Source organism: Erythrobacter colymbi, from assembly GCF_002155685.1.
GTDB lineage: Bacteria > Pseudomonadota > Alphaproteobacteria > Sphingomonadales > Sphingomonadaceae > Erythrobacter > Erythrobacter colymbi.
Genome location: NZ_MUYK01000018.1, coordinates 1 through 44,481, shown reverse-complemented (window position 1 = coordinate 44,481; position 44,481 = coordinate 1). Strand labels below are relative to the sequence as shown.

At 62.5% G+C, this 44,481-nt stretch carries 41 protein-coding genes, 1 pseudogene and 2 riboswitches; of the genes and pseudogenes, 7 read left to right on the top strand and 35 right to left on the bottom strand.

Annotated features, from left to right (window positions below):
* Positions 1 to 53 precede the first annotated feature (53 nt).
* Entirely contained in the window at positions 54 to 1,265 is a 1,212-nt protein-coding gene (locus BZF57_RS18320) for an IS256 family transposase (protein WP_011950834.1), read from the bottom strand.
* Between the two features lie 118 nt (positions 1,266 to 1,383).
* The gene (locus BZF57_RS21750) at positions 1,384 to 1,509 is read right to left on the bottom strand and encodes a hypothetical protein (RefSeq protein WP_276206650.1); all 126 of its coding nucleotides are present in this window, start codon (positions 1,507 to 1,509) and stop codon (positions 1,384 to 1,386) included.
* A gap of 205 nt (positions 1,510 to 1,714) precedes the next feature.
* Here BZF57_RS21750 and BZF57_RS18310 point away from each other — a divergent pair, with 205 nt between their 5' ends.
* Entirely contained in the window at positions 1,715 to 2,026 is a 312-nt protein-coding gene (locus BZF57_RS18310; protein WP_039330681.1) for a helix-turn-helix transcriptional regulator, read from the top strand.
* Complete coding sequence (locus BZF57_RS18305) at positions 2,023 to 3,285, top strand: type II toxin-antitoxin system HipA family toxin (RefSeq protein ID WP_039330680.1); 1,263 nt, start codon at positions 2,023 to 2,025, stop codon at positions 3,283 to 3,285. Before BZF57_RS18310 ends, BZF57_RS18305 begins: the two co-directional genes overlap by 4 nt.
* A 129-nt stretch (positions 3,286 to 3,414) precedes the next feature.
* On the opposite strand, the gene BZF57_RS18300 is transcribed toward BZF57_RS18305, so the two are convergent.
* From BZF57_RS18300 to BZF57_RS18285, 4 genes are all read right to left on the bottom strand, one after another.
* Positions 3,415 to 5,235: a UvrD-helicase domain-containing protein gene (locus BZF57_RS18300; RefSeq protein WP_039330679.1), complete on the bottom strand. Its 1,821-nt coding sequence runs from the start codon at positions 5,233 to 5,235 to the stop codon at positions 3,415 to 3,417.
* A gap of 11 nt (positions 5,236 to 5,246) precedes the next feature.
* A complete protein-coding gene (locus BZF57_RS18295; RefSeq protein ID WP_039330678.1) occupies positions 5,247 to 7,097 on the bottom strand; it encodes an ATP-dependent nuclease in 1,851 nt (616 codons plus the stop codon).
* A gap of 161 nt (positions 7,098 to 7,258) precedes the next feature.
* The gene (locus BZF57_RS21805) at positions 7,259 to 8,035 is read right to left on the bottom strand and encodes a DUF7146 domain-containing protein (protein ID WP_420810226.1); all 777 of its coding nucleotides are present in this window, start codon (positions 8,033 to 8,035) and stop codon (positions 7,259 to 7,261) included.
* A 171-nt stretch (positions 8,036 to 8,206) separates the two neighbouring features.
* Complete coding sequence (locus tag BZF57_RS18285) at positions 8,207 to 8,473, bottom strand: WGR domain-containing protein (RefSeq protein ID WP_082013209.1); 267 nt, start codon at positions 8,471 to 8,473, stop codon at positions 8,207 to 8,209.
* Positions 8,474 to 9,129: 656 nt separating this feature from the next.
* Between BZF57_RS18285 and BZF57_RS18280 the strand changes: the two genes are divergently transcribed.
* From BZF57_RS18280 to BZF57_RS18270, 3 genes are all read left to right on the top strand, one after another.
* Positions 9,130 to 10,212, top strand: a complete 1,083-nt coding sequence (locus BZF57_RS18280; RefSeq protein WP_039330893.1) for a replication initiation protein — start codon at positions 9,130 to 9,132, stop codon at positions 10,210 to 10,212.
* Between the two features lie 169 nt (positions 10,213 to 10,381).
* Positions 10,382 to 11,584, top strand: a complete 1,203-nt coding sequence (locus tag BZF57_RS18275) for an AAA family ATPase (protein WP_039330676.1) — start codon at positions 10,382 to 10,384, stop codon at positions 11,582 to 11,584.
* A gap of 48 nt (positions 11,585 to 11,632) precedes the next feature.
* Positions 11,633 to 12,652, top strand: coding sequence for a ParB/RepB/Spo0J family partition protein (locus BZF57_RS18270; protein WP_039330674.1), 1,020 nt, complete (start codon positions 11,633 to 11,635; stop codon positions 12,650 to 12,652).
* Here BZF57_RS18270 and BZF57_RS18265 read toward each other — a convergent pair.
* Positions 12,612 to 13,559, bottom strand: coding sequence for a MarR family transcriptional regulator (locus BZF57_RS18265; protein ID WP_086740672.1), 948 nt, complete (start codon positions 13,557 to 13,559; stop codon positions 12,612 to 12,614). The genes BZF57_RS18270 and BZF57_RS18265 overlap by 41 nt on opposite strands.
* Before the next feature lie 193 nt (positions 13,560 to 13,752).
* On the opposite strand from BZF57_RS18265, the gene BZF57_RS18260 reads away from it, so the two are divergent.
* A complete protein-coding gene (locus BZF57_RS18260) occupies positions 13,753 to 14,763 on the top strand; it encodes a site-specific integrase (RefSeq protein ID WP_230960947.1) in 1,011 nt (336 codons plus the stop codon).
* 359 nt (positions 14,764 to 15,122) lie between these two features.
* Here BZF57_RS18260 and cobU read toward each other — a convergent pair whose 3' ends face one another.
* Genes cobU through BZF57_RS18180 form a run of 16 tightly spaced genes read right to left on the bottom strand, consistent with a single transcriptional unit; the run spans position 15,123 to position 28,149 of the window.
* On the bottom strand, positions 15,123 to 15,629 hold the full coding sequence (gene cobU, locus BZF57_RS18255; protein WP_039330671.1) for a bifunctional adenosylcobinamide kinase/adenosylcobinamide-phosphate guanylyltransferase: 507 nt from the start codon (positions 15,627 to 15,629) through the stop codon (positions 15,123 to 15,125).
* Complete coding sequence (locus BZF57_RS18250) at positions 15,622 to 17,085, bottom strand: cobyric acid synthase (RefSeq protein ID WP_086740670.1); 1,464 nt, start codon at positions 17,083 to 17,085, stop codon at positions 15,622 to 15,624. The genes cobU and BZF57_RS18250 overlap by 8 nt, the downstream gene beginning before the upstream one ends.
* Positions 17,073 to 18,026, bottom strand: a complete 954-nt coding sequence (gene cbiB / locus BZF57_RS18245) for an adenosylcobinamide-phosphate synthase CbiB (RefSeq protein ID WP_086740668.1) — start codon at positions 18,024 to 18,026, stop codon at positions 17,073 to 17,075. The genes BZF57_RS18250 and cbiB overlap by 13 nt, the downstream gene beginning before the upstream one ends.
* Positions 18,019 to 19,008, bottom strand: a complete 990-nt coding sequence (locus tag BZF57_RS18240; protein WP_039330665.1) for a threonine-phosphate decarboxylase — start codon at positions 19,006 to 19,008, stop codon at positions 18,019 to 18,021. The genes cbiB and BZF57_RS18240 overlap by 8 nt, the downstream gene beginning before the upstream one ends.
* Positions 19,005 to 19,721 carry an adenosylcobinamide-GDP ribazoletransferase gene (gene cobS, locus BZF57_RS18235; protein ID WP_039330663.1) on the bottom strand — a complete coding sequence of 239 codons (717 nt, stop codon included), beginning with the start codon at positions 19,719 to 19,721 and terminating at the stop codon, positions 19,005 to 19,007. Before cobS ends, BZF57_RS18240 begins: the two co-directional genes overlap by 4 nt.
* A gap of 13 nt (positions 19,722 to 19,734) precedes the next feature.
* Entirely contained in the window at positions 19,735 to 20,304 is a 570-nt protein-coding gene (locus BZF57_RS18230) for a histidine phosphatase family protein (protein WP_039330661.1), read from the bottom strand.
* The gene (gene cobT, locus BZF57_RS18225; RefSeq protein ID WP_039330659.1) at positions 20,301 to 21,317 is read right to left on the bottom strand and encodes a nicotinate-nucleotide--dimethylbenzimidazole phosphoribosyltransferase; all 1,017 of its coding nucleotides are present in this window, start codon (positions 21,315 to 21,317) and stop codon (positions 20,301 to 20,303) included. The genes BZF57_RS18230 and cobT overlap by 4 nt, the downstream gene beginning before the upstream one ends.
* The gene (locus tag BZF57_RS18220) at positions 21,314 to 21,721 is read right to left on the bottom strand and encodes a DUF1636 domain-containing protein (RefSeq protein ID WP_039330657.1); all 408 of its coding nucleotides are present in this window, start codon (positions 21,719 to 21,721) and stop codon (positions 21,314 to 21,316) included. Before BZF57_RS18220 ends, cobT begins: the two co-directional genes overlap by 4 nt.
* A gap of 25 nt (positions 21,722 to 21,746) precedes the next feature.
* Positions 21,747 to 22,394 (bottom strand): 5,6-dimethylbenzimidazole synthase, encoded by a 648-nt coding sequence (gene bluB / locus BZF57_RS18215; RefSeq protein ID WP_081095568.1) that lies wholly within the window; start codon positions 22,392 to 22,394, stop codon positions 21,747 to 21,749.
* On the bottom strand, positions 22,391 to 23,017 hold the full coding sequence (gene cobO, locus BZF57_RS18210; RefSeq protein WP_039330652.1) for a cob(I)yrinic acid a,c-diamide adenosyltransferase: 627 nt from the start codon (positions 23,015 to 23,017) through the stop codon (positions 22,391 to 22,393). The genes bluB and cobO overlap by 4 nt, the downstream gene beginning before the upstream one ends.
* Positions 23,007 to 23,771 (bottom strand): precorrin-6A synthase (deacetylating), encoded by a 765-nt coding sequence (cobF, locus tag BZF57_RS18205; protein WP_039330650.1) that lies wholly within the window; start codon positions 23,769 to 23,771, stop codon positions 23,007 to 23,009. Before cobF ends, cobO begins: the two co-directional genes overlap by 11 nt.
* Positions 23,768 to 24,490, bottom strand: a complete 723-nt coding sequence (cobA, locus tag BZF57_RS18200; RefSeq protein ID WP_086740666.1) for a uroporphyrinogen-III C-methyltransferase — start codon at positions 24,488 to 24,490, stop codon at positions 23,768 to 23,770. The genes cobF and cobA overlap by 4 nt, the downstream gene beginning before the upstream one ends.
* On the bottom strand, positions 24,487 to 25,800 hold the full coding sequence (locus tag BZF57_RS18195) for a cobyrinic acid a,c-diamide synthase CobB (protein WP_073977687.1): 1,314 nt from the start codon (positions 25,798 to 25,800) through the stop codon (positions 24,487 to 24,489). Before BZF57_RS18195 ends, cobA begins: the two co-directional genes overlap by 4 nt.
* A complete protein-coding gene (cobM, locus tag BZF57_RS18190; protein WP_073977686.1) occupies positions 25,797 to 26,582 on the bottom strand; it encodes a precorrin-4 C(11)-methyltransferase in 786 nt (261 codons plus the stop codon). Before cobM ends, BZF57_RS18195 begins: the two co-directional genes overlap by 4 nt.
* On the bottom strand, positions 26,579 to 26,944 hold the full coding sequence (locus BZF57_RS18185) for a cobalamin biosynthesis protein (protein ID WP_073977685.1): 366 nt from the start codon (positions 26,942 to 26,944) through the stop codon (positions 26,579 to 26,581). The genes cobM and BZF57_RS18185 overlap by 4 nt, the downstream gene beginning before the upstream one ends.
* Positions 26,941 to 28,149 (bottom strand): bifunctional cobalt-precorrin-7 (C(5))-methyltransferase/cobalt-precorrin-6B (C(15))-methyltransferase, encoded by a 1,209-nt coding sequence (locus BZF57_RS18180; protein ID WP_073977684.1) that lies wholly within the window; start codon positions 28,147 to 28,149, stop codon positions 26,941 to 26,943. The genes BZF57_RS18185 and BZF57_RS18180 overlap by 4 nt, the downstream gene beginning before the upstream one ends.
* Between BZF57_RS18180 and BZF57_RS18175 the strand changes: the two genes are divergently transcribed.
* Positions 28,148 to 28,909, top strand: coding sequence for a cobalt-precorrin-6A reductase (locus tag BZF57_RS18175; protein WP_073977683.1), 762 nt, complete (start codon positions 28,148 to 28,150; stop codon positions 28,907 to 28,909). The two genes, BZF57_RS18180 and BZF57_RS18175, sit on opposite strands and share 2 nt — an antisense overlap.
* Here BZF57_RS18175 and cobJ read toward each other — a convergent pair.
* From cobJ to BZF57_RS18115, 12 genes and pseudogenes are all read right to left on the bottom strand, one after another.
* Positions 28,873 to 29,649: a precorrin-3B C(17)-methyltransferase gene (gene cobJ, locus BZF57_RS18170; RefSeq protein WP_073977682.1), complete on the bottom strand. Its 777-nt coding sequence runs from the start codon at positions 29,647 to 29,649 to the stop codon at positions 28,873 to 28,875. The two genes, BZF57_RS18175 and cobJ, sit on opposite strands and share 37 nt — an antisense overlap.
* Entirely contained in the window at positions 29,646 to 30,383 is a 738-nt protein-coding gene (cobI, locus tag BZF57_RS18165) for a precorrin-2 C(20)-methyltransferase (RefSeq protein WP_039330633.1), read from the bottom strand. Before cobI ends, cobJ begins: the two co-directional genes overlap by 4 nt.
* Positions 30,380 to 31,009, bottom strand: coding sequence for a precorrin-8X methylmutase (locus BZF57_RS18160; protein ID WP_039330631.1), 630 nt, complete (start codon positions 31,007 to 31,009; stop codon positions 30,380 to 30,382). The genes cobI and BZF57_RS18160 overlap by 4 nt, the downstream gene beginning before the upstream one ends.
* Positions 31,009 to 32,136 (bottom strand): cobalamin biosynthesis protein CobG, encoded by a 1,128-nt coding sequence (locus BZF57_RS18155; protein WP_039330629.1) that lies wholly within the window; start codon positions 32,134 to 32,136, stop codon positions 31,009 to 31,011. The genes BZF57_RS18160 and BZF57_RS18155 overlap by 1 nt, the downstream gene beginning before the upstream one ends.
* Entirely contained in the window at positions 32,133 to 35,411 is a 3,279-nt protein-coding gene (gene cobN / locus BZF57_RS18150; RefSeq protein ID WP_039330627.1) for a cobaltochelatase subunit CobN, read from the bottom strand. Before cobN ends, BZF57_RS18155 begins: the two co-directional genes overlap by 4 nt.
* 8 nt (positions 35,412 to 35,419) lie before the next feature.
* Positions 35,420 to 36,457 carry a cobalamin biosynthesis protein CobW gene (cobW, locus tag BZF57_RS18145; RefSeq protein ID WP_039330625.1) on the bottom strand — a complete coding sequence of 346 codons (1,038 nt, stop codon included), beginning with the start codon at positions 36,455 to 36,457 and terminating at the stop codon, positions 35,420 to 35,422.
* 181 nt (positions 36,458 to 36,638) lie between these two features.
* A riboswitch (cobalamin riboswitch) is annotated at positions 36,639 to 36,869 on the bottom strand.
* An 89-nt stretch (positions 36,870 to 36,958) separates the two neighbouring features.
* Positions 36,959 to 37,939, bottom strand: coding sequence for a DUF6925 family protein (locus BZF57_RS18140; RefSeq protein WP_052241778.1), 981 nt, complete (start codon positions 37,937 to 37,939; stop codon positions 36,959 to 36,961).
* Positions 37,936 to 38,718 (bottom strand): ABC transporter ATP-binding protein, encoded by a 783-nt coding sequence (locus BZF57_RS18135; RefSeq protein ID WP_052241777.1) that lies wholly within the window; start codon positions 38,716 to 38,718, stop codon positions 37,936 to 37,938. The genes BZF57_RS18140 and BZF57_RS18135 overlap by 4 nt, the downstream gene beginning before the upstream one ends.
* Entirely contained in the window at positions 38,715 to 39,701 is a 987-nt protein-coding gene (locus tag BZF57_RS18130; RefSeq protein ID WP_039330624.1) for a FecCD family ABC transporter permease, read from the bottom strand. Before BZF57_RS18130 ends, BZF57_RS18135 begins: the two co-directional genes overlap by 4 nt.
* Entirely contained in the window at positions 39,698 to 40,489 is a 792-nt protein-coding gene (locus BZF57_RS18125) for an ABC transporter substrate-binding protein (RefSeq protein ID WP_160328032.1), read from the bottom strand. The genes BZF57_RS18130 and BZF57_RS18125 overlap by 4 nt, the downstream gene beginning before the upstream one ends.
* A gap of 113 nt (positions 40,490 to 40,602) precedes the next feature.
* The gene (locus BZF57_RS18120) at positions 40,603 to 42,546 is read right to left on the bottom strand and encodes a TonB-dependent receptor plug domain-containing protein (protein ID WP_086740664.1); all 1,944 of its coding nucleotides are present in this window, start codon (positions 42,544 to 42,546) and stop codon (positions 40,603 to 40,605) included.
* Between the two features lie 215 nt (positions 42,547 to 42,761).
* Positions 42,762 to 43,004: riboswitch (cobalamin riboswitch) on the bottom strand.
* Positions 43,005 to 43,268: 264 nt separating this feature from the next.
* Positions 43,269 to 44,481: pseudogene (locus BZF57_RS18115) on the bottom strand (IS3 family transposase); the annotation flags it as partial.

Below are 44,481 nucleotides of genomic sequence, written 5' to 3'. Positions count from 1 at the left end.
GGTCGCGTCCGTCAATGTGGTGTAGAATTGGGTGTGGCCAGCGGGCTGCATTTTCAGGCGGCCTTGGGTGTAATCTGTAGCGGCTGTGCCTCCTCGATCATTGGTGTAGCAAGGGCGGCCATGCCCTCGATCTGCATGTAGCGGTGCTGGAGCTGGTATTCGTCATTCTGCTCCAGCAGGACGGCGCCGACGAGGCGGATGATGCTATCCTCGTTCGGGAAGATGCCGACGACATCGGCGCGGCGCTTCACTTCCTTGTTCAGGCGTTCCAGTGGATTGGTGGAATGTAATTTGACGCGGTGCTGCTCGGGGAAGGTCATGTAGGCCAGCACGTCGTGCTCGGCATCGTCCATGCAGGCGCCGAGCTTTGGCCAGCGGGTACGCAACTGGTCGGCGACCTGGCGCCAGACCTGTGTCGCGGCGGCATGGTCGGGCTGGAGGAAGACCTGGCGGATGGCAGCGGCGACGACGGTGTTCTGGCCCTTGGGCACGTAGGCCAGGGCATTGCGCATGAAGTGGACGCGGCACCGCTGCCAGGTGGCGCTGAGCACGCGAGTGATCGCTGCCTTGAGGCCCTCGTGGGCATCGGAGATGACCAGCTTCACGCCGGTCAGTCCGCGGCGTGCGAGGTCCTTGAGGAAGCTCGACCAGAATGGCTCGGCTTCGGAGGGTCCAATGTGAAGGCCAACGATTTCGCGCTTGCCCTCGGTGTTGACGGCAACGGCTATTATCGCGGCGACACTGACGATCCGCCCGCCCTCGCGCACCTTGAGGTAGGTAGCATCGAGCCAGAGGTAGGGCCAGTCGCCGGTGAGCGGCCGCTTAAGGAAGGCATGGACACGTTCGTCGATATCCTTGCACAGCTTGGACACCGAGGATTTGGAGATGCCGGTCATGCCCATGGCCTGCACCAGCTCGTCGACACGCCGGGTGCTGACGCCGGCGATCCACGCCTCCTGGATCACCGCGACCAGCGCCTTCTCGACGGTCTTCCTGGGTTCCAGGAAGCCAGGGAAGTAGGCGCCGGTCCGTAGCTTGGGAATCCTCAGGTTGAGCGTGCCGAGCCGGGTATCGAGGCTGCGGTCGCGGTAGCCGTTCCGCCAGGTCGTCCGGTCGCCGGAGCGCTCGTGTCGGCTAGCGCCGACCAGGCCATCGACGTCGGCCTCCATGATGATCTGTAATACGCTCTCGGCGATCGTGCGCAGGAAATCTCCATCTCCAGTCTTCGCCATCAGCTCGGCAAGCGGTAGTCTGTCGTCGGTCATCGGGATCAACTCCTCGGTGGGCGTGTGAAGTGTGGTAACTCCACCTTACCGATGAGCCCGGTGGCCACCGAGATCGAAATCGCATGGGGTGGGGCATGCCCCACCCCATGCGATCATCTCAATCTACACCAGAAATTACACCACGAGCGCGGACGCTAACAAGCGATCCACCGGCGATCTCGAGCGCGACTTCGTCGATGACCTGATCAAGGCGGGAGTCGAACGGGGTGAAAAGATCGGTCATGCGCTGCTCCTGATGCTGATGCGCACCACAGCCTCCCCCTCCCCTTCCGGTTCGGCAGCGCGGAGCTTGGAATTGCGCCAGAGGCGTTGAGCAGCGCCACTCTTGGAATGCCTGTTTTGGCCCGCAGCATTGCACTAGGGAGAGTTCATCGGCCAAATAAGGCCTATAAGTTGACGTTTTTGCGGATAAAGGCCATATATGGCCTATGTATCTCACCCTCCCGGATCAGCTGACGGGCCTCGGCAAGCGGATCAAGGTACGCCGCCTGGCCCTCGACCTTACCCAGCAAGCGGCAGCTGCCAAAGCTGGCGTGTCTCACAGGACGTGGCGAAGGATGGAGGCCGAAGGCAGGGCTTCGATCGAAGATCTTGTGCGCGCCGCCATCGCACTGCGCTGCGATGAAGGCATTGTCGCGCTGTTTCCGCAAGTTCCGGCAACCAGCATGGATGAGCTGCTCGCGCAGCAGCGCCAAGCAGCAAAGCCGCAGCGCAAGCGTGCTAGCGGTGCAAGGCCATGAAGCTGGCTCCGGGAACGCCCTTGGTGGTTGGATTGCTGACCGATGAGACTGCCGCGCCGCTTTCGGTCGGCAGGCTGGCAATGGCCAGGGGCCTTGCGCAGCTCGAATGGTCTGCAGAGATCATAGCGGAAGGGATGCCAATTTCTCCGCTACACTATCCGGCTGAACCGGGCCTGCACCCTGCCCGCAGCCGGACCTTTGAAGGCCTCCACGGTTTCCTGTCGGACTGTCTGCCCGATGCCTGGGGCATGCTCTTGTTGAAGCGGCGGCTTCAGAAAATGGGTCACCGGTTCGAAGACCTAAACGCAGTCGACCGGCTCGCCCTTGTTGGCACGAAAGGTCGGGGCGCGCTCGTATTCCAGCCTGAAACGCTTGATGGTGAAACTTCAAGTACTATCGACCTCGATGCTTTGGCCGATGAATCCCGCCACGTTCTGCTCGGCGAGGAGACAGAGCTGGAGGCGCTGCTCACTCGCCTGGGCGGCGGCTCGGGCGGCGCGCGGCCGAAAGTTCATGTGGCGATCGACGCGGGCGGCACGCTGTCCGCAGGAGACGAGTTGGCTGCAGCGGGAACCAGGAGCGCCGGTGAGGAATGGATCGTCAAGTTTGCAGCGACCAACGACCCCGCAGATATCGGGCCGCTGGAGGAGGCCTACGCCCGGATGGCCCGCGCTGCGGGAATTGAAATGGCTGAAACGCGATTGATCTCCTCTGCGAAGGGGCCAGGCCATTTCGCGACAAGGCGTTTCGACCGGCCCGTGCCCGGAAAAAGGCTTCATATGGTCAGTCTGGGCGGAGTGCTTGAGGCCTCGCCGCATATGCCGAGTGTCGACTACGACGGGTTCCTGAAGGCGACATTGGCGATCACCCACAGCATGGCGGACGTCGAGCAAGCCTTCCGCCGCATGGTCTTCAACGTGCTCGCGCGAAACCGCGACGATCATGTTCGCCAACATGCTTACCTGATGGACGCTCGGGGAGATTGGCGGCTTGCGCCGGCCTTCGACCTGACGTTCTCGAATGGCCCCGGCGGCGAGCATTACATGGCTGTTCTGGGCGAAGGGCGCACCATTACCCGCCAACATATAGAGAAACTCGCGAAGACCCACGGTATCTCTCCCAAGCGCGTGTTCGCAGTGATCGACGATGTTCGTGCATCACTCGCCGATTGGCCGTCGCACGCTCGGGATACTGGGGTCCGGGTCTCAATGGCAAAAGTATCAGAGGGCTTGGAATCCGTGGCCCGAACATTTGGCTAAGGAAGGCTTTGGGGTCCGTTTTCCCAAGTCTTTGAAGACACCAAGAGGCAGCTCACTCGTCTCCGGGTTGGCCACCAGCAATATTTCATTGCTTTCTCTAGTTTGCCGCTAACTTACTGGGTCCATCTTTCAGTCAGATTTCAGAAGGACGCAGACGTCGTCCTTTGGCGTCATGACCGTGGTGCGCGATTTAGCCCTAGTCACGCTCACGCGAAAATTCTGACGTGCCTGGGATAGGTCGCCTTCTAGCTTGTTTTCGCGAACGATCCGATCCGGGTTCGCCTTAATCTCCTTACCCACCCTGAGTGGCCAGCCTTCGAACACGATCACTTCGTCAAACTGCTTCCCCTTCGCCTTATGCATGTTCATCACAATGACGCCCGTCTCGGGGCGCTGAGCTGTGGCGAAGTGATCCTGAACAAACGCCAATCGAGTGATGTCAAGCGCATCGGAATAGCGACCCCGCTCTCGCCAGTTCTGTTCCAGCGTATTGCGCATCAGATTGCCGCGTTCGAGCAGACGCACGTTGCGGGCGTCGTTCGCAATAGCCCGCAACCGGGTACACGCTCCATCAGCGAGCGTGGCGCGGATGGCGATCCAGTCCTTGTCTGGATCGCCGACCATAACGACCTGCCGGGTTGCGGAAAGGACGGCAGCGATAGGATGGATGACACTGTTCGCGTGCGGCGCCTGTCCCCCGGCGATCCGCTCGTTCCATTTCGCCAGCGCGCTCTCCAGCTTGACCGCATCGCCCAGATCTCCCTTGCCTGGGTCGGATCCCCCACGGCCGCGAAGATATTGGCATATCAAATGCACCAACTGGTCGAGGTCATCCGAAGCACGCTCTTGCTGCATCAGTTGCGCAATGACTTCGGCTCCCAGGATCGGTCCTTCCATATCGATCGAGGCGGCATGTGAGATAGTCGGAACGTTACCGAACGGATCGCGCAGGATATCGGAAACGAGCCGCATCTTCCGCTTGGTTGGAACGAGGATTGCGAGCGACCAGTCGCGCCGTCCGGTGGCGATCAGCCGGGCTCGCGCCTGAAGGACCTGCGTGACCAGCGCGGCATAGGCCTGGTTCCGGTTGGACGGAAACAAGCAAAAGCTGATGCCAGAGTATTCGGCCTTGCTGAATTTGGCGGTCAGCAGCTCGTTGCCGAAGAGTAGTATGTCCGTGCCCTTGCTGCGGTGATTGTCCGAGCCGAGCTCGGTGAAGGTCGGAGCGAACGCAGCCTTGAAATGATCAAGGCGGGCCGGATCGGCGCCAATGAATTCGAAAATGCGTTGCTCCGGGTCGGCCAGCGCAATCAAGGTGCAACGGTCGCCAAGCGCCTTCACGACACGCCACTGATCCGCGCTCGTATCCTGGAATTCATCGAAGATGATGCAGGGCCAAGCTATAGCAGTCATTGCTCGCAGTTTGGCGGAACCCTCGAGCAGCCGTGCCACGAGATCAGCGAACAGATCGAAGCAGACTTTCCCCTCTGCAAACGCAAGTCGGTCGCGCTCAGCCTTCTCGCGCGCTCTCTTTTCGGCCAGCTGGGCTTCGTCGAGCTTCTTGTCGGGGCCATATTCCCGGCGGATCGCAGCTAGGGCGATCGCTTCACCTGGCGGTGTGAGGATCGAGATCCTACGCGGCAGGCCGACCAGATAGCCGTGCGTCTTGAGAAGCCGCCAGAAGAAGCTGTGATAGGTGTCAACCTCGATCCGGCTCCGCTCGTCGGACGAGACGTCTTTTTCTTCGTCGATGGCTTCGAGGACACGGGAGACCGTCGCACGCGCGAAGCTGAGAAAGAGGACACGCTGCCCTGGCTTGAGCATTTCGCGGGCGATTTTCGCTGCCTTCAGGATCGAGACGGTCGTCTTGCCGGAACCGGGGCCACCGGTAACCAGCTGGTGGCCGGCGGTCGCGAGCACGATCTGCTGCTTCGGCGTCAGGTCGACCATGATTACCGCTGTTACCTGAAAAGCGCGTCGAAGTCGTCGCCACCTCCGCCAGGTGCAGGATCTGCAACAGGCGGAGGTGGAGGCGGATCGCACAGCTGGCGCAACCGCGCGCAGGTTTGCCGAAACCACAACGGTATCTCGGCTTCTGAGCACTGGGCCAGGAAGTCGGCGATGCCCCAATTACCCTTGGACCACTGGAAATAGTCCATCAGCGCATCGATCATGTTCACGTCGGCGCCCGCATGCTTGGCTGCCAGATGCGGCGGCCAAGCCAGCGACTGCGAGAAGCGGTTCATGGCCTCCAAGGTGGTGTTCTTGAGGACAAGGTCCTCAATGCCTTTTTCGGGATGCATGAACAGCTGTTCGACCTCGGCCTCGATGGCTTGCTGCGCCTCCGCGGTCTGCAAATCACACAGCGCAAACACCCGCTTGCCCAACCCCGCATAGAGCCTACCGAGATCGGCGATCTGAGTCTCGGTCTTCGCGTTAATGACGGTGATTCCCAAGCCTTCGATTGAGCTGTAGGTCGCCGGATTGAGATCAGAGAGCCGACGCGCGACGACCGGAAGCGCCGCGGCTTCGGTATCGCCTTCCGCAATGAGCACCCGGCGCGCCAGCAGCCCTTCGCAGAATTTGGTGCGGAAGTCTTGTCGGTAGCGCTTGTGCTTCACGCTTTCAGGAAGGGCGATAGAAGCTTGGCTGAGTATGCCTTGGCTGCTCCGGGAAAGGATGACGGTCTCGTCTAGACCAAATTCTTCAAGGACGTAGGGCGAATGAGAGGTGATTATCGATTGGGCGGAGAGCTTGCGTAGCTCATGGACGATGCGCTTCTGCGCATAGGGAGGAATAGCAGTTTCGACCTCTTCCATGGCGAAGATCACATTCTGCTTGTCCTCGGCGATTTGAGAAAGAAGCGCGAGGACGAGCATGTTGATTGTGCCGGTACCCTGCCGGTAAAAGGGGGCGGCATGGTCGCCACTGCCGGTGGCGATGAAGGCCGTTATCACTTTGCGGAGATGCTCGCGTGTCAGGCTGGAAACGCGAAGGTGCGGCTTTGCACCCCATTCTCGAGGCACGTATTTCTTAAGCGAGGCGTTCACGCTCTCAAGGACTCCGCTGATGCCCATCTGGGGGTCACCAGCCACGTCCAGTGTGGAAAGCGCATCCAGTGTGCCTTCCCAAAGCCGGGGGCGGATTTCCTTTAAGCGGAGGATGATGTCGAGCAGGCTGCCATGCTCAAGGCTGAGGGCGCGGGATCCGGTCCTAAGCGAGCGGAGAAACAAGAAGCCGCAATGCTGCTTGTCAGTCTTGCGGAACGGAGTCGGAGTATCGTCTTCCGTCAAGCTGCGGGTGAAGTAAGTGGCACCAGTGAAATCGTCGTCGTCCGGGTCATATTGGCCGATAAAGGTGACGCGTAGCGCTGCGACGACGGCGGCTGCATCTATGCCGGCGGGGTTCGCCTCAACGAACAGGGTTCCATCAGCCGTGTTGAGCCACTCGATTCTACCGCCGAAACGAGCCAGCTGTTCCTCCGATAGGTCCGTGATCGTCACTTCGATCTCGATGCGCGGCGGCACTGAGTCCGCCAATGGGTTGCCTGCGGCCTCGACGGGAGGCTGCCCATCGTGGTCAGCCTCTGCCACGGCGGTAGCGGGAGCGAGATAACGACCCTCGAAGAAGTCGTGCTCGTCGACCGGTGGTCGACGGGAGAGTCGATCGGGGCCAAGTACCAGATCGATGGCCTCTAGAACCGAAGACTTGCCAGTGTTGTTGTCACCGATAAGCACTGCATGCGCAGGCAGACAGATGGTGGCGGACTTGATGCCGCGAAAGTTTGTCACCGATAACGAATGAACTCGCATTTCTTTCTTCGACCTCCCTGAACCTGCGCAAGATGGCGCAAGGCGGGCCTATTGGGAAGTAAAACAGGCATTTATGCTATTTTCGCGAGGATCGATTGGAGTTCGCACCACGGGAACCGTCATCTGGTGCCAAAAGGATAACCAGGAAAAATTAGTCCTCATCAATCTTCGGAGTAGGGATCCCATCGGTGAAATAACTCGTTGTTTGCGGCCCAATCATCGCCATTGCCCGGAGCACTTCGAATGATCTGAAGGCCAGGTCTAGCGTAAGCCATCGTCGCTCGGTGTGCTGCCCTTCGCCCTGGCGAATTGTTGTCCTCGGCTATGATCAATGTGTCGAGCTCCAGCGGCAGCTTAAGGTTTGGCAGTCGGGAAGCGCCCATCGCCGCCCAACAGGTTACGCCAGACAGACGGGTGAAGGCAGCAGCATCTTCGAAGCCCTCCGCTACTGCCAGAACTCGTCCACTCGGCGTCGGTTGCCATGCCCCTTGCCCGCAGCGCCCGAGCAAGAATTTACCCTGATGCTGGTTCGTTCTCGGGTCGAGAATGATGCGCTGGACGGCGACAAGGTGACCACCGTCTCGCACAGCGACGAGCAATGCTTGATGAAATGCAGTGTTTGGCTTTCGGCCGAGAGGGCACTTCGGGTGGAAGCGCACGTCAGGCAGATCGAGGGGTAGACATCTCCCAATGAGGTAGCGTTCTCCCAGCGTACCATAAACGCCGACCGCATCACTCCACAGACGCTGAGTGAGTTGACTGGAATGCAGACTTTGCGTTGGGCGGGGTTCTACGCCTCGAACTCGATCTGTATTCCGCAGGGCACGTATGATGTCCCTTGGATTGCAGCCGGCAAAGCAATGCACGAGGACCCCTGATAATCCTTGGCGGATCGATAATGAGGGCGTCCTGTCGTCATGAGCAGGGCATCGGCACATAGCGTAGGAGCCGTGCCATGTGCCGCGCAGAGCTGTGACAAGGTTGATCGTGTCTTGAGTTGGTCGGAGTGCTGATAGGGTCATAAGCGTCCCTAAAGCTTTCCCCCTCCCCTTCCTGCCGTGCACTTGAGGAGCGCCGGGTGCTTTCAATCGTCCCCATAGGGCCTGCAGTCATCGAAGTTGGCTGTAGCGAACTCCAATTCGCTTGAATGCGCTTGCTCGTCTTTGACGGATCAGCTGAGCGGTCGCTTCGGCTTGTGCCGTCGCCTCGAAGCTAAGAATGAGGCCCTGCCCTTTTGAGCCTATCCGCCCCCAGCGGCGTTCAACAGTTGTCCACCCGAACAAGTCGGTTTGGATCCAGAGGTGGTATTCTCGCGCGACGTTGCGCGAATTGTCGACGGCTTGCCAATGCCACGACTGACTGGTTGGTGTTTCCATAGTAGCCTGGTGGCAGAGACACGGACCAATGGTCCAACCGGGAATATGAATCACAGCTGCGTCAGTGATTCACTGATCCGATGGGAGGGGGTTGCTGGCCGATCACCTTCAAAAACATCATCATAAAAACGCCGCTGCTTGCAGCGGAAGGATTTCTGATTCTAGAGATTCAGATTCAGGTCCGATTTATGGCCTGAATTCAGAGGACTATGCCGTTTTTCCTGACCCGATGGGGGTGTTAGGCTGACCTTCTGGGGGCTACATCCTGACCGAGCGGGGGCTTTCCCCTGACCTTCTGGGGCATTCCTGACCAAATGGGGGGAGAGCCTGTTCCAGTAGATGTAGCGGGCCTTTCGAGCGTTTTCTCCTGCCTGGTTTTGTAAAAACTGAACCCTAGCTTGCGTTCGTTCATGACGCTTGCCGACTCGCAGGAATTCCGACGATTCCGTAACCCCTCCCTTGCCCTTCAATCCTGACCTCTTGGGGGCTGCACATTGATTCCTGACCTGACCTGACTTGACGCAAGAGGTCAGGTCAGGCAGCAATCAATCCTTCAAAGAATCAAGCTCTGATCGCACTATGGCATGGAAACTGATGACGGCCCAATAGTAGAAGCTTCCGAGGAGAAGCCTGAAGAAGGTTCCCCCGGACGTGCGATGCGCGTTGCTGCTGCATTGAAGGCAAAGGGTGGCGACGAGTTCGCCAAACCGGGCAACATCATTGAGATCAAATTCGTCAAAGGTGAGTCGCTTAGTCTGACGGCATCGCGGCTGTTGGCGCTCATGATCCTGACCGCAGGTGGAGACGCATGGGAAGATCGTCCTCATCGCATTCGCAAAGCCGATATACGCCGAGGCCACAAGGGTAACGAGCGGATCAGCGACATGCTTCAGGAGCTCCATCGCACCCTGTTTGCTGTGGATGATAAATCGTGGCGCGGAAAGAAGGCGACTCTCCTGTTCTCCCTGATCTCTCGGTCTAAAGAGGAAACCGACGAGGATGGCGGAGAGACGGGCTGGATCGAATGGGAGTTCACGCCCGATGCGCGTAAGCTGATCCAGGCTTCTGAGACCTATGCCGTGCTTAACCGGCAAGCGGTCTTGGGTTTCCGCTCGAATTATGCGCTCAAACTTTACGAGCTTGGAGCCCTTCGCCTCCATCGCCGCCAAGCAACCTGGCGAGGAGATATGCAGGCACTGCGTGCAGCGCTTGGCATCCCGCCTGATGTCTACACGGACTTCGCTCAGCTTCGGCGCAAGGTGCTTGAAAAGGCGAAGTCTGAAATTGACCAGCTCGCTCACTTCCGTGTCGAATGGCGCGAGATCCGGCAGGGACGAACGGTCACTGAACTCGAGTTTCGGTTTGAACCCAAAGGTGCGCCCGAGGTTCTCGAAACCGTAGACGAGCTCGACCGGCACTCGGCGGGGCGCCAAGCGAGGCGGACAGGTTCGGTCGAAACAGTAACTGCGGGGCAGGGGGCAATAGCAGCACCGCCCAGCGCGGCGCCTGCGATCAAGCAGTCAGAGTCCACCTTCCCGTCGTCTGGCTCGATCCGCTTCGGGCACGCCGATTTGCTTGAAGTCGCCCGAAAGCATGGCGGTGGATGGGATGTCGATCTTATCGCGAGCGGCTTTCGCGAACACATGGGCAATCGGTTGGAGAAGCTTCGTGGCGCCAAGCTCATCGCTGCTTGGAAGGGCTTTTGTGAGGGCTGGGTAAACCGGCGCGGGCGGCCCTGACGCTCAAGAATTGCACGCGTGCAATTCGCCATGCCCCCACCGAGTCAGGATTGCCTGATCCGGCTCTAGAATCGGCGCGACAATGCGGCCCGACTTTCGAAATTTCCGAATTTCTTGACCGAAAAGCGCAAGTGGGTGTAGCATACCCTCAATTGCGAAAGGACGGCATGTGTCTAACGGACTTCAGATCGAAGAAGCCGAGCGTTTAGTCTCGGTTGCAACGCTCGCCAGTCGAACATCGTCGGTGCTCGAAAAGCTGCGCGACTCCGCACGAAGCGCTCGGGCAGATGCGCGCCGCGAGCCTACCTTTACGATCGGGAAGGCGGCAGAGCTCGTCGGGCGGACGCCGGCGGCTATCCGTGACGCCGAGAAAGATGGAAGGCTGCCCGAGCCGGCGAGGACAGATAGCAATCGACGCGAGAGGTACACTCTTGCCCAGCTTAACGACATGCGCGGCGTGTTCGGCACCAGGCCGTATCGTGCTCCGACCGATCCGTGTTGCGTGGTTGCGGTTCAGAATTTCAAAGGCGGCGTCGGCAAATCGACGCTGTCTGTTCACCTGGCGCAATATCTCGCGATCAAGGGCTATCGTGTTGCATTGATCGACTGCGACAGCCAGGCCTCTGCGACGACGCTGTTTGGCTATGTGCCAGATCTCGATCTGACAGAGGACGATACCCTCTACCCATTCCTTCGTGAGGGTGAGCGGTCATCGCTCGACTACGCCCTCCGCAAGACCCATTTCGACGGCCTTGAGCTGATCCCTGCCAATCTTCGCCTGTTTAATTCCGAGTACGAACTGGCCGCCAGAATGGCGCAGGGGAACGGAGCCTTACTTGACCGCCTCAAGGAAGGGATTGAGAGCATCTCGGATCGGTTCGATGTCATCGTCATGGACCCACCGCCCGCCCTCGGGGCTATCTCTTTGTCCGTGTTGCGAGCTGCGAATGCGTTGGTGGTTCCGGTTCCTCCGACCGTGATGGACTTCTCGTCGACTGCGGCATTCCTCTCAATGCTTGATGAGACGATTGAGCAGCTGGCCGACCGAGGTCTTGCCCCAGAACTAACGTTTCTGCGCTTCGTTGCCTCAAAGGTCGATGAGAACAAGTCGATGCAGAAGGAGCTTCTGCAGTTGATGCGGACGCTGTTTGGCCACGCCATGGTTCGAACGCCGCTCAAGGACTCTGCCGAGATCGACAATGCGACTGCGCGGCTAATGACAGTTTATGAACTCGACGGGCCTGCTACGAGCTCGGCGGTACGCAATCGCTGCCTTAATTATCTTGATGGCGTGAACTCAGAAATCGAAGTCGACATTCGATCGATGTGGCCAAGCCATCAAAAGCGCCTCCGGCAGGAGGCCTTGGTATGAGCCGCTGGGAAAATTGCACGCGTGCAATTCTGCTAATGGGAGGCTTGCATGAGTAGGAAGAACAGCGGTTTTGCCGCCGACTTGGCAGCCGGGATCGATCTGACCGAGGATTCCGCCGCGCCGCGTCGATCGAGCATCGCGTCGAATGTGCTTACCGGGCGATCAAACCGTTTGGCCGATCTCGCTTCCGGTGCGATTGTCTCGCGCACGCATGAGCTCGTTGATCCAGCAAGGTGCCGGATGTGGGCTGGCCACAATCGCGACTACGCGCTCCTCAATGAGGAACGCTGCGCAGACTTGATCGAGAGCATCAAGGCCCAAGGGCGGCAAGAGATCCCGGCTATTGTCCGTCGCCTGTCGGGCGAAGATGGCTATGATTTCGAGGTCATCTGCGGGGCGAGGCGACACTGGTCGGTCAGCTGGCTGCGGACGCACAACTACCCAGACTTCAAGTTCCTCGTCGACGTGCGCGAGATTGGCGATGAGGAGGCTTTCAGGCTCGCAGATCTCGAGAACCGCGCACGGGACGACCTAACCGATTTCGAGCGCGCGAAGGACTATCTCCGGGCATTGTCGGCCTACTACGAGGGTCGTCAGAAGACGATGGCCGAACGGCTCAAAGTGTCCGAAAGCTGGCTCACACGCTATCTCGATCTGGCCCGCCTGCCCGAGGAGTTGACCAGAGCCTTTGCTAATCCGCATGAGCTCGGAATTCGCAATGCGATCGCACTCAAGGCGCTCATGAAGCCAGAAGATCGGAAGGAGAGGGCCTTCCGGGAGGCAGCGCGGCTTGCCGCAGAACGGGAACGGACGAACCATTCGCCATCAGTCCTCGAGGTGATCAAGGCGCTTTCACTCGCGGCTGATCCCCCCAAGAAGTCAGGAACCCCCAAGAAGTCAGGAAAGGCCGAGACCGTCGCGAATGCGGTTGGCCAGCCTGTACTTCGGATTGAGGGTGCTGATCGCAAGGGTGTCCGCATTACCTTGCTGAACAAGGGTGGTGCGACGCGGCAGGAAGCCGAAGAGGCTATTCGCGCGGTACTAGATCAGCATTGGCCGGTACAATAGCACTATCGGTCTCGCGCAAGCGCACCATGCCTGCCTCCTGCAATGAGGACACCGATTGCGAAGCGGTTCGCTTTGTCACGCCTAGGCATCTGGCAAGCTCCGCTCTGGTAAGGGGACCAAGGCTGACGATCATGCGCCACGCCTGCGGAGCGGTTGAGGAGGCATACAGCCGACCGGCCAGCTGCTTGTCGGCCAAAGTGACAGCCTCTCGCATCACCCGCAAATCGGCCGCGGCATTGTCAGTGGCCGTCTGAAGCGCTGAACGGAGAAGGGCGGGCAGGGGTTCTTCGTGGAATTCGCGGAACAAGGCCCGCGGCATGATGCCTGCAAGCGCCAGCGGGGCCGAGCCCAACCCAAAAAGGTGGGGCCTGATGGCCGCAGCCAATGAGGCAGCCCAGGCCGCGCCACGCGGCGCCGAACGCGTGATTGCGAACCCGCCGACCTGGACCATTTCGCTGCCGCCTTCGAAAAAGTCGAATTCCTCGGTTCGCAGTTCCTCAAGCCACTCGATCAGCGTGCCGTCGGGATCCCTGCTGGGGAGCAGAGCGTCGAGCCGCGCGAGCGCATTGTCTGCGGGTGTGTAGGCCTCGGTGAAGCCTTCGGTCTGGCATTTGGCTGCCAGCACCTGCCTGGCAGCCTTGGCGAGGACAGGGGACGCACGTCGGCCGATCCACGACAGAAATTGCCGCCGCTCCTCCGAGCACCATGATCGGACAAGTTCGCTCGCATTAATGCCCGGGTTGTGTGCGATTCCTAGATTATCAAAGGGATAGTCTCGAACATGCACGCGCCAAAGACGCCGCAATGAGGCCATCGCCAGACACTCGGCGAGCTCCGGCGAGATGAAGGGGAGGGCGCCTTCGATCCGCGCAAGGGTCAGTTGCCAAGGGGGAGGGTAAGGCGCCATCGGGCAAATAGTATATGAACGGCCAAAAAAGTATACCCAGCTTGTACGGTTGATTTGCTGTCCGATAAGCGCCCTTCACGGACAACACGACAATCTATATAGAGTGCCTCAAATCCGCTGCGACGCCGCCGCTCTCCCAAGGGCAGAACGCCGAAGAAACCAGCGGCGCGATCGAGCATGAAGGAGAGGCGCTTTGGCTGACGGCACCGGGCTGATCGTTGAGGTGCCGATCGATGAGGGCCTCGTCTCGCTCGGACAGGCAATCCCTCCGCAGCTCGCCGCCGAAATCGAGGCCGCCCGTTCCTACAGGGCGCGATCCAAGGCCGCGAACACCGTCCGCGCCTATGACAGCGACTGGCGGCAGTTCGAAGAATGGTGCTGGACGCGCGACCTTGAGCCCATGCCCGCGATGCCCGAGGTGGTTGCAACCTGGCTGGCGTCACTGGCTCAAGCGGGGAGGGCGGACAGTACGATCGGGCGGCACCTTGCTGCCATTGCCTGGCACCACAGGCAGGCGGGGCACGTGGCGCCGCAGCACCGTGATCCCCGCGATGTCATCGCCGATACGCTCGCCGGCATTCGGCGCGAGCAGCGCGCACGGCCGACACGCAAGAAGAGCGCCATTCTGGCGGCCGATCTGGCGCGGATGATTGCGGCTGCAGAAGGATCGAGCCCGAGGGCAATCCGTGACCGTGCGGTCATGGCGCTGGGCCTTGCAGCAGCACTTCGGCGCTCGGAGCTGGTCGCTCTGCAGCTCGCCGATCTCGAGCTCGTGCGCGAAGGGCTCAAGCTGACGATCCGGCACTCGAAGACCGACCAGGAGGGGGAGGGGCAGGTCATCGCAGTTCCGTCGGGCAAGGTGCTCAAGCCCGGTCCCCGCCTCAACGAATGGCTGAGCGTCAGGGGAGGGGAGGCGGGGCCCCTTTTCTATCGAACCGATGCTCAGGGCTTGATGACGAAGGAGCCCATGTCAGATCGCTCGGTTGCTCGCCTGATCCAGCGCTACGCCGAGAAGGTCGGTCTCGATCCGGCTGCGGTCGGGGCGCACTCGCTTCGATCGGGATTCCTGACCGAAGCTGCGAAGGCTGGTGCTTCACTGCCAAAAATGCAGGAGGTCTCGCGACAGAAAAAGGTGGAGGTGCTGCTTGGCTATGTCCGAGATGCGGCTTTGTTTGAGAACCACGCTGGCAAGAGCTTTCTCTAGCCTAGGTTCAGGCTGAAACGCGGTGCCCCAAGGACCAAGGGAGCCACCGCGACACTTACCGCGCGCACATACACCGTGACGGTGGTCTGAAATGTAACCGATTTTGAGCAGAGTCCGACGCCAAGTTGCACTGCTACCCAACTTTGAACCGCTTGGGTCTAGAGTTTTCCGCCACCAGATAGGCACTCTCGTCGCGGAAAAAGATGTCCCGACAAGCCGCATCAACGTTATGAACGCCTTCCAAACCGGGCAGCCAACCATCGCCATGGGCAGCGCCATGATCCAGCTTCTGGCGGTCTTTCTGGCCGGCTCTCGCGCAATTTGAATTCCAAATATGCCATTAATACAATGGGACATTTTCATTTGAACTGCAAATTCAAGCCAGCGCACAGCAACTGCACCTCGTTCGCGCAAGCCGCGACACGTTGATGAAGAAACCCGGCCTCATCCCGAAACCGGCGCGCCAACTGGTTTTCCGGGACGATGCCCAATCCGACCTCATTGCTGACGAGTATGAGGGTCCCTTGCGCAACCGTGATGGTCTCAATGAGTGTGCGGACTGCCGCCGGGATATCGTGATCGCCGATCAGGAGATTGGTCACCCATAGCGTGAGGCAGTCCACCAGCAAGACCCGGTCGGGTGAGGCATGCAACTCGATCGCTTCCGCAAGTTTAAGGGGGGCCTCGACCGTTTCCCATTCCACGCCGCGATCCGCCTGGTGCCGAACGATACGGTTGCGCATTTCCTCGTCGAAAGCTTGAGCCGTAGCGATGAAGACTGGCGACAGGCCGGTCGCCTCGGCTCTGGCCTGTGCATAGCGGCTCTTGCCCGAGCGCGCTCCGCCAATCACGAACAGGCTACGCATCGTCTTTCCCCATTGCGAGTTTCAACAAACCATCCACATCGAGATGATGTTCAAGCTCAGCCGCGATCGCATTGAGCGCGTCATCCACCTTCGCATCATGGTCGATCCCGTCCGACTGCGCGCCGAGCATGCCGAGCAGAGCTGAACGCAGCGCCGTGCTGGCAAATGCTCCGTGGACGTAAGTGCCCGTGACTTGCCTGTCTGCACTGGTTGCGCCGTCGGGCCGCCCTTCGCCGAGCAGCGCAAAGGGGTGACGGCAATCGGGACCGCTGGTCACGCCCATGTGCATTTCAAAGCCGGTGAAGGCTTGATCGAGCGCAGTGCCTGCAACCTGGCGCAGCGCCTTATCTCCGGTCAGGACCGTTTCGACATCCAGCAGACCCAGACCGGGGATATCTTCAGGTGGTCCCTCGATCCCTTCCGGATCGGCGATGCGGCGGCCGAGCATCTGATAGCCGCCGCAGATGCCCAGGACCTTTCCACCGCGCCGATGATGCGCAAGGATATCAATGTCCCAGCCTTGTTCGCGCATCGCCTTCATATCAGCGATCGTGGCTTTTGATCCGGGCAGGACGATCAGCGCACAATCACCGGGGATGGGCTGGCCTGGCGGTACCATGACCAGTTCGACCGAGCTTTCCGCTTTGATCGGATCGAGATCGTCAAAATTGGCGATCCGGGGGATGATCGGGCAGGCGATTTTCAGGCGACCGGCGGTTTCGCGTGCGGTTCGTTCAAGCACGACCGCATCTTCGCTTGGCAAATGGGCAGTGGCGCGCAGCCAGGGCACCACGCCATAGCCTCGCCAGCCCGAAAGCGCCTCGATCTGCCGATAACCGTCGGCAAAGAGCGCCGGATCGCCGCGAAACTTGTTGATGAGAAAACCCCGGATCATCTCCGCGTCGTCCGGGTCCAATACCGCCCTCGTGCCAACGAGCGCAGCAATGACGCCGCCGCGATCGATATCGCCGACCAGCACGACTGGCACACCGGCAGCACGGGCAAAGCCCATGTTGGCGATGTCGCCTGCCCGCAGGTTGATCTCCGCCGGCGAGCCGGCGCCTTCAACCACGACGACATCGCACTGCGCCTGCAGCCGGTGCCAGCTTTCCATGACCTCGGGCAGCAGTTCGCCACGCTTGTGCCGGAAATTGCCACCGCCCAGCGTGCCGCGGACCTTGCCGTGAACGACCAATTGCGATGTGTGGTCGGCCTGAGGCTTGAGCAGTACCGGGTTCATGTCGGTGTGCGGTTCGACCCGGCATGCTAGAGCCTGCAAAGCCTGGGCGCGGCCGATCTCGCCGCCATCGACGGTAACCGCAGCATTGTTCGACATGTTCTGGGGCTTGAACGGGCGAACGCTCAGCCCGCGATTGGCAAGGGCGCGGCACAGCCCGGCAACCAGCACCGATTTCCCGACATCGGAACCCGTGCCCTGCAACATCAGAGCGCCCATACGATATCCTTCCAGGTGAGAGCGGCCACGATGGCCCAGAGCAACAGGCAGGCGCGGACATAAATGCGCAAAGCGCGCCTGACGTCAGCAGCGCCAGCATCGCGCCGCCCGCTGCCGATCCAGTCCTTGGCATGGGTCACACCATCGTAGGACACTGGTCCCGCGAGCGCGAGATCTAGCGCGCCCGCCATGGCCGCCTCGGTCCAGCCTGCATTGGGTGAGGCGTGGCGGCGGTGATCGCGCCACAGCGTGGCCCACCCTCCGCCGCCGGCAAGACATACCACGGCGCCGCCAAGCCGAGCCGGCAGCAGGTTCATCACATCGTCCGTGCGCGCCGCAGCCCACCCAAAGGCGCGCCAGCGCGCTTCCTTATGGCCGATCAGGCTGTCTGCCGTATTGATCGCCTTGTAGGCCCAGACGCCGGGCAGGCCGCCGATAACCAGCCAGAACAGCGGCGCGGCGATGCCGTCGCAAAAGCTTTCGGCCAGACTTTCGATTGCAGCTCGTGCCACACCCGCGCGATCAAGGGTGTCGGTATCACGCCCGACGATCATGGAGACGGCATGGCGCGCACTTTCGAGATCATTCTGCTCCAGTGCGACTGCGATGGGAAGAACATGATCGTAGAGGCTGCGTTGGGCCAGAGCGGGCCAGGCCAGTGCTGCGGCACCAAGCCACCAGCATGAGCCCAGCAGGTGCCGGGCGAGCGCGGTAAGGCCAAGTCCAGCCCCGATTGTCAGCACCAGCAGTATCAGAACGGTCATGACGCCGAGCGTCTTGCGTATGCCGTCTGAGTGAGTTGGCCGGTTCCATGCGCCTTCGCAGGCATTGATGATCCGGGCAAACAGGCCGACCGGATGTCCGACACGGCGATACAGCGCGCCAGGCCAGCCAATGGCAGCATCCAGCACCAGGGCCATGAGCGCGAACGGTTCAGCCATGGTCTTCGAGCACGGCACAGAGACGCTCCATCGCCTCGTCGTTGGCGGGCAGGCCAAAGCGTAACCAATCCGGTTTATCGGCGAAGGGGCGGCTGAGGATCGCAGCCCGGGCAAGACGTTCAAACAGGTGTGACGCGTCCGGCGTCGTTATCAGCCGGAAGAGTGGGCATGCGCCGCTTGCCAACAAACCGAACGAGGCCAAGCGCTGATCGAAGCTGGTGGCCTCGGCGATGAGGCGCTCCCGCATCGCGTCCTGCCAGGCGATATCCTGATAGGCGCGGGTGCCGATGGCGATCGCAGCCGCCGAGACCGGCCAGGCACCTAGCTGCTTACGCAGACTCGCCAGGATCGGACGAGGGCCCAGCACAAAACCGAGCCGCAATCCGGCGAGGCCAAAGAATTTCCCGAAGGACCGAAAGATCAGGAGTCTGTGCCGATCATCAACTTGGTCGGCGAAACTGTGGTCGGGGTGGCAGTCTGCAAAGGCTTCGTCGATTACCAGCCACCCTTTCCGACCACGCCGCACCAGAAGATCGCTCAAGGCTTCCCGAGAAAGCAGGACGCCATCCGGGTTGTTGGGGTTGGCAAGGATCAGGCTTGATCCATCGGCCAGCGCCAGATTGCCAAGCGTTACGGGATGGCTGGAGGCCGCCATCTCGCCGTGGGTGCGATAGGATGGAACGGCGTGGCAGACGTCATCGCCCAGCACCCTGCCGGCGAGGCGAAGGCCAACTTCGGTGCCTGGCACCGCGCAGACATGATCGGCATGACACCCGAAGCTGGCGGCGGCCGCTTGCTCCAGCGCGCGCAGGGCCATTTCGTCTGGCAGGGCACGCCAATCGATCTCCACCGCCCCTGCACCGTGCCAGACATGCGGATTGATCCCGGTGGAAAAATCGATCCAACCACGCGCATCGTCGCCGAAATGCGCGCGGGCCGCAGAGAGGCCGCCGCCGTGCCATGTCCAGCGATCGCGGGTCATGCGGCCGCCATCACGACAAGCGCCAGCAGCAGCGCCGCCTCGATCAGTTCAATTCCGGCGCCGTGTCCATCGCCCGAGATGCCGCCAATAGCGCGCTTGATCCACAGGCCCCATAGTGCCGCAGCAGGAACCGCAATGAGCAATGCAGGAAACGCCACCGTGGTGGCGAGAAGTACTGCGGCCCACAGCGCCAGATCGATCGGCCTGATCGCGCCCCGAAAGCGCGCACCAAGGCCATCGTGCAACGGCGATAGCAACAAGGTCCATGCCAGCGGCGCGATGCGCGCGGCGACCGGCACCCAGATCAGTGCCAGAAACTGGCTGTGCTCGATCATGCCATGCAGCAGCACGAGCTTGGTCAGCAGTTGCATGGTGATGGCCGTTACGCCGAAGCTGCCGACATGCGGATCTGCCAGGACGGCCAGGAGCCGCTCGCGGTCCTTGTGGGCCGCGCCGCTGGCATCGGCCATATCTCCCAGACCGTCCAGGTGAAGGGCTCCGGTGACGAGAACCCAGGCGATCAAGGCGGCAAGGGCTCCGGTCCAGGGATCGGTCCTTGCTCCAACCCAGGCGGCCCCGGCAACGATAAGGCCAATCACCAGCCCAGCAGCTGGAAACCAGCGCATGGACTGGGCGAATTCCTCGGCAGAAACCGTGAGCCGGGGTGTCGGCAAACGGGTGAGGAACTGGAGTGCGATGAGGAAGCCTTTCATGCGATCGGGCGCTTCATGTCCAAAGGCCCGCGATCTGGGCTGAGCGCGGCGTTCCCGGCCAGACCCGCAGGCTGATCAGCGCGGCATAGGGAAGGTCAAACGCCCAGACCTGCCGCTGTCCGAAGCCGAACAGGCTGGCCAGCGCAGCCCGGATTGCTCCGCCATGCGTTACGACCAGCGTGTCTTGCGGCGGGATTGCGGCCAAGGCCGCTTCCACGCGCGAAACCAGAGCAGACCAGCGCTCACCACCGGGTGGCGGATTGGCGTCCGGGTCGTCCCAGAACGCGCTGATCGCGGCACTGTCGACCTTAGCGGGTGCCAGACCGTCCCAGTCGCCGAAGTCCAGTTCGCGCCACCGTGAGTCGAGGATCGGGTGCAGCCCTCTTGGATCGGCGATAGCTCTTGCTGCCTCTGCCGAGCGCTGGAGATCGGAACATACAATCGACTGGAACGACAGTTCCTCGACCTGTGCCACGCATGATGCGACGCCCTCGGGCGTCGTAGGCGCATCGGTCCTTCCGAGAAGCAGACCGGGGTGGATGGGCTCGCCATGCCGCATGAGGTGCAGGAAAAACTCGCTCATACGCCAGCAGCCACGCCAGCTTCGGCAAAAGTGGCCATCTGGTTGTGTGCGGCGAGAGCTGAACGCACGATCTGGGCCGCGACCGCAGCGCCGCTCCCTTCGCCCAGGCGCATGCCCAGAGTGAGGAGCGGTGCGAGACCGAACCGCTCGAGCAACCGTTTGTGACCAGGTTCGGCCGAACAATGCCCTGCCAGGCAATGGTCGACAATTGCAGGTTCGGCGGCAAAGATCGGCGCGATGGCAGCGCAGCAGATGAAGCCATCCAGGAGCACCGGCACCCGAAGTTGCCTTGCACGGACAATTGCACCTGCCATTGCGGCTATTTCCCTCCCGCCCAGACGCCGCAGGGTTTCGAAAGGCGTTGACGGTGCAACCTGATGGAAGACGAGTGCCGCTTCGATTACACCGATCTTGCGCGCCACGCCCGCCGGATCGAGCCCCGTTCCCGGGCCGACCCATTCGCCTGCACCGCCTCCCAGCGCCTTTGCACAGAGGGCTGCAGCGGCCGTGGTGTTGCCGATGCCCATCTCGCCAGGGACAAGGAGATCAAGGCCGGCTTCGACCATGGCGGCCCCGGAAGACAGCGCGGCAAGGCATTCGCTTTCGGTCATGGCCGGGGCTGAGGTGAAATCGGCGGTTGGCCGGTCAAGCTCCAGCGCCAGCACCTGAAGATCGAGCCCGGCAGCGGCACACAGCGCGTTGATGGCAGCGCCACCTGCTTCAAAATTGGCCACCATCTGGTGGGTGACTTCGGGAGGAAAGGCGCTCACGCCCCGTGCCGTGACGCCATGATTGCCCGCAAACACGACTGCACGCCCCCGTTCCAGCCGGGGTCTTTCGTGGCCTTGCCAACCGGCCATGAAGATCGCGATCTCTTCCAGCCGTCCCAGGGATCCTGGCGGCTTGGTCAGTTGCGACTGCCGGTTGCGCGCGCTGGCCATTGCTGTTTCATCTGGCGCAGGCATATCGGCAATGGCAGCATCAAAGGCATCGACGGAAGAAAACGTGCTCATTGCGCGACAAAGCCCGGCGGCGGTGTGCGGGTGATGAAGTGGCCTTTGACGCCCTGCGGCCAGTCCTTGAACGGAACCCGGCCATGTTCGCTTTGCGCATAATGGACGGCATAATCGAGGATGGCAGCGGCGGCATCTTCATCGGGAGTGAAGCGGCCCAGAACATACCCGACTTTGCCTGGCGCACGAAGATGGACCGTGCAGAATTCGCTGCAGGCGAACAAGCAGGGCATTTCCTGCACCGCGATACCGGAATAGCGTTCATCGCGTGCCTGCACGGCGCGCAGGGCCTCGACCATACGCGCGCCACCACGCACACCGGCGTCATCCTCCTTTGCGGTGCTGCTGTGTCGGCAGGTGTTGCATGCTACTACGGCAGGGCCGTCCTCGACGGGGATCAACATAATTTCTTGCTCCATAGATTGGGGGTCATCGGTCGAACACTCGGTTGGTCACAGGTTCCCGGGCTTGCCAGCCCCGCCGCTCCAATTCGGGTGTCTGGGACGGGTCCTGGGGGTATCCGAAGCACAGCAGTGCAATCAGCGACCAGTCGGCGGGTACGTCCAGCAAGGCGCGGATGACACCGGGCTCGAGGATCGATACCCATCCGACGCCAATGCCGCGGAGCCTTGCCGCCAGCCAGAGTGTGTGGATCGCCAGCACGCATGAATAGCGCAACATCTCCGGCATACTGACAATGCCAAGTCCATGGCCTGCTTTGGGCTGCTCATCACAGAACACCACGATCAGTTCCGGGGCTTCGCGAAGGCCATGCAGCTTGAGCGAACGATACAGTTCCTGCCGGGCTTGGCAGGCATATTGCTGCGCTGCTTGTGCGTTCTGTGCATCGACATGGTCGGCCAGCGCCTGACGAAGGGTGGATGAACGCACGCGCACGAACCGCCAGGGCTGCGCATTCCCGACCGAAGGCGCGAGGGAGGCACACTCCAGCAGCGCACACATCTCCTCTTCCGCGACAGCACGGGCTTCGAAGTGCCGCACATCGCGTCGCCAGCGCAGCAGCTGCGCAAATCGAGCCGCGAACTCGGCATCGAACTGGGGCGGCAGATCGCTCAGAACTCGATCCCTGCCTGCGCCTTCACGCCCGAGCGGAAAGGGTGCTTGATCATGGTCATCTCGGTGACGAGATCGGCCGCCTCGATCAGTGCATCGGGCGCATTGCGTCCGGTGACGATGACATGTTTCATCTCGGGTTTCGCGGCAAACGCCTTAAGAACCTCATCCAAGGGCAGGTAGTCATACCGAAGGACGATGTTGAGTTCGTCGGCTACCACCATCTGGTAAGCCGGATCGGCGATCATGCGGCAGACTTCATCCCAGGCAGTACGTGCCGAAGCGATATCGCGTGTCCGGTCTTGCGTATCCCAGGTGAAACCTTCACCCATCGGCTTGAACTCGACATTTTCCGGGAAAGCGTCGAACACCGTCTTTTCGCCTGTCGCCATCGCGCCCTTGACGAACTGGACGACCCCGACCTTCATGCCATGTCCTATTGCGCGCACGACCATACCGAGTGCAGCGCTTGTCTTGCCCTTGCCCGTGCCAGTGTGAACGATCAGCAGCCCCTGCTCGCGGGTCTTGGTGGCCATCATGGTGCTACGCGCAGCCTGGATCTTGCGCATTTTCTCGGCATGGCGCGCATCTGCGCTTGCAGCTTCTTCTTCGCGGTCAGCAGGCATCGGCTCGTTCCTTTCGCATCAGGTAGACATCCATGATCCAGCCGTGGCGAGCGCGCAGTTCCGCGCGGCGCGCGGCAATCTGCGGCGCAGAATCGGCAAGTGGCCCATGCACCAGTGCTTCTTGCGACATGCCCAGATAGGCACCCCACCAGATCGTGATGCCAGCAGGATCGAGGACTTCGAAGGCGCAGCCGGAATCGAGCATGACGACGATCGTGTGCACTCCCAGCGGCCAGCCTTCCCGGCGCAACCTGCGGCCGGTGGTGATCGTGACAGGTTCGGCCAAGGCGTTCAGCGGGATGGCGTGAGCAGCCGTAAGAGCCTGAATGCTGGTGATACCGGGTTCGACGCGAACAGTTAGGTCGACCCCAGCCGTCCGGAGCCGATCGGCAATACGCAGTGTGCTGTCGTAAAGCGACGGATCGCCCCACACGAGCAGCGCGACCCGCCCACCATCAGGAAGGTGAACTGCTATCTGCTCTGCCCAAATCGCTGCAATCGCATCGTGCCAATCGTCGACGGCCTGCGTGTAGTCGCCATCCTGTCGGCGAACGGGCATGTCGAACTCGGCCATGCGGACCGGTGAGGCCAATGCGGCGCCACAGATGGAGTGGCGCAGGTCCAGGAGATCTGATTTGGCATCGCCTTTGCGGGGCAGCAGAATGAGATCGACCGCGTTGATTGTGCGTATTGCAGCACGCGTCAGGTGGTCGGGATTCCCGGTGCCTATGCCGATCAGATGGAGGTGGATCATGCCTCCTCCATCATGGGGCCGTAGATCACCAGTGCGGTTGCATCCGATCCGCCGTCGGCAAGTGACCGAGCAAGTCCGGCAATAGTGCTTCTGGTAAGTCTTTGGTCCGGTCGGCTAATGTTTTCTGCCAACAAGGCTGCAGTATCGTCCGCAAGTCCTGCCGCGACAAGCTGCGCAGCAAGCGCCGGAAATGTGCGCTTCGGCATGAAGACGACCGTTGTGGCACAAGGGTCGGCAAGCGCTGATAGATTGAGGTCTTCTGGTAAAGTGCCAGTCTTGCCATGTCCGGTTACGAACTGGACGCGTCTAGCGTGCTCGCGTCGTGTCAGTGGTATCGCGGCAGCTGCCGCTGCGGCGGTCGCCGAGCTGACGCCAGGAATGATCTCGAACGCGATTCGCGCATGGCGAAGCGCCTCGATTTCTTCTTCGAGCCGGCCGAACAGGCCGGCATCTCCCGATTTGAGCCGGATGACATGTTTGCCGGCCAGGGCATGGTCCACCAGAAGACGGCTGACTTCGGCCTGACTTGGAGATGGCCGCCCGGCGCGCTTGCCTACCGCTACCAGTTCAGCGTCATCGCGCGCGCGGACCAGGATTGGTCCCGCAGCCAGATCATCAAACAGCACCACCTGCGCCGTCTCAAGACGAGAAACGGCTTTCAGGGTCAGCAGCTCGGGATCGCCAGGGCCCGCACCCACAAAGGATACGAACCCCTTCACGATGCGTTCGCGATCATGTGGAAGAAGGTTCCGGTCACGCGGCCGCGATACGAGCCTGTTTCGGCAACCGCGACGCCATCTGCATCGGTTACGCATGCCAGCGCTGTGTCTGTCTGCTCGAGGATCGTCGAGTAGTGGAACTCGTGGCCGCGCAGCCTTATGCCTTTGGCCAGTCCGGCTATTGGTGCCAGCAGTTCGGCCTGGCGATAGCCGAGATGCATACGGCGCTGTGCATAGCTGGTAACAAGGCCCAGCAGGCCGGCCATGTGATGCCGCTCTCCCGACTTGTCCACCAAGCCCTCGCCCAGAACCATATAGCCGCCGCATTCGCCGTGCACCGGGCGGGTCTCGGCGTGGTGACGCAGGCCGTTCAGGAAGTTCGACGCTGCAGCGATGGTCCCTGCGTGCAGTTCCGGATAGCCGCCAGGCAGCCAGACAAGATCGGCATCGCGGGCAGGGGCCTCGTTTGCCAATGGCGAGAAGGGCATGATCTCCGCGCCAGCCCGCCGCCAACCTTCGAGCACATGGGGATAGACGAAGGAAAAGGCGGGATCGCGGGCGATGGCAATCCGCTGGGCAGGGGGAAGCGGCAGTCGGCCGGGGGCCGGAGGCGGGGCGCTGTTGCTGCTGGCGGCATGGCGGATGGCATTCAGATCGACATTTGCACGCAGAAATGCGGCATAGTCCGATATCGCCCGCTCGAGATCGGGATGCTCGACAGCCTGGACCAGACCGAGATGGCGTTCTGGCAGGGTGAGATCGCCGCGCCGGGGCAGGGCACCCAGCACAGGCATGCCTATCGCTTCCATCCCCCGGCGCACTAGCCGTTCATGGCGGGGACTGGCCACCCGGTTCAGGATCACGCCTGCAAACGGCAGCGTGTCATCCAGATGCTTGAAACCGAGCGCCGTTGCAGCGGCGGATTGGGCTTGTCCGGACACGTCCAGCACCAGCACAACCGGCCAGCCCATTGTCCTTGCAATGTCCGCACTGGCGCCATTGCCGACGGCACCCCGGCTCGCGACACCATCGAACAGGCCCATCGAAGCCTCGGCAAGCACCATGTCCGCGCCAACGGCCTCTCCCGCGATTGCAGCGATCAGGCTGCCATTCATGGCCCAGGTATCGAGGTTGAACGACGCACGGCCGCAGGCGGCGCGGTGAAAAGCGGGATCGATATAGTCGGGACCGCTCTTGAAGGGCTGGACCACCGCGCCGTCTTCGACCAGCGCTCGCAGCAGACCCAGCATGACCGTAGTCTTGCCCGTTCCCGATGCTGGAGCGGCGATCATCAGGCCTGAAACGCTCATTCCCCGGCTCCTGCAAAGCGGGAGCTCGCATCCTGTGGGCGGAAGCGCCGGTCGTAGCCGTGGGCGTAGAGGCTGCTTGGTGCGAAGTCCTCCGCCCCCAGCACCCGTCCGACAAGGATCAGCGCGGTTCGTTCCATGCTGCCGGCGACGGCTGTTTCGACGGTCTCGAGGGTGGCCCGGACGATCCGCTGGTCGGGCCAGCTGGCGCGCCAGACGACCGCAACGGGGCAATCCGCGCCATAGGCGGGAGCAAGATCGGCCACGACCCGCGCGAGGTTGTGGATCGATAGATGGATAGCCAGAGTCGCGCCCGTCACAGCGAAATTGGCGAGGCTCTCGCTCTGCGGCATCGCGCTGGCCCGCCCTGGCGTGCGCGTGAGTACCAGCGACTGGCCGAGCTCGGGCAAGGTCAGTTCGGCTTCCAGAGCCGCCGCTGCCGCCGCGAAGGCGGGGACACCCGGCGTGACCGTAAACGGAATGTCCAGTGCGCGCAGGCGGCGCAATTGTTCTCCCATCGCCGACCAGACGGACAGGTCGCCCGAATGGAGGCGGGCAACATCAAACCCTGCGGCGTCAGCCTCCGCGATCTCGGCGATGATCTCGTCCAGCGTCATGGGCGCGGTGTTGACGATGCGGGCACCGGGCGGACAGTGAGCGAGTACCGCCACGGGAACCAGCGAACCGGCATAGAGGCAGACCGGGCTGGCGGCGATCAGGTCGCGCCCGCGCAGGGTCAGAAGATCGGGTGCGCCGGGGCCGGCGCCGATGAAGTGGACGGTCATGGCTGTGTTCCTTCGGCAATGGCGCAGCTGGCCATGCGATCGGGCGAGATGTGGCGCGTGCGCAACAGGCGGGCGCCCGGACCAGCGGCGACCAGCGCGCAGGCTTCTGCGACACTGCCGGTCGCGCGTGCCTTCAGGCTGGCGGAAGAGCTGGTGGGCGTAGGCGTGGTGGACAGGGACGCCGATGGGATGCCGGTCATCGGCAGTCCCAGTGCCTCTGCAAGCGGTACCAACGCAGACGTCTTGTCGATGGCGGTCGCCAAATGGGTTATAGGGGGCAGCCCGTCCTGCGCCAGTTCCAGCGCCGCCCGCAGCGAAGCGAGGTCTGCGCCGCGCCGAAAGCCGAAGCCAGCCACGATCATAGCGTGACGCTCCACTGCACCACGGGATAGCGCCCCTTCCAGCCATGCCGCTGGCCAAGGGGCACGGCATCGGCCAGTTCGATGCGCAGCAGACTGCCGCCCTTTGCGCCATGCCAACGGGTAACAGCGGCTTCCGATTCAAGGCTCACGGCGTTGGCCACCAGCCGCGTTCCATCAGGCAGCCGGGCCCAGAGGGCATCGAGCAGCGGGTCGGACAAGCCGCCACCGATGAACACGGCATGCGGATGGGGGCCTTCCGGCAGGCCTTCGGGCATCCGGGCATTGATCACATCCAACCGGTCTACACCCAGAACCGTGGCGTTTGCGCGGGCGCGGCCGGCCCGTACCGGATCGGCTTCAAACGCGGTCGCCCGGTTGGCGGGATGAGCCAGCAGCCATTCGATCGCGATTGACCCAGAACCCGTGCCGATATCCCAGAGCCATTCACCGGCACGCGGGGCGAGGGCCGAGAGGGTCAGGGCGCGCACCGGGGCCTTGGTGATCTGCCCGTCGTGATCGAACCACGCATCCGGTCTGCCGGATGTGGCGGGCAAGACATTGCCTGAACCGGCGAACGCGATACCCACGGCAACGGGATGGGCAATGTCTGCGAACGGCAGGGCTTGCGCGGTCGTCACGCGGAGGCGTTCACGGGGGCCGCCCAGCGCTTCCATCACATGAAGCGTCGATGGGCCGAAGCCCTTGCTGGTCAGATATTGCGCCACCGCTGCAACGGCATCGCCATCGCGCAGCAGGACGATTGCGCGCTGGCCGTGCGCAATATGGGGGCGCAAGCGTTCCAGCGGCGCTGCGTGCAGGCCGAGGCAGGCCGTTTCCTGGATCGGCCAGCCCAGCCGGGCGGCTGCAAGGCTGAAGGTCGATGGCGCGGGATGCGCAACCCATTCCGCCGGACCGAGATGGCGCGCAAGGCTTGCGCCTGCGCCGAACCAGAACGGATCGCCCGATGACAGCATGACCACGCGCCGCCCGCGATGCGCCAGCAGTTCGGCTATGCCGTCGGCAAAGGGAACTGGCCATTCGAAGACCGCGCAGCTAAGCGCGGGAAGCAGCGCAAGATGGCGCGCCGATCCCATGACCAGTTCGGCCCTGGCCAGCGCGGCCCGGCCCGCTGAGCAAAGGCCGTCCACGCCGTCTTCACCGATGCCGATGATCGTCAACCATGCGCGAGGGTCCATGTCAGCCATGCCGAATGTTCTCCTGCTTGGCGGGACAACCGAAGCGAGCGCACTGGCGCGCCTGCTTGCGGCAGCGCAGATTGCGACGACGCTCAGCTACGCGGGCAGGACCGACAACCCGCGGCCACAGCCGGTGCCGATCCGCGTCGGCGGCTTTGGTGGGGTGGCGGGGCTTGTGGCCTATCTCCAAGACCATCGCATCACGCATCTGGTCGATGCGACGCATCCCTTTGCCGCGACTATGAGCGAACATGCCATAGAGGCTGCGCGGATTGCCGGGATTGCCCATATCGCCCTGACCAGACCCGCATGGGAGGCCGGGCCGGGCGATCGCTGGACATGCGTGAGAGACATTGCCGATGCGGTGGCCAAACTGGCGGGCACGCCGCGCCGCATCCTGCTTGCGCTGGGCCGAATGCATGTGGAAGCCTTTGCCGCACAGCCGCAGCATCACTACCTGCTGCGCTTTGTTGACCCTCCGGCTGCGCCCCCAGGCTTGCCCTCCCACGACCTTGTCATCGATCGCGGGCCGTTTACGGCTGAAGGTGATCGGCTGCTGATGCAGTCTCACATGATCGACCTTGTTGTGTGCAAGAACGCCGGTGGCACGGGCGCCGAGGCAAAGCTTGTCGCTGCGCGCCAGCTCAAGCTTCCGGTCGTGATGATCGACCGCCCGGTGATCGGTGACCGGATCGAGGTTTGTCGCGCAGAAGATGTGCTGGAATGGCTTGGTCATGAGGCCATTTCCGCAACGGACCGGGGCGTATAGAGGATTGGGCCTGCCGCACGTTCGATGATCCGTGTCCGGCTTGATCCCACGATCACCGTGGTGCGCATGTCGGCCATTTCATCGTGCGCCTTGCCCAGCGGCACGATGCGCAGATCTTCCTCCGGCGTTGTGACGGCGCGGGCAAACAGCATCGGGCGATCATCGCCGCACACTTCTCTTAATACGGCCAGCGCACGAGCGAAGCCTTCTGGGCGCGCCTTCGAGCGGGGGTTGTAAAGCGCCACGGCAAAGTCCGCCTGCACGGCCAGCCGCAGTCGCTTTTCGATCATGGCCCAGGGTTTCAGGTTGTCGGAAAGATTGATCGCGCAAAAATCGTGACCCAGCGGTGCCCCGGCCCGTGCACTGGCGGCCAGCATGGCGGTGATGCCTGGCAGCACCCTGATATCCAGCGTCCGCCAGCGGGAAGGACCTGCCTCAAGCGCTTCGAATACCGCCGAGGCCATCGCGAACACCCCCGGATCACCTGACGATACGACAACGACCCTGCGGCCCTGCGCCGCAAGATCGAGCGCCAGAGCGGCGCGGTCGAGCTCCACCCGGTTGTCCGAGGGGTGAAGCGTCAGGCCTTCGCGTGCAGCTATCCGGGCGACATAGGGAATGTACCCGATCACGTCCGTAGCCCCGGCCAGCGCGGCGGTGACTTCGGGTGTGACGAGTGCCTCGTCTCCTGGTCCCAGACCGGCGATTGCTAGCCAACCCTTGTCCTTTTCCCCGTTCATGGTCGCCGCCCCTGACCATGGATCAGCAGGATCGAGAAATAGGGGGTCACCGCCTCAGCCTCGGCCAGCATGGTGACGCGCTGTCCGGGCATCGCTGCGTGTTCGACCAGCCATGCCGCATCCATGCGCCCGGCGGCTGCCACGGCGCGGCGAAGCTTGGGCAGGTTCCGACCGATCTTCATCACCACCAGCGCGTCAGTCTCGCGGATCCGGCGGGCAAGCTCGGCTTCCGGCAGCGTGGCCATGACCACGGTCATCACATCATCGCCCCAGGTGATCGGCAGGTCCGTCGCGGTCCAGGCGCCAGACATGCCCGTGATGCCAGGGACGACTTCCACCGGTATGCGGCCTGAAAGGCGGGCATGGAGGTGCATGAAGGAGCCGTAGAAGAACGGGTCGCCCTCACACAGCACGACGACGTCCTCACCCTGCTGCGAAATCGCTGCAAGCCGCTCCGAACAGTGCGTGTAGAACGCCGACAGGCAGGCATTGTAGCGAGGATCGGATACCGGGATTTCGGTGGTTACCGGATATTCCATCGGAAACTCGATCACGTCAGCGCGGAGCATCCCTTCCACGATGCGCCTTGCCTGGCCGGGCCGCCCAGCCTTGCGGAAATAGGCGACGTGGTGCGCCGTGCGTACAAGCCGGTCGGCGCGCACGCTCAGCAGGTCTGCCGCACCCGGACCAAGCCCGACACCGTGAATGGTGCCGATGTTCGTGCCGGCGTTCATTCGGCCGTACTCGCCAGCGCGTTGATGGCCGCCACGGTGATGGCACTGCCGCCAAGGCGGCCCTCGACGACGCAGCAGGGTGCAGGAGGAGCGGCCCAGAGGGCAGCCTTGGATTCAGCTGCTCCCACGAAGCCCACCGGACAGCCGATGATCGCCGCAGGGCGTGGGCAGGCGGGGTCTTCCAGCATGTTCAGCAGATGAAACAGCGCGGTTGGTGCATTGCCGATCGCCACGACCGCACCCGCCAGAATGGGCCGCCACAGTTCCAGCGCGGCAGCGGATCGGGTGTTGCCGATCTTGCGTGCAAGGTCAGGCACCGCAGGATCTTGCAGCGTGCAGATGATTGCGTTGCTCCCGGGAAGCCGGGCGCGGGTGATCCCTTCAGACACCATCCGCGCATCGCACAGTATCGGCGCGCCGCCGGCCAGCGCAGCGCGTGCCGCATCGGCAAATCCCGACGAGAACCGGATATGCGCTGCAAGTCCGACCATCCCGGCCGCATGGATCATCCGCACTGCCACCTGCTCTTCGCCTGGCGCGAAAGGGGAGAGATCGGCTTCGGCGCGGATCGTGGCAAACGACTGGCGATAGATCGCTGCCCCGTCGGTTTCATAGACATGGGGCATCAGACGGCTCCAAAATGCGCGAGGATTTCGCTGGCGCTCAAGCCGGAGCGGGACGGAGGCGATCCGGCTTTGCCAGCAAGGACCAGATCGAACCTGCCGTTGCGTCCGGTCAGCGTGACATCGGCCACCTGCGAGCAGGCGCAGCCTTTGGCACAACCCGAAACGTGCAGCCGTCCCGAGACATAGGGCGCAAGTCGGCGCGCAAGCGCACGGGTTTCAACCGTCGCCTGTGCGCACAATGGTGCGCCCGGGCAGGCTTCCACATGGGGCAGCGGATCAGGTTTAGCGCCGGTGGACGGGTGGGTCCGGGCAGCCGCCGCCCCCTCGATCAACAGCCGCCGCCACGGTGTTGTTCGCAGTCCAGAAGCAGAACCGGATTCGAGCAGGATGGCGAGCTCCGAAGCCTCTATCAGCCCGAACGCCAGCGCGATCGATGGATGATGTCCGGTGCCAAGCACATGGCCCGGTTCAGCCATTGCAGGCGCGATCGCACCTTTTGCCCATGCGGGAAGTTCCGCATCCCAACGGGCCATGCGCCCGGCTGCGGCGGCGCCGCTCGCGGCGAACCAGTGAGCGAGAGCGATCAGGGCGTCCGCTTCCGTGCCTGGAGACAGGCTTGATCCGGTGAGGCAACCATCGGCGCGAAGGATGAGGCTGCCGTCCGTGCCGCGTTCGACACGGAAATCGCCGGATGCGCCGGTCAGCACAGCGGCAGGGCCGGCATCGATGACGAACCCGACCTTGCCGGGAAGATCGGGCCATTCGCCTATCCGGGCCAGCAGGGCGTTGGCGATGCGGTGGGTGTCGTCGTTCTCCTGCCAGTCGGGCGCGACAAGGACGTTGCGCCGCGCTTCGAGTGCAGGCTCGGGCTGCACTAATTCCAGCGCAATCAGCCTTTGGATCAGCAAGGGCCAGCGATCTTGGGCAACGCCGCGAATCTGCAGATTGGCGCGCCGCGTCAGGTCGATCAGCCCGCTGCCGCAGGTGGCGGCCGCATCGCAAAGGGCCAGCGCCTGCTCCCGTGTCAGCCGCCCGAGCCGGGGTTTGACCCGCACCAGTAGGCCGTCGCCGGATATCATCGGGTGCCATGCGTCCGGGCACCAGCCCTTGACGGCAAATCCGGTCATGGTGCCTCCCGCAGGCTGGCCAGGATGGAATTTCGCCGGGTGCGCCAGAGGCCCGCGGCATGCAGCGCGGCAAAGCGCGCTTCCATCGCCGCCAGTGCATCGGGATTTTCGCGTTCGAGGAAGGCGCGAACTTCGGACTGGCCGAGCGTTGCCTCGTGATAAAGGTCGATCAGCTGCGGCGGCACGCTGCCGGAAAGATGTGCGAAAGCGCCAAGATGGTCCAGCGTCGCGGCCAGTTCCGCGCCCCCACGAAAGCCGTGGCGCATCATTCCTGCGATCCAGCCTGGATTGGCGGCTCGGGCACGGACCACGCGGGCAATTTCTTCGGTCAGCGTGCGGGCCGCCGGGTTGTTCGGGTCCCGATTGTCGAGATGATAGAGTGCGGCCTTGCCTCCGACAATCGCCTGGGCTGCGGCAAAGCCTGCCTCGTGCCCGGCATAGTCCGCGGCCAGCAAGAGGTCGGTTTCAGGCAGGTCCTGCAGGTGGACGAAGGCGTCCGCGCTGGCCACTCGCAGACGGATGCCATCGGGGTCAGCCTCGCTTCCCGTGCTGGAATCGGAAACGCTATCCAGCGCGTGGTCGGAGGCTGCCAGCCATGCTTCGCCCGCCGCACGCCGGGCATCATCGGTATAGGTTTCGGCCGCGTCTCCGATCCCGAGTCCATACCGGCCCGGACGCGGACCATAGACGCGCGGCGCTGGGGCCAAGGCAACGAAAGGGTTCCAGTCGGCGGGTTCGTCCCTGGTGCACAGCGCCCGGACGGCCTGACCGAACAAGGCGGGCAGGGTGGGAAAGGCATCACGAAACAGGCCCGAAACGCGCAGCGTTACATCGAGGCGAGGGCGGTCGAGCATGGCGAGTGGGAGAATCTCAACCCCCGTCACGCGCTCTGAAGCCATGTCCCACATCGGCTTTGCCCCCAGAAGGTGCAGCGCCATCGCAAACTCTTCACCAGCCGTGCGCATGGTGGCCGAACCCCACAGATCCACCACAAGGCCACGCGGGTAGTCGCCGTGATCCTGCAGATGGCGGCGGAGCAGCTCCTCGGCGAGCACGACGCCCTGTGCATGCGCTGCGCGCGAAGGTACTGCGCGCGGATCGATCGTGTAGAGGTTGCGTCCCGTCGGCAGCACATCGGTTCGTCCGCGATGGGGCGAGCCAGATGGTCCGGGAGCGATCCATCGGCCGTCCAGCCCAGCCAGAAGCCCGTTCCGCTCTGCCGCGCCCTGTTCACCGCGGCCGAAAACGTGGAGACCGTCACCGAACTGGCTGGCTTTCACATCGCAGACGAAGCGATCGATCCGGGTGATCGCTTCGACCAGAGTGGTGGCGGTATCAAGGCCGAGCTCTGCCTCCAGCCCCAGCGCGGCAGCTTCCTCGCGGATGGATTTCTGCAGACGGTCCCGGCGGGCAGGGTCCAGCCCGTCGGCATTGGAGAATTCGTCCAGCAAAGCCTCGATCCGGCCCAGCCCGGCGCCGCTTCCGGTCGGGACGAGCGGCGGCGGCACATGGCCGATGGTGACAGCACCGATGCGGCGCTTGGCCTGCGCTGCCTCGCCCGGATCGTTGACGATGAAGGGATAGATGACCGGCATCGCTTGTGTCAGCGCTTCGGGCCAGCAAGCGTCAGACAGCGCTACAGCCTTCCCCGGCAGCCATTCCAGCGTACCATGCGCGCCAACATGGACCAGCGCATCCGTACCCTGCTGGCCCAGCCACAGGTAGAAGGCGACATAGGCGTGCCGCGGGCAGCGCGAGAGGTCGTGATAGTCTGCATCGCGACTGATAGGCTCGCCCCGCTCGGGCTGAAGCGCCACCAGCACCTGGCCGAGCGTGAGCGCCGGGAAGCGAAATGCCCCATCGACAGCCAGCGGATCGTCTTCCGGCTCTCCCCATGCCGAGGCAAGGTCCTGCCGCAGCGTCTCGGGCAGGGCGGACATGGCAGTGCGATAGGCATTCAAAGGCCAGACCAGATGCTCGGTCGCCAGCTGCCTGGCAAGATCGGTGGGGCGGCTGACCTTGTACCCGGCCTCTGCCAGATCGGCGACAATCGCATCGACTGAGGCCAGCGCGTCAAGACCCACGGCGTGCGCCATCTGGTAGGCCTTGCCGGGGTAGGTCGACAGGATCAGGGCGACGCGGCGTTCGCATGCCGGCTTGCGGGCCAGCCCGATCCAGCGCGCCACGCGGTCGGCGACCGCTGCGATCCGGTTGTCATCGCCGCGGTGCGAATAGGGAGCGAAGCCGAGTGCCGGATCGCGTTCGCCCGCTTCCTTGAAGCTCGACACGCCTGCAAAGATGCGCCCGTCAATCTCGGGGAGTACGACATGCATGGCAAGGTCAGCCGGCGAGAGGCCACGCGATGTGCGCGCCCATCCTGCGCGCGGTGCGGTGGCAAGCGCGATCTGGAAGACCGGAACGCCCCCCCCGTCGAGCGGCGTTCCGCCATCCTCGCCCCGCGCTGAAAAAGCCGTGGCATTGACGATGGCTGCAGGCGCCAGCGAACGCACCCAGCGATCCACCTGTGCCCTGACCTCAGGGGGCTTGAGCGAGGGGACGAAGATCGAGAGCGCGTCAAAGCCGCGTTGTTCAAGCGCGGAATGAAGCGCGGCGATCGGGTGCAGGTCGTGTGCGGCGAGGTACGCACGGTAGAAGACGATCAGGATCAGCGGCCGATCCGCATTGGGCCTGAAGCTGGCAGGATCGATGATCCCGCAGGAGGGGTGCCATCCGCCAGTTGCCGGCAAAGCCGTGCATTGCGTCACAGTGCTGACGCCAAGCCCTGCGGCGTGCGCGAGAGCGGCCAGGGCCGCGCGCGCCGCTGCCGCGCCGCCCTCGTCACACAACTGGCAAAGCTTGGCCAGCGTGGCGGCAGGAAGCGTGGAGACACTGTCGAGGTGCCAATCCGGCCGACCATCGGCAGGCAGGACAGCAAGCGCAATCCCGCGCGATCGGGCGAGGGTCTCGACCTGTTGAAGGCCGTAGCTCCAATAGGGCGTGCCGCCGATCAGCCGGATCAGCACGGCCTTTGCCCCGGCCAATGTCTTTTCGATATAGGTGTCGACCGACAAAGGGTGGATCAGCGCGGCAAGATTGGCGAGCCGCAACGAAGGAAATGCCGGATCCGCCGCTTGCGCCTGGCGCCAGCCTTCCGCGAACGCACCAAGATCGCTGTCCGAGAAGGACAGGACGACAAGATCCGCAGGCTCCTGCCCCAGATCCTGTGGGATGGCCGTTTCCTCCATCCCATGCGTTTCGCGAAAGATGACGTGCACGGCCTAGCTTAGCCTGCCAGCACCGCGCGAATGGCAGGCTCGTCGATATCGTCATGCTCGGCGATGGCGACCAGGGTGGTCTGGCGCCGCTCATCGGGGCGCCATGGGCGGTCGTACTGGTGACGAACCCTCGACCCGACGGCCTGCACCAAGAGGCGCAAGGGCTTGCCAGTCACGGCAGCGTAGCCTTTTACCCGCAGGATGCGATGGTCGCGGGCGAGCGTTTCGATACGCGCCACCAAATCGGCGGGATCGGCAATCTCGCCGAGCGCGATGACGGTGCTGTCGAAATCGTCGTGCTCGTGATCATCCTCATTGTCGTGATGCGAGGGCCGGGCAGCGATATCGTCTTCGGCGGCAGCTCCAAGTCCAAGGATCACGCGAGGGTCGACAATCCCTTCGGCTATCTCGATCACAGGCACGGGGCGGGGTGCTTCGGCCGCAATGGCTGCCCTTGCGGCAGCGACTCCGTCAGGTCCGGCCAGATCAACCTTGGTCAGCAAAACGAGATCGGCGCAGGCAAGCTGGTCCTCGAAGACTTCGGACAGCGGGGTTTCGTGGTCGATCCCCGGGTCTGCGGCGCGCTGGGCCTCCAGCGCTGCAAGATCGGGGGCAAACCGTCCGGCAGCAACCGCTTCGGCATCGGCCAGCGCAAGGACGCCATCCACCGTGATGCGACTGCGGATTGCCGGCCAGTCGAAGGCCTTGAGCAAGGGCTTGGGCAGGGCCAGCCCTGATGTCTCGATCAGGATATGGTCAGGGCGCGGATCAAGCGCGAGCAGGCGCTCTACGGTGGGAATGAAATCGTCCGCCACGGTGCAGCAGATGCAGCCGTTGGCCAGTTCGACGATGTTTTCCGCCGGGCAATCGGGAATGGCGCAGGATTGTAGGATGTCCCCATCCACCCCCAGAGTACCGAATTCATTGACGACCACAGCCAATCGGCGTCCGCCAGCGTTGCGGATCAGGTGGCTGATCAGCGTGGTCTTACCGGCACCCAGAAAGCCGGTGATGATCGTGACGGGTACCTTTGACAGGTCCGACATGGCAGTTCCTCCGCGCGCCAGAGCGACACCGGGCAGGGCTTGCCGGACAGGTCCGGTCGGCGCGCGACAACGGGCTGGCGCGACAGACGCCCGAAACCACGCGGCCGTGCAGCCCCAGCCGCACAGCTTCGTCGCTCAGACGGAAGAGTACCGTGCCTTGGCCATCCCCTGGACCCGGGCAAGAGCGACCAGAGCGCCGGCAGGTCTCCTGGCTCGCGGGTCACAGCTTGATGCACGCCTTCCCAGATGCGCGTTCATGCGCGGTCCAGTGGCTTTTCCTGCACGCGCAGGAAAAATGTGCATCGCGCTATCCGCTTACAGTTGCAGGGACAGCCGCGGATTTGGGAGCTACGCTCCCGCACCGCATTCCCGATTAAGCCCCGTTGGGGGCACCGGCGCGATCATCGATGGCACGGGCAAACCCGCATCATCATTGAATATCTCTAGACCCAAACTTCGATCATGCCAATCAAAGTTCGCGCTGAAATTGCAGGCGCAACCTCACTGTTCCGTTTCATCGGTTTCAACGGGAGCGCGGTCGAACCAGACGCGCCAGGGACCCACGTGCTCGTGACCGGCAGCGGCAAGACGGCGCAGGACGATGCGGGCTTTCGTTCGGCCCCGCCGTGTGTCGGGCCAATCAAAGAATTCAGGGTTTGCGCCTTCAGCCACAGCGGTGCGGATATGTGCGTCCACGGCACGATCCTGATCAAGGCCAAAGCGTTCAAGCATAGGTGAAAAGGCGGTGTCCGTATCGGGCACGAAATCGTGCCGTTCACCCAGTGCGTTCCGCCAAGGTGAGCGAGGGTGAATGTTCAGGATCGACTGATAGCCATCCGGAATGGGGACGTTGGCGCCATGTGGCCGACCCTTCCCGATAAGCTTGGCAAGCAGATGGGTGTGCGGGCCTTCCGGCGATTTCCCATCCGGAGGCGGAATCGGTTGGAAGACTTCGATCCGTCCGGCAGGCGAGAGCATGACCCGGTGGGGCTGCGCACGCAGAACCTCGGCCATGACTGTTGGCGAAGACAGCAGGTCCTGACCTTCAAGAGCCTCGAGAGCCCCGATCAGCGCTTCGTCGTCAGTGCGGGCGCACATCCTTATGGTGCCGTTACAAACGCCCATGTCGAACAGGCGGCTCGACTGGTCTTCCCTGCGAATGGCGTCGGTATCGGCGCCCAAAGATACGACAGCCCGATCGACCGAACCAGTCAGAGGCGCGCAGAGCGCCATTGCATGACCCCAGCTTTCGCCATCAGAGGACAGGCTATCCCAGGCAAGGCATTCAAAGCTATCCGAATGCCTGATCCGCAAGGCACCGCGAGCGGTCACGATTTCGATATTGTCGCGGTCGTTTTGAACCGTGGCCGGCTCATCCTCGTCGCGAATGAATTCGCCGATCGCACCGAATGTGCCGATGCTCCAGCCATGGCCAGGGTCGCACGCGAGACGTGCCAGTTCGTCAAAGGAAATCTGGTTCATGATGATACCCCGGACTTGAGAAAGCGGACGGAAATGCCGTCCCCGTCACGAGATAACCGGACCGGAACGTCATAGAGCGAGGTGAGTAGGCTTTCGGTGACGACTTCGTGCGTCGGACCGTGTGCAAGCAATCGCCCATCGCGGATTGCGAGGATCGAGTCCGCGAAGGCCAAGGCCAGATCAAGATCGTGGATCGCCATGACAACCGTGCACCCGGCCGTGGTCCGGGCCTTGAGACGCTGGACGGCATCGATGGCATGGCGTGGATCCAGACCCGCGGTTGGTTCATCAACGATCAGAAGCGCTGGATCGCCGACAATCGCGCGGGCCAGCATTGCCCGCGCCAGTTCGCCACCCGACAATTGCGTGGCTGGCCGATCCCGCAAACCCAGCAGATCGCAGGCGAGCAGTGCATCGTCGATGGCGGGAAGCAGAGCGGACGGTATGGTGCCGAATGCTGGCAGCGCCGGAGTCAGCCCGAGCGCAACCACGCGCTCTACGGTGATCGGCCAATCAACCCCCGCACGTTGCGGCAGATAGGCACGCAACTTGGCAAGTTCCCGGCGGCCAAGGCGGTGGAGGTCCTTGCCATCGAGTTCGACCGAACCTTGCACCGGGCGTTTGAGGCCCGATGTGATGTCCAGCAAGGTGCTCTTGCCGGCGCCATTGGGGCCGATCACAGCAGTCAGATGGCCCGATGGAACACGCGCCGATATCCCGTCAAGGACCAGACGCTGCCCCCGGCGCGCCGAAACACCATGAAAGTGCAGCGCGCTCATGCGGTGCGTCTCCGGACATGAAGGACCAGCCACAGGAAGAACGGTGCCCCGATCAGGCTGATGAACACCCCGAGATTTAGCGGCATGCCCCGGAATACCAATGTGCGCGACGCGATGTCGGCGAGGGTTACCAGAACGGCTCCAACCAGCATGGCCGGGATGAGCACCTTGCCTGGACGATGGGCGACCAGAGGCCGGACAAGGTGAGGCGCAATCAGGCCTACGAAACCGATCGTTCCGGATACGGCGGTTGCGCCTCCGACGCCAAGGGCCGTACCGATCAGCGCCAGCATGCGCGTTCGTGAAACCGCAATCCCCAGGCTTTCAGCCTGCGCTTCACCCAATGCAAGAGCATCCAGAGCTCGGCCCGTCAGCAGAAGCATCGTACCCCCGGCAAGGATAAAGGGTGTGGCAAGGCGGACATGATCCCAGCTTCGATCGGCAAGCGAACCCATCAGCCAGGTCATGATCTCGTAAGCGGCATAAGGATTGGGGGAGAGGTTGAGCGCCAGACTGACGCCTGCACTGGCTATGCTGCTGACTGCTGCCCCGGCCAGGATGAGCGATAGGGTACCGCCTCCCCGCGCAAGGATGAAGGCAATGCCTGTGGTGACGAATGCACCTGTCAGACCAAACAGCGGAGCGGCAAGGGTAAAACTGGCGGCAAAGCCGAAATAGATGGCGATGACCGCACCGAGCGAGGCACCTGCCGAAACGCCCAGCAGGCCGGGGTCAGCCAGCGGGTTTCGCAACAGCCCCTGCATGACGGCACCCGAGAGGCCAAGGATGCCACCGATGGCCATCGAAAGGACAACCCGTGGCAGGCGGATCTGGGTGACGATCTGGCCAGCCAGATCCGCATGATCGAAAGCCAGCGCCTGAAACGCTTCGCGTGGTGTCAACCAGACGGAGCCAGCCAGCACCGAAGCGAAAGCGCTGGCGAGCAGACAACTGACCAGCATGGGAACAAGCCACCGGGTCATAGCGATTTCCCACCGGCAAAGGGAAGGGGAGAGCGGGCATGGAGAGCCGCTGAACGAAGTTCGTTGCGCAACTGCATCGCGGCTTCCGTCACCATCGGCGTTCCGCAAACGTAGTACGCCTGTCGGATCGTCAGCGTACGGTCACCGTCCCAGTAGCGACGGATTAGAGGGTGTCGCTCGACGTTTTCGCGAAGCCCCGGGCGGCGACCTACCCCGGCGCCTTTCACCAGCAGGGACGGAGCAGAAAGGAGCAGGATTTCGATATCCGGTTTGCCGTAGCTGCTCTTCTGCAGTGTGTTGGCAACATTGGTCGCACCGGCTGTCTTGAGCACAGTGTCATAGAGAGACCCCGTGCTTGCATTGAAGCCAGCACCATCCCACGCAGCCACTCGTAGCGGCGGGCCCGGATCGCGCGCAAGGTCGGCCAGTTGGCGGTCCATTTTTGCGATCAATTCCTCGCCGCGAGCGGGCTCTCCTACTGCCTTGGCGACCTGTCGGGTTATCTTGCGGATATCTTCGTAGGTTTCCGCATGATCGACCTCGATCATTGGAAACCCTAATCGCTTAAGCAGTCCGCGTGTTGCCGGCGTCGTAAATGCCCCGGCAATAACCAGGTCCGGCTTCTGGCGCAGGACCTCCTCCGACATTCCATGGTTGATGTCGACACGCGCAGCCTCGCGGAACATGAGGGAGCCGTCGGGATCGCGCGACAGCCAAGTGACCGACGCGATCCGCTCAGGTGGCAGCAATGCCAGGACAAGCTGATCCGTGCACTGGTTCATCGACATGACATGGACTGGCTTTGCTGCCGCCTGGCTGCGACTACCAGACGGCTCCGTGCAACCGGCCAGAGCCGGAAGCACGGAGATCATCCAAAGGAGGCAGAGCGCCTTGCGGAACATCAGAAGCGGACGCGAACGCCACCATAGCCTGCGCGGCCCGGAGTGGCGAAACTGAACACCTCTTCGTATTGCTCGTTGATGAGGTTTTCTACGCGCGCAAACAACGAAATGTTGGGGCGCAACTTGTATTCGGCATTCAGGTTAACCAGTACATATTCCCTCAGGGACACGCGCACCGGAATGAAGCTTGGATTTGTAAACGCGACATCGGTCTGACGCCCGTTGTAGCGCACTGTCAACGTACCCGAAAAGCGCTCATCCTTGCTGAACACTGTCGCGTTGAAACTGCCGATATGCTTGGGGCGACGCACCTCGACTGTGCCGTTTTCTCGCGCATGAAGCCATGTGTAGGCGGCGTCCAGCCTGATCTGGGGAATTGGACGGGCGGCAAGGGCCACCTCAATGCCATGCTGTTTCGACAAAGTTGCACGGTTTGATGGCGTCGCTATGAAGGTCGGAGCGGGGAAGGTCGTGAAAATTTCGTCCTTCAGGCGGCTATCGAAATAGGTCGCGCTTATGGTGGCCTTGCCATCGCTGAAGCTTTGCTCGATGCCGGCTTCCCACCCTTCCGACTTCTCGGGCCTCAGGTTAGGGTTGCCAATATAGCGGCCATCGGAAAATCCATAGAGCTCGAAATAGCCCGGATTCTTGACCCCCGTTCCATAGGCACCGCGAACACGGGTACCAGTCGGGAGCGAATAACTGCCTTGAACCCGCCAAGTTGTGGGGTCATCAAAGCGATCATTTTCGTCATGGCGGATCGATGCACCAAAAGAGAATGCGTCGTTGATCAGCAGTTCATACTGCCCGACAATCCCGACATTGTCGGTCGATCTTTTTCCCTGAAACGCGAAGGATGACGGTGTGGTGTTCTGGAATTCTTCGCGCTCGACGTCGATTGCGGCGGTCAGACGATGCCGGATGGCGTCGGTGCCCAGCCGCAGGCTCGATTCAAACGAGCCTTTGTAGCGGTTACCCTTGTTGCCGTAATCGAAGCCCGCAGCGTCGAAGCCCTTGCGCTCGCTCAAGGCGACTTGCCCTGTCACCGCGTTCGTCCAGCGTCCGTCGAGTCCGATCAGTTCAGCTCTCACAAGACCATAGAAGGCCTTGTTTCGGAAGAATACGCCGGGGCTGTCGACGGTGAATCCGAAGAGCGGGCTCGCCGGATTGTTCTCGCTGTTGTTGGTCTCGGCTTCCGTGAAGCTGTAGCGGGCAACGCCGGTCAGTTTGAAGGTTTCGGACGGTGACCAGATGAGCTTGGCCGAAAGGCCTGCGATGTCGGAGCCGACATCCCTGCTGCCATTTCGTGCCGTGGGATAGCCGCCGGTGTGATAGTAAGCGCCAGAGACGGCATAATCGAGATTGCCAGACACTCCGGCCGCACGCGCGCTTCCGGTGAAGGTGTTGAAGCTGCCGCCCTCTGCGCGCAAGCTGACCCCCGGAGCCTCCTTACCGGTCAATGTCAGATACTGGATAACGCCGCCGATCGCGTCCGAACCGTAAAGCGAGGACTGCTGCCCGCGCAGGACTTCAACGCGGGCTTCTGGATCGGCAATGAGAGTGGCGAAATCGAACTCGCCAAAATACGGGTCCGAAGCTTCTATACCGTCAATCAGAACGAGCACGTGGTTGCCCTCGGAGCCGCGAAGCCGGAGCTGGGTGAGGCCGCCAACAGCGCCGGTGCGGCTAACGGCAACGCCCGGCACATCGCGCAGAATGTCCGAAACAATCCGGGTCTGGCGCTGCTCCAACGCTTCGCTGTCCAGTACCGTCACTGACGCACCGAGCTTGTTTACGGCCACGGCCTCACCGGACCGCGACGCCGTCACGACAATGGTTTCGCCGCTGTCATTGGTTGTAGGCTGTCCCGGGTTCGACTGCGCGAAGGCCGGGCAGCTGGCTAGCGCCAGCGCAAACGTGGATACGAGAACAGGTTTCTTCATCGGGATACCCCCCTGGTGCCGAGCAACTGCGCGACAAAAAGGGGCAACCGGATCCATCAACTCCCGAGGCGAGTCGGGAGAGCGCACGAACGGTCGGCCAGGCCAACGCGAATGGGCACAATTCACCCGCGCAGGACCAACCCTGCGGCCCCAGCCGCAATGGTTCGTCGCTCAGACGGAGGTTACCGTGCCATGGCCATCCCCTGGACCGCAGCAAGAGCGACCAAACGCCGGCAGGTCTCCTGGCTCGCGGGTCATAGCTTGATGCACGGCCTTCCCAGGCCACGCTGGATTCAACGTGAGGCCCAGTGGCTGCTTCCGCCCGAAGGGGGAAGCGATGTGCATCGCGCTCGCCGCTTACAGTTGCAGGGACAGCCTCGGATTCGGATCAGCAAAAGCCGGTCCTCACCGTGTTCCCGAATTAAGCCCTCTCGGGCACCGGCGCGATCTGTTGACAACGGTCTTCAACCGTTGACGTTGATCCACTAGTCGAAAGTCGCCCGAAAGCCAATCCCTTAACGACTGACATCGGAACGACGCCAAGCCTCAACGATGGCAGGGTTTTCAAGCAACCGTTCCACCGCATCCACATTATAGGTCGCGAGCGAAATGAGGTTGTCCCCTCGGCGTATTTTGGATGTCCCGGAATGTCCGTCGTCAGAACATTTGGCACAGGTCGCGGCGTAAATTAGCGGAGTGCGGGCCTCGTCTGTTGTTGGGTTTTAGGCGGCGAGCTTACGGTGTTGCAAGCGCCGATGTTCAATGGTCTGTCGCTTGATCCTTTCGCGTTGTTTGATGATGGCTGGTGCCCTGCCGAAGTAGGCGTCTGCGGGCGTCACGTTGTTTAGGCTCTCGTGGTATCGGCGGTGGTTGTAGTGCTCGACGAAGGTCTCGATCTGGGCCTCAAGGTCGCCGGGCAGGAAGTAGTTCTCGAGCAGGATGCGGTTTTTAAGGGTCTGGTGCCAGCGCTCGATCTTGCCCTGGGTCTGGGGGTGCATCGGGGCGCCGCGCACGTGGCTCATCTTGTTGGCCTCGATGTATTCAGCCAGTTCGCCCGCGATGTAGCTGGGACCATTGTCGCTGAGCAGCCGGGGCTTGTGCAACACCGTGGCGCTGTCGCATCCGGATGCGACCAACGCTACATCCAGCGTGTCGGTCACATCCTCGGCCCGCATGTTGGTGCACAACTTCCAGGCGATGATGTAGCGCGAGAAGTCGTCGAGCACGGTGGAGAGATACATCCAGCCCCACCCGATGATCTTGAAGTAGGTAAAATCGGTCTGCCACATCTCGTTCGGCCGGGTCGTCTTGGTATGGAACGCATCAGCCGCTTTCACCACGACGTATGCCGGGCTGGTGATCAGATCGTGGGCCTTGAGCAGGCGGTAAACCGTAGCTTCGGACACAAAGTATTGGCGCTCATCGGTAAATCGCACCGCCAGTTCGCGCGGTGACAGCTCGGACTGCTCCAGCGCCATTTCGACGATCTGGTCCTGCACCTCGGGCGCGATCCGGTTCCACACCCGGCCTGGAGCCGATGGCCGATCCGCCAACGCCTCCGGGCCGCCTGCGAGGTAGCGGTCATACCAGCGGTAGAACGTCCGCCGGGCGATGCCGAGTTGGTCCAGCGTTCGCTTGGCAGGCAGGTGGGACTGCTCGACGATCCTGATGATCTCGAGCTTCTCGGATGCGGGATACCTCATTCTTCGTCGCCCCCATCCGCGATCATGCTTTTTTTGAGCAAACGGTTTTCCAGCGTCAGGTCGGCCACGCATTCCTTCAGGGCGCGGGCTTCGCGGCGCAGATCCTGCACCTCGCCAGTGGTCGCGGCACGGGCGGTATCACCGGCCAACCGGCGCTTACCTGCTTCCATAAACTCCTTCGACCAAGTGTAATACAGGCTCTGGGCGATGCCTTCCTTGCGGCACAGCTCTG

What these genes read in the sequence shown, in the direction of transcription:
- BZF57_RS18175 (WP_073977683.1), top strand. Translation starts at nt 28,148, where the DNA reads ATGCCGAATGTTCTCCTGCTTGGCGGGACAACCGAAGCGAGCGCACTG.
- BZF57_RS18220 (WP_039330657.1), bottom strand. Translation starts at nt 21,721, where the DNA reads ATGTTGATCCCCGTCGAGGACGGCCCTGCCGTAGTAGCATGCAACACC.
- BZF57_RS18270 (WP_039330674.1), top strand. Translation starts at nt 11,633, where the DNA reads ATGAGTAGGAAGAACAGCGGTTTTGCCGCCGACTTGGCAGCCGGGATC.
- cobS (WP_039330663.1), bottom strand. Translation starts at nt 19,721, where the DNA reads ATGAAAGGCTTCCTCATCGCACTCCAGTTCCTCACCCGTTTGCCGACA.
- cobO (WP_039330652.1), bottom strand. Translation starts at nt 23,017, where the DNA reads ATGCCTGCTGACCGCGAAGAAGAAGCTGCAAGCGCAGATGCGCGCCAT.
- BZF57_RS18125 (WP_160328032.1), bottom strand. Translation starts at nt 40,489, where the DNA reads ATGTCGATGAACCAGTGCACGGATCAGCTTGTCCTGGCATTGCTGCCA.
- cobW (WP_039330625.1), bottom strand. Translation starts at nt 36,457, where the DNA reads ATGTCGGACCTGTCAAAGGTACCCGTCACGATCATCACCGGCTTTCTG.
- BZF57_RS18250 (WP_086740670.1), bottom strand. Translation starts at nt 17,085, where the DNA reads ATGGGCGCTCTGATGTTGCAGGGCACGGGTTCCGATGTCGGGAAATCG.
- BZF57_RS18155 (WP_039330629.1), bottom strand. Translation starts at nt 32,136, where the DNA reads ATGACCGGATTTGCCGTCAAGGGCTGGTGCCCGGACGCATGGCACCCG.
- BZF57_RS18160 (WP_039330631.1), bottom strand. Translation starts at nt 31,009, where the DNA reads ATGCCCCATGTCTATGAAACCGACGGGGCAGCGATCTATCGCCAGTCG.
- BZF57_RS18300 (WP_039330679.1), bottom strand. Translation starts at nt 5,235, where the DNA reads ATGGTCGACCTGACGCCGAAGCAGCAGATCGTGCTCGCGACCGCCGGC.
- BZF57_RS18140 (WP_052241778.1), bottom strand. Translation starts at nt 37,939, where the DNA reads ATGAACCAGATTTCCTTTGACGAACTGGCACGTCTCGCGTGCGACCCT.
- BZF57_RS18295 (WP_039330678.1), bottom strand. Translation starts at nt 7,097, where the DNA reads ATGCGAGTTCATTCGTTATCGGTGACAAACTTTCGCGGCATCAAGTCC.
- BZF57_RS18130 (WP_039330624.1), bottom strand. Translation starts at nt 39,701, where the DNA reads ATGACCCGGTGGCTTGTTCCCATGCTGGTCAGTTGTCTGCTCGCCAGC.
- cobM (WP_073977686.1), bottom strand. Translation starts at nt 26,582, where the DNA reads ATGACCGTCCACTTCATCGGCGCCGGCCCCGGCGCACCCGATCTTCTG.
- BZF57_RS18305 (WP_039330680.1), top strand. Translation starts at nt 2,023, where the DNA reads ATGAAGCTGGCTCCGGGAACGCCCTTGGTGGTTGGATTGCTGACCGAT.
- BZF57_RS18320 (WP_011950834.1), bottom strand. Translation starts at nt 1,265, where the DNA reads ATGACCGACGACAGACTACCGCTTGCCGAGCTGATGGCGAAGACTGGA.
- cobT (WP_039330659.1), bottom strand. Translation starts at nt 21,317, where the DNA reads ATGAGCACGTTTTCTTCCGTCGATGCCTTTGATGCTGCCATTGCCGAT.
- cobF (WP_039330650.1), bottom strand. Translation starts at nt 23,771, where the DNA reads ATGATCCACCTCCATCTGATCGGCATAGGCACCGGGAATCCCGACCAC.
- cobI (WP_039330633.1), bottom strand. Translation starts at nt 30,383, where the DNA reads ATGAACGCCGGCACGAACATCGGCACCATTCACGGTGTCGGGCTTGGT.
- cbiB (WP_086740668.1), bottom strand. Translation starts at nt 18,026, where the DNA reads ATGGCTGAACCGTTCGCGCTCATGGCCCTGGTGCTGGATGCTGCCATT.
- BZF57_RS18285 (WP_082013209.1), bottom strand. Translation starts at nt 8,473, where the DNA reads ATGGAAACACCAACCAGTCAGTCGTGGCATTGGCAAGCCGTCGACAAT.
- BZF57_RS18185 (WP_073977685.1), bottom strand. Translation starts at nt 26,944, where the DNA reads ATGATCGTGGCTGGCTTCGGCTTTCGGCGCGGCGCAGACCTCGCTTCG.
- BZF57_RS18280 (WP_039330893.1), top strand. Translation starts at nt 9,130, where the DNA reads ATGCGCGTTGCTGCTGCATTGAAGGCAAAGGGTGGCGACGAGTTCGCC.
- BZF57_RS18120 (WP_086740664.1), bottom strand. Translation starts at nt 42,546, where the DNA reads ATGAAGAAACCTGTTCTCGTATCCACGTTTGCGCTGGCGCTAGCCAGC.
- BZF57_RS18135 (WP_052241777.1), bottom strand. Translation starts at nt 38,718, where the DNA reads ATGAGCGCGCTGCACTTTCATGGTGTTTCGGCGCGCCGGGGGCAGCGT.
- BZF57_RS18240 (WP_039330665.1), bottom strand. Translation starts at nt 19,008, where the DNA reads ATGACCCGCGATCGCTGGACATGGCACGGCGGCGGCCTCTCTGCGGCC.
- cobU (WP_039330671.1), bottom strand. Translation starts at nt 15,629, where the DNA reads ATGCGTAGCCTGTTCGTGATTGGCGGAGCGCGCTCGGGCAAGAGCCGC.
- BZF57_RS18180 (WP_073977684.1), bottom strand. Translation starts at nt 28,149, where the DNA reads ATGGCTGACATGGACCCTCGCGCATGGTTGACGATCATCGGCATCGGT.
- BZF57_RS18310 (WP_039330681.1), top strand. Translation starts at nt 1,715, where the DNA reads ATGTATCTCACCCTCCCGGATCAGCTGACGGGCCTCGGCAAGCGGATC.
- BZF57_RS21805 (WP_420810226.1), bottom strand. Translation starts at nt 8,035, where the DNA reads ATGTGCCGATGCCCTGCTCATGACGACAGGACGCCCTCATTATCGATC.
- BZF57_RS18195 (WP_073977687.1), bottom strand. Translation starts at nt 25,800, where the DNA reads ATGAGCGTTTCAGGCCTGATGATCGCCGCTCCAGCATCGGGAACGGGC.
- cobJ (WP_073977682.1), bottom strand. Translation starts at nt 29,649, where the DNA reads ATGAACGGGGAAAAGGACAAGGGTTGGCTAGCAATCGCCGGTCTGGGA.
- BZF57_RS18230 (WP_039330661.1), bottom strand. Translation starts at nt 20,304, where the DNA reads ATGAGCGAGTTTTTCCTGCACCTCATGCGGCATGGCGAGCCCATCCAC.
- BZF57_RS21750 (WP_276206650.1), bottom strand. Translation starts at nt 1,509, where the DNA reads ATGACCGATCTTTTCACCCCGTTCGACTCCCGCCTTGATCAGGTCATC.
- BZF57_RS18265 (WP_086740672.1), bottom strand. Translation starts at nt 13,559, where the DNA reads ATGGCGCCTTACCCTCCCCCTTGGCAACTGACCCTTGCGCGGATCGAA.